This is a genomic window from Pseudomonas sp. 05N431 (genome assembly GCF_056397005.1).
On sequence record NZ_JBFTMN010000004.1, the window covers coordinates 458808 to 513807 of the forward strand.

General features: G+C 59.2%; 59 protein-coding genes (2 of these 59 only partly in view). 25 read left to right on the top strand and 34 right to left on the bottom strand.

Translation table 11 applies throughout. The features are described from left to right. The 4 genes from AC1DIG_RS09710 to AC1DIG_RS09725 all read right to left on the bottom strand — a co-directional run. Positions 1-1135: the 5' portion of a nucleoside recognition domain-containing protein gene (locus AC1DIG_RS09710; RefSeq protein ID WP_477767131.1), read on the bottom strand. The gene continues 95 nt to the left of window position 1, outside the view; only the first 1135 of its 1230 coding nucleotides appear in the window; its start codon is at positions 1133-1135; its stop codon lies beyond the left edge, outside the window. A 248-nt stretch (positions 1136-1383) separates the two neighbouring features. Then, on the bottom strand, positions 1384-2715 hold the full coding sequence (gene gltP / locus AC1DIG_RS09715; protein ID WP_477767132.1) for a glutamate/aspartate:proton symporter GltP: 1332 nt from the start codon (positions 2713-2715) through the stop codon (positions 1384-1386). 762 nt (positions 2716-3477) lie between these two features. Continuing rightward, positions 3478-3642 carry a DUF1328 domain-containing protein gene (locus tag AC1DIG_RS09720; protein ID WP_019694493.1) on the bottom strand — a complete coding sequence of 55 codons (165 nt, stop codon included), beginning with the start codon at positions 3640-3642 and terminating at the stop codon, positions 3478-3480. A gap of 73 nt (positions 3643-3715) precedes the next feature. Beyond that, complete coding sequence (locus AC1DIG_RS09725) at positions 3716-4003, bottom strand: hypothetical protein (protein ID WP_477767133.1); 288 nt, start codon at positions 4001-4003, stop codon at positions 3716-3718. A 442-nt stretch (positions 4004-4445) separates the two neighbouring features. On the opposite strand from AC1DIG_RS09725, the gene algB reads away from it, so the two are divergent. Together algB and AC1DIG_RS09735 are read left to right on the top strand one after the other, a co-directional pair. Then, complete coding sequence (algB, locus tag AC1DIG_RS09730) at positions 4446-5792, top strand: sigma-54-dependent response regulator transcription factor AlgB (protein ID WP_477767134.1); 1347 nt, start codon at positions 4446-4448, stop codon at positions 5790-5792. Between the two features lie 10 nt (positions 5793-5802). After that, complete coding sequence (locus AC1DIG_RS09735) at positions 5803-7593, top strand: ATP-binding protein (protein ID WP_477767135.1); 1791 nt, start codon at positions 5803-5805, stop codon at positions 7591-7593. Positions 7594-7600: 7 nt separating this feature from the next. Here AC1DIG_RS09735 and AC1DIG_RS09740 read toward each other — a convergent pair whose 3' ends face one another. From AC1DIG_RS09740 to AC1DIG_RS09770, 7 genes are all read right to left on the bottom strand, one after another. After that, positions 7601-9217, bottom strand: a complete 1617-nt coding sequence (locus tag AC1DIG_RS09740; protein WP_477767136.1) for an EAL domain-containing protein — start codon at positions 9215-9217, stop codon at positions 7601-7603. Between the two features lie 73 nt (positions 9218-9290). Continuing rightward, complete coding sequence (locus AC1DIG_RS09745) at positions 9291-10070, bottom strand: N-acetylmuramoyl-L-alanine amidase (RefSeq protein WP_477767137.1); 780 nt, start codon at positions 10068-10070, stop codon at positions 9291-9293. A 101-nt stretch (positions 10071-10171) separates the two neighbouring features. Then, a complete protein-coding gene (locus AC1DIG_RS09750; protein ID WP_477767138.1) occupies positions 10172-12325 on the bottom strand; it encodes a diguanylate cyclase in 2154 nt (717 codons plus the stop codon). Then, positions 12322-13200 carry an endonuclease/exonuclease/phosphatase family protein gene (locus AC1DIG_RS09755; protein WP_477767139.1) on the bottom strand — a complete coding sequence of 293 codons (879 nt, stop codon included), beginning with the start codon at positions 13198-13200 and terminating at the stop codon, positions 12322-12324. Before AC1DIG_RS09755 ends, AC1DIG_RS09750 begins: the two co-directional genes overlap by 4 nt. A 12-nt stretch (positions 13201-13212) precedes the next feature. Then, a complete protein-coding gene (locus AC1DIG_RS09760) occupies positions 13213-13842 on the bottom strand; it encodes a thiol:disulfide interchange protein DsbA/DsbL (protein WP_477767140.1) in 630 nt (209 codons plus the stop codon). 200 nt (positions 13843-14042) lie between these two features. Next, a complete protein-coding gene (locus tag AC1DIG_RS09765) occupies positions 14043-14648 on the bottom strand; it encodes a c-type cytochrome (protein WP_019694484.1) in 606 nt (201 codons plus the stop codon). Positions 14649-14694: 46 nt separating this feature from the next. Continuing rightward, positions 14695-14985 carry a c-type cytochrome gene (locus AC1DIG_RS09770; protein ID WP_477767141.1) on the bottom strand — a complete coding sequence of 97 codons (291 nt, stop codon included), beginning with the start codon at positions 14983-14985 and terminating at the stop codon, positions 14695-14697. Between the two features lie 191 nt (positions 14986-15176). On the opposite strand from AC1DIG_RS09770, the gene yihA reads away from it, so the two are divergent. After that, positions 15177-15821 (top strand): ribosome biogenesis GTP-binding protein YihA/YsxC, encoded by a 645-nt coding sequence (yihA, locus tag AC1DIG_RS09775; RefSeq protein ID WP_145017773.1) that lies wholly within the window; start codon positions 15177-15179, stop codon positions 15819-15821. A 453-nt stretch (positions 15822-16274) separates the two neighbouring features. Here the strand turns inward: yihA and polA are convergent, their stop codons facing one another. Continuing rightward, positions 16275-19046: a DNA polymerase I gene (gene polA, locus AC1DIG_RS09780; RefSeq protein WP_477767142.1), complete on the bottom strand. Its 2772-nt coding sequence runs from the start codon at positions 19044-19046 to the stop codon at positions 16275-16277. A gap of 74 nt (positions 19047-19120) precedes the next feature. Here polA and AC1DIG_RS09785 point away from each other — a divergent pair, with 74 nt between their 5' ends. Together AC1DIG_RS09785 and AC1DIG_RS09790 are read left to right on the top strand one after the other, a co-directional pair. Beyond that, positions 19121-19411 (top strand): DUF2782 domain-containing protein, encoded by a 291-nt coding sequence (locus tag AC1DIG_RS09785; protein WP_477767143.1) that lies wholly within the window; start codon positions 19121-19123, stop codon positions 19409-19411. Between the two features lie 60 nt (positions 19412-19471). Beyond that, a complete protein-coding gene (locus AC1DIG_RS09790; protein WP_477767144.1) occupies positions 19472-20422 on the top strand; it encodes a homoserine kinase in 951 nt (316 codons plus the stop codon). 91 nt (positions 20423-20513) lie between these two features. On the opposite strand, the gene AC1DIG_RS09795 is transcribed toward AC1DIG_RS09790, so the two are convergent. After that, positions 20514-21443 carry a zinc ABC transporter substrate-binding protein gene (locus AC1DIG_RS09795; protein WP_477767145.1) on the bottom strand — a complete coding sequence of 310 codons (930 nt, stop codon included), beginning with the start codon at positions 21441-21443 and terminating at the stop codon, positions 20514-20516. 57 nt (positions 21444-21500) lie between these two features. Here AC1DIG_RS09795 and AC1DIG_RS09800 point away from each other — a divergent pair, with 57 nt between their 5' ends. The 7 genes from AC1DIG_RS09800 (at position 21501) to AC1DIG_RS09830 (ending at position 27026) form a co-directional block, all read left to right on the top strand. Continuing rightward, positions 21501-21983: a Fur family transcriptional regulator gene (locus tag AC1DIG_RS09800; protein ID WP_477767146.1), complete on the top strand. Its 483-nt coding sequence runs from the start codon at positions 21501-21503 to the stop codon at positions 21981-21983. Beyond that, entirely contained in the window at positions 21983-22768 is a 786-nt protein-coding gene (gene znuC / locus AC1DIG_RS09805) for a zinc ABC transporter ATP-binding protein ZnuC (RefSeq protein WP_477767147.1), read from the top strand. The genes AC1DIG_RS09800 and znuC overlap by 1 nt, the downstream gene beginning before the upstream one ends. Beyond that, entirely contained in the window at positions 22761-23549 is a 789-nt protein-coding gene (gene znuB, locus AC1DIG_RS09810) for a zinc ABC transporter permease subunit ZnuB (protein ID WP_054594941.1), read from the top strand. Before znuC ends, znuB begins: the two co-directional genes overlap by 8 nt. 37 nt (positions 23550-23586) lie before the next feature. Next, positions 23587-24300, top strand: coding sequence for a PA5502 family lipoprotein (locus tag AC1DIG_RS09815; RefSeq protein WP_477767148.1), 714 nt, complete (start codon positions 23587-23589; stop codon positions 24298-24300). A gap of 209 nt (positions 24301-24509) precedes the next feature. Then, positions 24510-25517, top strand: a complete 1008-nt coding sequence (locus AC1DIG_RS09820; protein ID WP_427542109.1) for a methionine ABC transporter ATP-binding protein — start codon at positions 24510-24512, stop codon at positions 25515-25517. Further along, entirely contained in the window at positions 25517-26191 is a 675-nt protein-coding gene (locus tag AC1DIG_RS09825) for a methionine ABC transporter permease (RefSeq protein ID WP_477767149.1), read from the top strand. The genes AC1DIG_RS09820 and AC1DIG_RS09825 overlap by 1 nt, the downstream gene beginning before the upstream one ends. A gap of 61 nt (positions 26192-26252) precedes the next feature. Further along, on the top strand, positions 26253-27026 hold the full coding sequence (locus AC1DIG_RS09830) for a MetQ/NlpA family ABC transporter substrate-binding protein (RefSeq protein WP_477767150.1): 774 nt from the start codon (positions 26253-26255) through the stop codon (positions 27024-27026). 175 nt (positions 27027-27201) lie between these two features. Here the strand turns inward: AC1DIG_RS09830 and AC1DIG_RS09835 are convergent, their stop codons facing one another. Genes AC1DIG_RS09835 through AC1DIG_RS09855 form a run of 5 tightly spaced genes read right to left on the bottom strand, consistent with a single transcriptional unit; the run spans position 27202 to position 31107 of the window. Next, positions 27202-27837 (bottom strand): SCO family protein, encoded by a 636-nt coding sequence (locus AC1DIG_RS09835; RefSeq protein ID WP_427531128.1) that lies wholly within the window; start codon positions 27835-27837, stop codon positions 27202-27204. Further along, positions 27834-28733 carry a heme o synthase gene (cyoE, locus tag AC1DIG_RS09840; protein ID WP_477767151.1) on the bottom strand — a complete coding sequence of 300 codons (900 nt, stop codon included), beginning with the start codon at positions 28731-28733 and terminating at the stop codon, positions 27834-27836. The genes AC1DIG_RS09835 and cyoE overlap by 4 nt, the downstream gene beginning before the upstream one ends. Beyond that, entirely contained in the window at positions 28721-29800 is a 1080-nt protein-coding gene (locus tag AC1DIG_RS09845) for a COX15/CtaA family protein (RefSeq protein WP_477767152.1), read from the bottom strand. Before AC1DIG_RS09845 ends, cyoE begins: the two co-directional genes overlap by 13 nt. A gap of 10 nt (positions 29801-29810) precedes the next feature. Continuing rightward, a complete protein-coding gene (locus AC1DIG_RS09850; protein WP_477767153.1) occupies positions 29811-30401 on the bottom strand; it encodes a hypothetical protein in 591 nt (196 codons plus the stop codon). Then, positions 30367-31107, bottom strand: coding sequence for an SURF1 family protein (locus AC1DIG_RS09855; RefSeq protein WP_477767154.1), 741 nt, complete (start codon positions 31105-31107; stop codon positions 30367-30369). Before AC1DIG_RS09855 ends, AC1DIG_RS09850 begins: the two co-directional genes overlap by 35 nt. A 69-nt stretch (positions 31108-31176) precedes the next feature. Here AC1DIG_RS09855 and AC1DIG_RS09860 point away from each other — a divergent pair, with 69 nt between their 5' ends. Then, positions 31177-31380, top strand: a complete 204-nt coding sequence (locus AC1DIG_RS09860; protein ID WP_019694466.1) for a twin transmembrane helix small protein — start codon at positions 31177-31179, stop codon at positions 31378-31380. An 8-nt stretch (positions 31381-31388) separates the two neighbouring features. Here the strand turns inward: AC1DIG_RS09860 and AC1DIG_RS09865 are convergent, their stop codons facing one another. From AC1DIG_RS09865 to coxB, 4 genes are all read right to left on the bottom strand, one after another. Beyond that, positions 31389-32276 (bottom strand): cytochrome c oxidase subunit 3, encoded by an 888-nt coding sequence (locus AC1DIG_RS09865; protein ID WP_019694465.1) that lies wholly within the window; start codon positions 32274-32276, stop codon positions 31389-31391. Between the two features lie 34 nt (positions 32277-32310). Continuing rightward, positions 32311-32868 (bottom strand): cytochrome c oxidase assembly protein, encoded by a 558-nt coding sequence (locus tag AC1DIG_RS09870; protein ID WP_477767155.1) that lies wholly within the window; start codon positions 32866-32868, stop codon positions 32311-32313. A 138-nt stretch (positions 32869-33006) separates the two neighbouring features. Next, positions 33007-34602 carry a cytochrome c oxidase subunit I gene (ctaD, locus tag AC1DIG_RS09875; protein ID WP_477767156.1) on the bottom strand — a complete coding sequence of 532 codons (1596 nt, stop codon included), beginning with the start codon at positions 34600-34602 and terminating at the stop codon, positions 33007-33009. Positions 34603-34684: 82 nt separating this feature from the next. Further along, a complete protein-coding gene (gene coxB / locus AC1DIG_RS09880; protein ID WP_477767157.1) occupies positions 34685-35812 on the bottom strand; it encodes a cytochrome c oxidase subunit II in 1128 nt (375 codons plus the stop codon). Between the two features lie 373 nt (positions 35813-36185). Between coxB and AC1DIG_RS09885 the strand changes: the two genes are divergently transcribed. After that, positions 36186-36836 carry a hypothetical protein gene (locus tag AC1DIG_RS09885; RefSeq protein WP_477767158.1) on the top strand — a complete coding sequence of 217 codons (651 nt, stop codon included), beginning with the start codon at positions 36186-36188 and terminating at the stop codon, positions 36834-36836. 58 nt (positions 36837-36894) lie between these two features. Here the strand turns inward: AC1DIG_RS09885 and AC1DIG_RS09890 are convergent, their stop codons facing one another. From AC1DIG_RS09890 to AC1DIG_RS09900, 3 genes are all read right to left on the bottom strand, one after another. Continuing rightward, positions 36895-38433, bottom strand: a complete 1539-nt coding sequence (locus AC1DIG_RS09890; protein WP_477767159.1) for a SulP family inorganic anion transporter — start codon at positions 38431-38433, stop codon at positions 36895-36897. Between the two features lie 89 nt (positions 38434-38522). Next, a complete protein-coding gene (locus AC1DIG_RS09895) occupies positions 38523-39254 on the bottom strand; it encodes a carbonic anhydrase (RefSeq protein WP_347928518.1) in 732 nt (243 codons plus the stop codon). A gap of 244 nt (positions 39255-39498) precedes the next feature. Beyond that, a complete protein-coding gene (locus tag AC1DIG_RS09900) occupies positions 39499-40557 on the bottom strand; it encodes a PA0069 family radical SAM protein (protein WP_477767160.1) in 1059 nt (352 codons plus the stop codon). Positions 40558-40801: 244 nt separating this feature from the next. On the opposite strand from AC1DIG_RS09900, the gene AC1DIG_RS09905 reads away from it, so the two are divergent. Together AC1DIG_RS09905 and AC1DIG_RS09910 are read left to right on the top strand one after the other, a co-directional pair. Continuing rightward, positions 40802-41104, top strand: coding sequence for a hypothetical protein (locus AC1DIG_RS09905; protein ID WP_477767161.1), 303 nt, complete (start codon positions 40802-40804; stop codon positions 41102-41104). A gap of 330 nt (positions 41105-41434) precedes the next feature. Beyond that, on the top strand, positions 41435-42091 hold the full coding sequence (locus AC1DIG_RS09910; protein WP_477767162.1) for a dual specificity protein phosphatase family protein: 657 nt from the start codon (positions 41435-41437) through the stop codon (positions 42089-42091). Positions 42092-42225: 134 nt separating this feature from the next. Here AC1DIG_RS09910 and AC1DIG_RS09915 read toward each other — a convergent pair whose 3' ends face one another. Both AC1DIG_RS09915 and prlC read right to left on the bottom strand, forming a co-directional pair. Further along, a complete protein-coding gene (locus AC1DIG_RS09915) occupies positions 42226-42516 on the bottom strand; it encodes a YheV family putative zinc ribbon protein (RefSeq protein ID WP_145017727.1) in 291 nt (96 codons plus the stop codon). Next, positions 42513-44591 (bottom strand): oligopeptidase A, encoded by a 2079-nt coding sequence (gene prlC / locus AC1DIG_RS09920; protein ID WP_477767163.1) that lies wholly within the window; start codon positions 44589-44591, stop codon positions 42513-42515. The genes AC1DIG_RS09915 and prlC overlap by 4 nt, the downstream gene beginning before the upstream one ends. Before the next feature lie 62 nt (positions 44592-44653). On the opposite strand from prlC, the gene AC1DIG_RS09925 reads away from it, so the two are divergent. Both AC1DIG_RS09925 and AC1DIG_RS09930 read left to right on the top strand, forming a co-directional pair. Further along, a complete protein-coding gene (locus tag AC1DIG_RS09925; protein WP_477767164.1) occupies positions 44654-45199 on the top strand; it encodes a gamma carbonic anhydrase family protein in 546 nt (181 codons plus the stop codon). 27 nt (positions 45200-45226) lie between these two features. Then, the gene (locus AC1DIG_RS09930) at positions 45227-45877 is read left to right on the top strand and encodes an HAD family hydrolase (protein WP_477767165.1); all 651 of its coding nucleotides are present in this window, start codon (positions 45227-45229) and stop codon (positions 45875-45877) included. Between the two features lie 117 nt (positions 45878-45994). Here the strand turns inward: AC1DIG_RS09930 and AC1DIG_RS09935 are convergent, their stop codons facing one another. Next, positions 45995-47071 (bottom strand): aminopeptidase, encoded by a 1077-nt coding sequence (locus tag AC1DIG_RS09935; RefSeq protein ID WP_477767166.1) that lies wholly within the window; start codon positions 47069-47071, stop codon positions 45995-45997. A gap of 59 nt (positions 47072-47130) precedes the next feature. Between AC1DIG_RS09935 and AC1DIG_RS09940 the strand changes: the two genes are divergently transcribed. Both AC1DIG_RS09940 and AC1DIG_RS09945 read left to right on the top strand, forming a co-directional pair. Beyond that, positions 47131-47547: a PA0061/PA0062 family lipoprotein gene (locus tag AC1DIG_RS09940; protein ID WP_477767167.1), complete on the top strand. Its 417-nt coding sequence runs from the start codon at positions 47131-47133 to the stop codon at positions 47545-47547. Between the two features lie 40 nt (positions 47548-47587). Further along, on the top strand, positions 47588-48007 hold the full coding sequence (locus AC1DIG_RS09945) for a PA0061/PA0062 family lipoprotein (protein WP_477767168.1): 420 nt from the start codon (positions 47588-47590) through the stop codon (positions 48005-48007). Between the two features lie 6 nt (positions 48008-48013). Here the strand turns inward: AC1DIG_RS09945 and AC1DIG_RS09950 are convergent, their stop codons facing one another. Next, the gene (locus AC1DIG_RS09950; RefSeq protein ID WP_019694449.1) at positions 48014-48247 is read right to left on the bottom strand and encodes a DUF1161 domain-containing protein; all 234 of its coding nucleotides are present in this window, start codon (positions 48245-48247) and stop codon (positions 48014-48016) included. Positions 48248-48431: 184 nt separating this feature from the next. Further along, positions 48432-48863 (bottom strand): OsmC family protein, encoded by a 432-nt coding sequence (locus AC1DIG_RS09955; RefSeq protein ID WP_477767169.1) that lies wholly within the window; start codon positions 48861-48863, stop codon positions 48432-48434. 241 nt (positions 48864-49104) lie between these two features. Here AC1DIG_RS09955 and AC1DIG_RS09960 point away from each other — a divergent pair, with 241 nt between their 5' ends. Next, complete coding sequence (locus tag AC1DIG_RS09960; RefSeq protein WP_477767170.1) at positions 49105-50106, top strand: LLM class flavin-dependent oxidoreductase; 1002 nt, start codon at positions 49105-49107, stop codon at positions 50104-50106. A gap of 70 nt (positions 50107-50176) precedes the next feature. On the opposite strand, the gene AC1DIG_RS09965 is transcribed toward AC1DIG_RS09960, so the two are convergent. Both AC1DIG_RS09965 and AC1DIG_RS09970 read right to left on the bottom strand, forming a co-directional pair. Further along, on the bottom strand, positions 50177-50398 hold the full coding sequence (locus tag AC1DIG_RS09965; RefSeq protein WP_054594911.1) for a DUF1161 domain-containing protein: 222 nt from the start codon (positions 50396-50398) through the stop codon (positions 50177-50179). 132 nt (positions 50399-50530) lie between these two features. Beyond that, on the bottom strand, positions 50531-50746 hold the full coding sequence (locus AC1DIG_RS09970) for a dodecin (RefSeq protein WP_054594910.1): 216 nt from the start codon (positions 50744-50746) through the stop codon (positions 50531-50533). A gap of 142 nt (positions 50747-50888) precedes the next feature. Between AC1DIG_RS09970 and AC1DIG_RS09975 the strand changes: the two genes are divergently transcribed. After that, entirely contained in the window at positions 50889-51215 is a 327-nt protein-coding gene (locus AC1DIG_RS09975; RefSeq protein ID WP_477767171.1) for an ElaB/YgaM/YqjD family protein, read from the top strand. Here the strand turns inward: AC1DIG_RS09975 and AC1DIG_RS09980 are convergent. Beyond that, the gene (locus AC1DIG_RS09980; RefSeq protein WP_477767172.1) at positions 51212-52102 is read right to left on the bottom strand and encodes a LysR family transcriptional regulator; all 891 of its coding nucleotides are present in this window, start codon (positions 52100-52102) and stop codon (positions 51212-51214) included. The two genes, AC1DIG_RS09975 and AC1DIG_RS09980, sit on opposite strands and share 4 nt — an antisense overlap. Before the next feature lie 112 nt (positions 52103-52214). Here AC1DIG_RS09980 and trpB point away from each other — a divergent pair, with 112 nt between their 5' ends. From trpB to AC1DIG_RS09995, 3 genes are all read left to right on the top strand, one after another. After that, positions 52215-53435, top strand: a complete 1221-nt coding sequence (gene trpB / locus AC1DIG_RS09985; protein WP_477767173.1) for a tryptophan synthase subunit beta — start codon at positions 52215-52217, stop codon at positions 53433-53435. After that, positions 53435-54247, top strand: coding sequence for a tryptophan synthase subunit alpha (gene trpA / locus AC1DIG_RS09990; protein ID WP_427531086.1), 813 nt, complete (start codon positions 53435-53437; stop codon positions 54245-54247). Before trpB ends, trpA begins: the two co-directional genes overlap by 1 nt. A 124-nt stretch (positions 54248-54371) precedes the next feature. Beyond that, positions 54372-54803 carry an anti-virulence regulator CigR family protein gene (locus tag AC1DIG_RS09995; RefSeq protein ID WP_477767174.1) on the top strand — a complete coding sequence of 144 codons (432 nt, stop codon included), beginning with the start codon at positions 54372-54374 and terminating at the stop codon, positions 54801-54803. A gap of 128 nt (positions 54804-54931) precedes the next feature. Here the strand turns inward: AC1DIG_RS09995 and AC1DIG_RS10000 are convergent, their stop codons facing one another. Beyond that, positions 54932-55000 carry the final stretch of a DOPA 4,5-dioxygenase family protein gene (locus AC1DIG_RS10000; protein ID WP_477767175.1) on the bottom strand. The gene runs 258 nt beyond the window's last position, so the window shows 69 of its 327 coding nt (coding positions 259-327); its start codon lies off the right edge, out of view; its stop codon occupies positions 54932-54934.

Consider the following 55000-nt stretch of genomic DNA (forward strand, 5'->3'; position numbering starts at 1 on the left):
TGCTCACCGCTCCGAAGTACACCGCCAGCACATAGAACGTGGTTTCGGTACTGCCCTGAATAGTCGCTGCCACCAGCGCCGGGAAGCTGTCGACGCCTTGGGTTTTCATGGTTTCGATGAGCATTGCCCGCGCAGCGCTGCCGGAGAACGGCTTGACCATCGCGGTCGGCAGGGCATCGACGAAACGCGTGTCCCATCCAGCCCATTGCACCAGATGGCGAATCCCGTCCAGCCCGAAGTCCAGCGCCCCGGACGCCCGCAATACGCCCACCGCACAAAGCATCGCCACCAGATACGGCAGCAGGTTCTTGGCGACATCAAAGCCTTCTTTGGCACCTTCGACGAATGCTTCGTAGACCTTGACCTTGCGCAGGGCACCAATCACCAGAAACAGCATGATCAACCCGAACATCGTCAGGTTGCCGAGGATCGACGACAGGCTCGCCAGCGCAGTGGCTGAGAGCGTCGCCAACAGCGCCATGAACCCACCCAGTACCAACGCACCCGGAATCAGGTAAGCCAGCACCACCGGGTCCCACAGCCGAAGGCGCTGCATGAATGCCACCGACAGCAGACCGACGATGGTCGAACAACTGGTCGCCAGCAAAATCGGCAGGAACACCAAGGTCGGGTCAGCTGCACCTTGCTGGGCGCGGTACATGAAGATAGTCACGGGCAGCAGGGTCAGGGACGAGGCGTTAAGCACCAGAAACAGGATTTGGGCATTGCTCGCGACCGTGGTACTGGGGTTGAGCTCCTGCAACGCACGCATCGCCTTGAGACCAATCGGCGTAGCGGCATTGTCGAGCCCCAGGGTATTGGCAGCAAAGTTGAGGGTGATCAGGCCGATGGCCGGATGACCCGCCGGCACCTCGGGCATCAGGCGCAGGAACAGCGGGCCCAGCGCCTTGGCCAGCCAGTCGACGATCCCGGCTTTTTCAGCGATCCGCAAAAAGCCCAGCCACAGGGTCAGGGTGCCGAACAGCAACACCATCACGTCGACCGACAGCTTGGCCATGGCGAAGATGCTTTCCACCATCGTCGCGAAGATCCCGGCATTGCCGCCGATCAGCCACTGCGCGAATGCCGAAACGGCCGCCACGATGAAAAAGCCAAGCCACAGGCCATTGAGCATCAGTCAAATCCCCCAGAAGATGCGCGAATGATAGCGGGGTGGGCAGAAACGACAAACCCCGGATTTCTCCGGGGTTTGTTTGTACTGCAGGGAGGCTTGTTGAACCCGGATCTATGGACTGACCTGAATTCACTGTGGGAGCGAGCTTGCTCGCGATAGCGGCGTATCAGTCGACATCAATGTTGGCTGGTACTCAGTCATCGCGAGCAAGCTCGCTCCCACAAAAGCCCGCTCCCACAGGTTCGCAATCAGTTATTGGAAGCCTCGCCAGCCGGCAGCTTCTCTTTGCTGCGCCAGTGCGGCAGGGAGTTCCAGTAGCGCTGGCCCTTGGCGTCGTCGTACATGCCTTCCCAACGGGAGATGACCAGTACGGCCAGGGCGTTGCCGATCACGTTCAGTGCGGTACGGGCCATGTCCATGATGCGGTCGACACCGGCGATGAACGCCAGGCCTTCCAATGGAATGCCCACGCTGCCCAGAGTCGCCAGCAGAACCACGAAGGACACGCCCGGCACGCCGGCGATACCTTTGGAGGTGACCATCAGGGTCAGTACCAGCAGCAACTGCTGGCTGATCGACAGGTCGATACCGTACAGCTGGGCAATGAAGATTGCCGCGATGCTCTGGTACAGGGTCGAGCCGTCGAGGTTGAACGAGTAACCGGTTGGCACCACGAAGCTGCAAATGGCTTTCGGTGCACCGTAGGCTTCCATCTTCTCGATCACGCGCGGCAGCACGGTTTCGGAGCTCGCGGTGGAGTAGGCCAGCACCAGCTCATCCTTGAAGATGCGCATCAGCTTGATGACCGAGAAACCGAACAGGCGAGCAACCAGCCCCAGCACCACGAAGGCGAAGAAGGCGATGGCGACGTAAACCAGGATCACCAGTTTGGCCAGCGGCAGCAGGGACGCGAAACCGAAGTTGGCAACGGTCACTGCGATCAGTGCGAATACGCCGATCGGGGCGTAGTTCATGATCATGTGAGTGACTTTGAACATGCTTTCCGAGACGCCCTGGAACATCTTCACCAGCGGCTCGCGCAGATCGGATTGCAGGCTCGACAAACCAAGACCGAACAACACCGAGAAGAAGATGATCGGCAGCATCTCGCCACGCGCCATGGCGGCAAAGATGTTCGATGGAATCAGGTTGAGGATGGTTTCGATGAACGCGTGTTCATGCTGAACCTCGGCCGCGGTCGCCTGGTACTTGGAGATATCCACAGTGCCCAGGGTGCTCATGTCGATGCCGGAACCCGGGTGGAACACGTTGGCCAGCACCAGGCCTACCAGAATGGCGATGGTGGTGACGATTTCGAAGTAAATGATGGTCTTGAGACCAATGCGTCCGAGCTTCTTCGCATCGCCCACACCGGCAATGCCGACGACCAGCGAGGAGATCACGATCGGGATCACGATCATCTTGATCAGACGGATAAAGATATCGCCCGCCGGTTGCAGGACGTTACTGATCCACCAGGCCTTTTCCGCACTGAAGTGGTTGAGCAACGCACCAATTGCAATGCCCAGCACCAGACCGATGAGGATCTGCCAGGCGAGGCTCAGCTTTGCCTTCTTCATATCATTACCCTTTTCTTATAAATGGATTCGGGAAGATGCACAAACTGGAACACTCAATGGCGCAAGAGTCTGTGCATCTGCCCCCGGATAAGGTCGCCTGGAGCGCGTAATTACGGCTCTCTGGCAGATAAAAAAGGCGCAACTATTCCGATGCACGGGAGCGACGTCTAATGCCGTAAACGCCTACCCCATGCCGAATCGGCATGAGATTTTTCAAAGCAAACTGCCGTCCCAACCGGTTCGAATACGACATTTCGGCAGGCATAAGTGCCGTGAACCGGCCATCGTAGAGGAGATTGGAGGTTTTTCGAGCAACGGAACAGGGATGAAAACTAGAGAAAAATCCTACGAGCCGCAGTGAAAAGTGAGCAGGAATCAGCGCCAAATTTCTCGATATACGGTCGCCCGAAACACTACCAAATGTTTTGTGAAGAACGCTGATGGGTTTTTGTCAGCTGGCGCAGCGATAAAAAATCGCTGGGTAGCTCTAGGACAACGCTTTGCACATATAAGCGCGCCGCAGATTTGTCACGTCATGAATGACGGTCAAATACGCGGCGCTGCTTGTCCTGACCCGGCCCTTGCGCAGGCACTCCCTGTACCCGTAGGTCACTCCGATCCTGAAGCAATCAGAACGTCCCGACCCCTTGGCCATGCGCGCACCCTCCTCGGGTGGGCGCAGAGGAAAGAGGTATTACTGACCTCCTTCTGTTTATCAAACCCGGTACCCGTTCGGGTCTGTCTTCAAGCAAATGCCCACGATCAGCCTCGACCACGACGGCCAAAGATGAACGAAGCAACAAACATCACCAGGAACACGACAAAGAGAATCTTGGCGATACCCGTGGCGGTGCCCGCGATACCACCGAAGCCCAGTACGGCAGCGACAATGGCAATAATCAAAAATGTAATTGCCCAGCTCAACATGGTGATTCTCCTTACGCTTCTATTTAGAGGTGCTGCTATTCCCGGCACATGAACATCGCGCCAAGCCAGTTACCTAGAACACCCAACGGTCCTGACGCAGCGCCACGGCACCAGGTGATGCCGGGTCCACACTCATCATTCGCATTGAGGCTGCGTCAGCAGGCCGACTGCCCACTGCGCTGAAATGGGTTTGGGTCAAGTGATGAGTCGGCACAATCGCTGCCTCTGGCTGCTGGCTTTGTTCCCAGCGCAAAAACTGCTGGCCGCTGATCAAGGTGATCAACAAGGCAAACACGGCAAACATCCCTTGCTGGATAGACAGTGGCGAGATACGCAATTGGGCGGCACGTTGGCGATTCATCCTGAAACTCCTCCCACACTGGTGGTTATTGGTCAGGGGGCTTCTTCTTAAAATGCCCCCGGCTTAACCAGACCATTGCAGCCTGCATGCCAGCTTCAGAGCAGAAATAAACCCAACAAAATCAGATAGATATTTTGACTGGCAAAGTGCATTCGGACGCATCCTGCACGATGCCCCGCAGAGGATCGTGCGTAATGCACGATCGATTTGCAGGAAATCGAAAATATTTGGAATGTATGAAGGGATACGGATGTCAGAAAAAGAGGCGGAAAAACGTCGGGGCCGTCACCTAAAAAATAAAAGTGATTAAAATCATATAGTTATTAGAATTCAAGACAGACAACTACCCCATTCTGACAAGAAGCGCCCAGAATCAACCATGCAACTTGCCCGATTTTTCCGAGACTAAATTAAGAGCATTCATTTAAGGAGCGTAGGAAAAATGGAATCCGCCACCGAGCATCAAGGCCGCATTTTGCTGGTAGATGATGAGTCCGCCATCCTGCGCACCTTTCGCTACTGCCTGGAAGACGAAGGCTATACCGTCGCCACCGCCAACAGCGCGGCCCAGGCCGACGCCTTGTTGCAACGACAGGTCTTCGACCTGTGCTTCCTTGACCTGCGACTGGGCGAAGACAACGGTCTCGACGTCCTGGCGCAAATGCGTGTGCAGGCGCCCTGGATGCGCGTAGTGATCGTCACCGCACACTCGGCCGTGGACACTGCCGTCGATGCGATTCAGGCAGGCGCCGCCGACTACCTGGTCAAACCTTGCAGCCCCGACCAATTGCGCCTGGCCACCGCCAAACAACTGGAAGTGCGCCAGCTCTCGGCACGCCTTGAAGCCCTCGAAGGTGAAGTCCGCAAGCCCAACGAAGGTCTGGATTCCCACAGCCCGGCGATGAAAGTCGTACTGGAAACCGCCCGCCAGGTCGCCAGCACCGATGCCAACATTCTGATACTCGGCGAATCCGGTACCGGAAAAGGCGAACTGGCCCGTGCCATTCACAGTTGGAGCAAACGCGCGAAGAAATCCTGCGTCACCATCAACTGCCCATCATTGACAACCGAGCTGATGGAAAGCGAGCTCTTCGGCCACAGCCGCGGGGCATTTACCGGTGCTAGCGAAAGTACCCTCGGCCGGGTCAATCAGGCCGACGCAGGTACATTGTTTCTTGACGAGATCGGCGATTTCCCGCTGACCTTGCAGCCCAAACTGCTGCGCTTCATTCAGGACAAGGAATACGAAAGGGTCGGTGACCCGGTGACCCGTCGCGCCGATGTGCGAATCCTCGCCGCCACCAACCTCAACCTTGAAGACATGGCCCGCGACGGTCGTTTCCGCGAAGACCTGCTCTACCGGCTGAACGTCATCACCTTGCACCTGCCGCCACTGCGCGAACGCGCCGAGGACATCCTGGCCCTGGCCGACCGCTTCCTGGCACGTTTCGTCAAGGAATACGCGCGGCCGGCTCGTGTCTTCAGCGACGAAGCACGCGAGGCGCTGCTCGGCTATCGTTGGCCAGGCAACATCCGCGAACTGCGTAACGTGGTCGAACGGGCAAGCATCATTTGCCCACAGGAGCGAGTCGAGATCAGCCATTTGGGCATGGCCGAGCAAACCACCAGCAACGCCCCGAGAATCGGTGCGGCGCTAAGTCTGGATGAATTGGAGAAAGCCCACATCGGCGCGGTACTGGCCAGCGCCGGCACACTCGATCAAGCGGCCAAGACCCTGGGTATCGACGCCTCGACGCTGTACCGCAAACGCAAACAGTACAACCTGTGAGCAGCATCTTATGAAGCTGGCGATGAAGTTGCGCACACGGTTGTTTCTGAGTATCTCGGCACTGATCACCGTGGCGCTGCTCGGCCTGGTACTCGGGCTGGTCAGCGTGATGCAGATAGCCAGTCACCAGGAAGCGCTGATCCGCGACAACTTCATCACCCTGGACCTGGAACTCAAGCTGCGCCAGACCCTGGACGATCAGTTGATCAACATGCTCAGCATAAAGCCCGACCTTGAGGCACTGGAAACCTCTGAACGGCGCTACTTCGAGCTGCTGGATCAAGGCATCGAGCACGAAAGCAGTTTCAATGGCGAACATCACGGCTTCGAGCAGGCCCGCACGGACTACCTGTCCTTTCTCAAGGCCTTCAGCCTCACGCAGGAACCGTCCGGCAAGCTCGCCGGTAATCGGGACCTCACCGAAAAGTTCAACGTGCTGCGCAACGGCCTGATCGCCGAACACAAACAGGCACTGGACAACATCAACGATACCCAGCGCAATGCCCGCGAACATGCGCTGCTGATTGCCGGTTTGCTTGGATTGGTCGGGTTGGCAGTACTGGCCATCGGCTTCATCACCGCTCACGGCATCGCCCGACGCATCGGTGAGCCTATCGAGGCGCTGGCCAAAGCCGCGGATAACATCGGCCAGGGTAACTTCGATGTCACCCTGCCGATTTCCCCGGCGGTGGAGCTGACCCAACTCACCCGGCGCTTCGGGATCATGGCCGAAGCCTTGCGTGAACATCAGGCAACCAATGTCGATGAACTGCTCGCCGGTCAGCAGCGCTTGCAAGCCGTGCTCGACAGCATCGATGACGGTTTGCTGATGATTGATCGTCAGGGCCAGCTGGAGCACCTCAATCCGGTAGCACAACGTCAGCTGGGCTGGGACGAAGGCCGCCTCGGCCAAGGCCTGGGTACCGCGCTCCAACGACCGGAGCTCGATGAACAACTGCAAACGGTACTGCGCGGCGGAACACTGGAGCGTGCACCCGAAGACCTGAGCATCGAAGTCGATGGCGAGTCGCGACTGTTGACCTACAGCCTGACGCCGGTCATTCATCCCCAGGGGCATATCCTCGGCGCCGTCATGGTGCTGCACGATGTCACCGAGCAACGAGCCTTTGAACGGGTACGCAGCGAGTTCGTACTGCGCGCCTCCCATGAGCTGCGTACGCCGGTCACCGGCATGCACATGGCCTTCGGCCTGTTCCGCGAGCGCGCACACTTTACCGAGGACTCTCGCGAAGCCGACCTGTTGAACACGGTGAATGAGGAAATGCAGCGTTTGATGCAGTTGATCAACGACCTGCTGAACTTCTCGCGTTACCAGAATGGTTTACAAAAACTCACCTTGGCGCCGTGCGACATCGATGACCTGCTGGAGCAAGCACAGGAGCGTTTCGCCGAGCGGGCTAATGAGCAAAGCATCGAGTTACTGGTAGAAGTGCACGCACCACTCCCGCGACTGCAGGCCGATCAGGCGCAACTCGACCGGGTGCTGGACAATCTGATCGACAACGCGCTGCGCCATACCAGCCACCATGGGCAGATACGCTTGCAGGCTCGCCGGCACGGCGAAAGGGTGATCGTCAGCGTCGAGGACAACGGCGAAGGCATCGCTTACGGCCAGCAGGGGCGGATTTTCGAACCCTTCGTACAGGTCGGGCGCAAGAAGGGTGGTGCCGGGCTCGGTCTGGCACTGTGCAAGGAGATTGTGCAACTGCACGGCGGCCGCATGGGTGTGTATTCCAGGCCGGGGCAAGGCACCCAGTTCTACATGGCACTGCCACTCTAGCGGGCGATCACGCTTCGTCATCCAGTCGCCGTGATGCCAACCGGCGACCTCGGGTGATCAGTTCAATGAACTGCCTCGCGGTCAAGGCATGGGCGAACAACCAGCCTTGGCCGTAATTCACCCCTTCGCTGCTCAGTAACGTGGCCTGGGCTTCATGTTCGATACCTTCGGCAATCACCTTGAGCTGCAAGGCATGCGCCATGCGAATGATATGCGGTGCCACGCCACTGCTGGCGGCGTCGTGACCCAGCGCATCAATGAAGGCCTTGTCGATTTTCAGGTAGTCCACCGGCAGGGTTTGCAGGTAAGCCAGGCTGCAATAACCGGTGCCAAAGTCGTCGATCAACACTTGATGCCCGGCATCGCGCAAGGCTTGCAGGTTCTCCCGTGCGACCACCACATCGATCAACCCGCGCTCGGTCACCTCAAACGCGATCTGCCGCGCAGCAACCTGGTGAATGGCCAGTAAATGCGCCATGACTTGGCCGATCCGCGGCACCATGACGTCGCAGGCGGCCAGGTTGACCGAAATATACAACTGCGGGTTGGCGCGAAGTAACTTACCGAGTTGTTCAAGCAATCGCTGCAACACGAAGTCAGTGATCTGACGGATCTGCCCGGAATCTTCCGCCATGGGAATAAACAGATCCGGACTGGTCAGCGTGCCGTCCGGCCGACGCCAGCGCAATAAGGCTTCGGCACCGACACAGTGACGGCTCTTGAGATCGAAGATCGGCTGATACAGGACCTGTAACTCACCACGCTTGAGGGCTCCCTGCAACTCACCACCCAATGATTGCCGCTGGCGGGCCAGCTGAAATACCAAACCGCCAATGCTCAAGCCCAGCCCCAGGCTTGCCGGCACCAGCCACCACCACAACGCGGGCAGGTGCGATGCGGTTCGCGGACTGATCAACACCAACTGATACTCGGGATTGTTGGTCGGCATGCGATAGATCAGCCGGGTTTTGGTGACCTGTAACGGTTCACTGCTGAAGTGCAACCAAGGGTCGCTGAGTGGCCAGGCTTGAGGCGCGCCGAGAACCGGGATCGCCCGAGCGCCATGATCAACTACTACCAACAGGCTGCTGTCGGGCGTGAGATCAACCATGTCGGTCAAATGCCCTCGGGAGGTGGCGACGCGGAAATTACCGCGGCCCAACATCAGCGCTGCACGGTTTTCGTCGGGCTCGGTCGAGGTGTTCAGCCAATAACTGTAGGTCGGCCCTTTGATGTCCGGTGGTCGGATTGCTGAAAGCCCATCCTGCCGCGGTCGGCTCGAACAAAATTGCGTGCTATCGATATAGGCCGCTTCATATACGAAGCGGTAGTTGAAACTGACCTGCTGCAAGGTCGCGATCATGTCTGAGTCGCAGCTACGCAAGGGTTGCGCTTCCAGGTCATCCAGGCCTTCACGCAGTTGGCCGAACAGTTGCTCCAGGCGCTCCAGAAAGCGTTCGCCCTGAGCATTCATCTGTTCGCTTTCGCGTTGCTGGACCTGCCGCAACGCCACGCCCAGGCTACCGGCCAACAGCAAAGCCGCACTCAGCGCAGCCGCTAGTATCGCCAAAGACCAAGGGCGATAGAACCAACTGCGCAGGGTCTCACCAGCGGCTGCCATCATCGAATATCCGAAGGATTACCAATGAGTTATAGCTACTGATCAGGAAATAGCCCTGACCGTCGGGCGGGCGTCATTATTTTGTCTGGTTGAGCACTTGCAGGATCGCGGCACTTTGCGCGTCTGGCGTACCGTCAAACCGTGCAGGCCGATAGTGCATCTGGAAAGCTGCCAGCACATGCCGAGTGGCCACATCCAGCTCACCGGTCTGCGGCGTTGTATAGCCCAAACGCGCGAGTTCTTCCTGAAACCAGGTGATGCTCGGCAGTTGTGCATCGAATAACGCTTGCTGACGCGCCACGGCCTGGGCATCGGGCCAGACCACCAGCCCTTCGTCGGCCAGACGCTTCCATGGAAACAACGGCCCCGGGTCAAGCTTGCGTAGCGGTGCGATATCGCTGTGGCCAATGATGTTTCGCGGGTTGATGTTGTTGCGCTTGCTGATGTCCTTGATCAGGAAAATCAAAGACTGGACCTGCGCCTCGCTGTAGGGATACCAGACGCGCCCGGCAGGCGTATCGCGAAAACCCGGGTTGACGATTTCGATGCCAATCGAGCTTGAGTTCAGCCAGGTCCGGCCATCCCACTCGCTTTCTCCGGCATGCCAGGCTCGACGGCTTTCATCCACCAGCTTGAAAATGGTGGCGTTCTTGTCGTCGCCCACCAGGTAATGGCTGCTGACCTCGCCATGGGTCAACAGCGCCAACGAACGCTCCTGCGAAGCGGTGGTGTAATGCACCACGATAAACTGCACACGATTGTCGAAATTCACCGACGGATGGTTGGTATCGATTCGCGGACCGCTGGCGCAACCCGCCAGGACAAGCACCAGCAAAAGCAGAGGAATGGATTTCATGAAAAAGGCGCTACGCTGAAGACTGTAATGCAACAGTGTAACGTACTGCCTTATTCCAGGCCGGCAAAAGCTTGGCATTAAACAAAATGGAATAAATTCCCTCAGCCAAGCTCCACTCGATTTCGGCCGGCATTTTTCGCCCGGTAAAGCGCCTGATCGGCTCTTTTCAGCACAAGATCGCTGTGTTCTCCCGCTTTGAACGCCGTCATGCCCATGGAAACCGTGATCGTCACGCGCTCACCCTTGAAGTGAAACGGGCAGGCCTCGATCGCCACGCGCAGGGTTTCTGCCAACCTGGCGCCGACCGCCAAAGGGGTATTGGGCACCAGCAAGACAAACTCCTCACCACCGAAACGGGCAATGAAGTCCGTACCACGCAGGCGCTTGCGCAGCACACTGGCGATGATCTTCAACACTTTGTCGCCGGCCAGGTGGCCATAGTTATCATTGATGCGCTTGAAATGGTCGAGATCGAGCATCGCCAGCAACAGCGAGTTGCCATGTTGTTGCCACTGGGCAATCTCATGCTCCAGACGCTCGCTCCAGGCCGCCCGGTTCGGTAGACCGGTCAGCGGATCGACCAGGGCCTTCTGGCGTTGCTCCTCCAGGTGCTCGCGATAACCCTGAGCCTCCTGCTCCATGCTCGCGACTCGCTCGGCTAAACCTTGCAGGCGTGCTGCAACTTCCTGCTCACGCTCGTCGCGCTGTTTCTGGTGCTGATCCATGGTGCCGAGCAACCCTTCGAGGTGGTTCTCCAGCACATGCTTGAGGCCCTCCAGGTCGGCAGCGTCCTGCATGCTGCTCTGCAAGCCATCGACTTGCTCACGGATCTGCGTGTCCATCTCCCGCGCAGCAGAGCGGTTGTCGGCATGCCCCTCGCTGGCGGCTTGCAGGTTGCTTTGAAAGGACTCCAATCGCTCATTGAGTTGCTTGAGATAAACCTCGAACTCATGCTGACCACTGTCAGTGATCGCCAGCATCAATACCGCGAGATCGTCGAGGATCGGCAGCAGCTCATACCAATTCAAGCCATTTTGCAGCCGATCGCGCATCGCCTCGGCTTGCGGTCGGTGACGCTCGGGCAGCGACAAATCGTCCAGCAGTCCCAGCAACGTACTCTCGATGTGCCTGGCCACCGAGCTGTAGGAAGGCTCCGGCGAGTCGGGCAATGCGTAAAGAACATCCTGCTCAGGATGTTCCGGGTCCAGAGTAGCCAAGGCCTCTGCCATCGCCGGCAGGGGAGAAAGGCTATCGATTAACGGCGAAGCTTCATCCCCCGTCCAAGGGACGTCGGACGTCAGCTCGTCGGGATTGATCGCCACCGAATCAGCAGCCATCACCGGGTCGGGTGCCGGAGATATCTGCGGTTCTTCCGGCGTATCCACATCCGGTAGGTCCTGTTCCGCTACCGGCGCTTTGGCACGCGCAACGTCGGCGACCAGCACTGGAGGAACAAAAGCCACTACCTCAGGCGATGACCTGGTTTCTTCGAGCGACTGAGTGGCCACCGGTTCCGGTTCCGGCTCTACAATCACAGCGTGCGGCACTTGCACGGTGGGTGCCGGACCCTCCTGCGCCGCGGGCGTAATAACCCGGATCGGCAACGGCGCCGAAGACTCATGCGCCGGCCCGGCTGTCGCCGCTGCAGCAGGTGCCGGCGCTTGCTCGACAGAACTCGGAGCAGGCGCTACATGCTGTAGCACTCCGGCCTCTGAAGCCTGAGCATCCGAATCTCTGCCACCAAACAAACGTTGCAGTAAACCTGGGCGGCTTGGCTCGGCAGGGTTGTCCAGCAGGCTCAGCGCCTGACCTTGCAGACCACTGAGCTCTCCGAGTAGCAGGGGAATTTCACGTGCCTGGCCGACGCGCCCGTCGAGCTTCTTGGCAAAGGTCTTGAGCGGACGGCTGATCTCGCGCGGCAACGGCAAGGCCTGGAGCTGACTGACCAGGGCGGTCAACGCGGCACTGACTTGGTCGACCCGGGTCTCGCGGCGCTGCTCGGAGTCGAGCACGGCTTTTTCCAGGCGCGGCAACAATGCTGCCAATCCTGCATCCATATCGTTGGTGCGGATGACTTCGCGCATTTCCTTCATGCACTGGTCAACCGCACGGTCGGTGCCCTCAGCGGCCAGCGTACTGCGCACCAAACCGCGACGCAGCAAGTCGAGGCGGGCATCCCAGCGACGCTCGAGCTTTTCCTGTTGTTCGATACTTTTGAGGTATTTCTCTTTCCAGCGCTGTGCTTCGTCGCTCATTCAGGGGTTCCGCGAAGGGCAGGACTCAACGCGGGCAATGCATCGACCGTGAGCGAACCCGGCAGACGAATCTCTACCGCGACGGGCAGGTGATCGGAAATCGGTTGCGCCAGCACTTCGACCCGTTCGAGGGTCAGCGTAGGACTGAGCAGAATATGGTCAAGACAGCGTTGCGGGCGCCAGCTGGGAAAGGTCGCTTCGACTTGCGGCGCAAGCAGCCCAAGGTCTCGCAGAGGAGAGGTGTGCAGCAGATCACTGGCGTGGGTGTTCATGTCGCCCATCAGTACCTGATGCTTGTAGTCGCCGATCAGCTCGCGAATGTAGGCCAACTGCATCGTCCTCACGCGCGCGCCCAGCGCGAGGTGCATCATCACGACCACCAGCGCATCCGGCCCTTCACCAAACCGCACGAGAATCGCACCACGGCCCTTGGGCCCGGGAAGCGGATGGTCTTCAATCGCCCATGGGCGCAATCGACTGAGCACGCCATTGCTGTGCTGTGCCAGGCGGCCCAGGTTGCGATTAAGTTGTTGATACCAGTAGGGGAAGGCGCCGAGCTGGGCCAGGTGTTCGACTTGATTGACGTAGCCCGACCGCAGGCTGCCGCCATCGGCCTCCTGCAAAGCGACCAGATCGTAGTCGCCCAGCAGATTGCCGATTTTCTGCAGGTTATCCGCGCGCCCGGTATGCGGCAGCAAATGCTGCCAGCTACGGGTCAGGTAATGCCGATAACGCTCGGTACTGATACCGACCTGGATGTTGAAACTGAGCAAACGCAAACGACTGTCTGCGGGCAAGCCCGAGGACTCCAGATGATGCTCGTTGACCTGCGGATCATGCAGACCAACGAGACGTTCAGTACCCCAGCGGCGCATGGCGGGCGCCGCTTACTTAGCGGCGCGCTCCTTGGCGATCAGTTGATCGGCTACGCTCAAGGTGCCTTCAGGACCACCGGCAGTGCCCAGGTCGAAGCGGTATTTGCCGTTTACGACCATGGTCGGTACGCCAGAGATCTGATAAGCCTGAGCCTTTTTCTTGGCCTCTTCAACTTTGCCTTTGACGGCGAACGAGTTGTAGGTGCTCAGGAACTTCTCCTTATCGACGCCTTCGCCGGCCAGGAAATCAGCCATTTCTTCCGGGGTAGCGAGCTTCTTGCCACCATGGATCGCTTCGAAGACGGCTTTGTGGACCTTGTGTTCCACGCCCATCGCTTCCAGGGTGATGTACAGCTGGCCGTGAACGTTCCAGATACCGCCGAACATGGCCGGAATACGCACGAAGTTCACGTCTGCAGGCAGTTTTTCAACCCAGGGATTGATGGTCGGCTCGAATGCATAGCAGTGCGGGCAGCCATACCAGAACAGTTCCACGACTTCGATCTTGCCAGGCACAGCTACCGGAACGGCGCTGCCCAATTCGACATATTGTTTACCGGCTTCAAGCGGTTCGGCAGCTTGGGCGGTCATACCAAACAGGCTGGCAGTGACGAGTGCGGCGCTGAGAATCAGATTACGCATGCTTTACTCCTGAACAAATTGGGTCGCCTCGCGCAACCTGCTTTCTGGCAGATCATGGCGGGCATTAGTGCTCTAGTGTAACGGCAGCGGCCACAAAAAAGGGCGGCCTAAGCCACCCTTTTTATGTTTGCATCGAAGGATTAATCGAGCGTTAACATTGCGCGAGATCAACACCTTGCGCAGCGCCCGCTCAACAAGCCTTAGTGCAGGCCCTGAATGTAGCTGGACACCGCTTCGATGTCCTTGTTGCTCAATTTTGCAGCAATGCTCTGCATGATTTTCGTGTCGCCGTCGTTGGTACGGTTACCCTCACGGAAATCGGTCAGCTGCTTGGCGATGTATTGAGCGTGCTGGCCACCCAGATGCGGGAAGGCAGCAGCGGCGTTGCCCGCGCCGTTAGGCGAGTGGCAACCGGTGCAAGACGGCATGCCCTGGTCCAGTTTGCCGCCACGGAACAGCTCTTCACCGTGAGCCACGACTTTAGGATCTGCTGCGCCGACGCTGCCTTTCTGGCTGGCGAAGTAGGCAGCGAGGTCGGCGAGGTCCTGATCGCTCAGGTTGGTCAGCAGGCCGGTCATCTCCAGAACGGTGCGCTTGCCCGACTTGATGTCGTGCAGTTGCTTGTTCAGGTAACGCTCACCCTGACCCGCCAGTTTTGGAAAGTTTGGCGCCATGCTATTGCCGTCCGGGCCATGACAGGCGCCACATACTGCGGCTTTCGCCTGACCAGCAGTCGCATCGCCTGCAGCATGGGCTATGCCGGAGATCCCCAGGGTCAACAGCAGACTCACGATCAATTTGTTCATCAGCTAATCCAACTACGGCTAAGGGTTAAAGAGTTATGGACCGGGATCACTCGTTCATCCACTGGATGATTGCTCGGTAATCCTCGGCACTGCAGTCCATGCACAAACCACGCGGCGGCATCGCCTTGAAACCCTGGGTCACGTGTTGCACCAGCGTCTCCATACCTTGCGCCAGTCTAGGCGCCCAAGCTTCCTTATCGCCCTTTTGAGGCGCCGTTGGGAGTTGGCCGGAATGACAGGCTCCACAAACACGGTTGTACACGGCTTCCGGATCCTGTGTAGCCTGAGCGCCGTAAAGCGGCATCAAGACACCGGCAGCTAGCAGCCATTTCGTCATAAAACGACCTTTTCAGGGTTGAGAGCGTGCTGCGTTCTAGTGCGCAATCAAGGTCAATCGCTCTCGTGAACTTCATCCTACGCTGGGACAAAGCGCACACAAAATCTGCGGCATTATATACTGGCGTCACTGAAACGGAAACGACGCTGCTCTTTGCGACCAATCTCGGCACCGCCCACATCGGAAATCCCATGCAACTCAAGAACCCCATCCTCGGCCTGTGCCAACAGTCCACCTTCATGCTCAGCGCCGCGAAAGTCGACCAATGTCCTGACGACGAAGGCTTTGAAGTGGCCTTCGCCGGGCGTTCCAACGCCGGCAAATCCAGCGCCCTGAACACGTTGACTCACGCCAGCCTGGCGCGCACCTCGAAAACGCCAGGTCGCACGCAACTCTTGAACTTCTTCAAGCTAGACGATGAACGCCGTCTGGTCGACCTGCCGGGTTACGGTTACGCGAAAGTACCGATCCCGCTGAAGCAACACTGGCAGCGTCACCTGGAAGCTTATCTGGGCAGCCGCGAGAGTCTGAAGGGCCTGATTCTGATGATGGACATCCGTCATCCAATGACCGACTTCGACCTGCTGATGCTCGACTGGGCCGTGGCCAGCGGCATGCCGATGCACATTCTGCTGACCAAGGCCGACAAACTGACCTATGGCGCAGCGAAGAACACCTTGCTCAAAGTTCAGGCGGAAATCCGTAAAGGCTGGGGCGAGACCGTGACCATCCAGCTGTTCTCGGCACCAAAACGCCTGGGCCTCGAAGATGCCTACACTGTATTGGCGAACTGGATGGAACTGGCCGACAAAGGCGCCGAGACAGAAGCCCAATAAGCTTTTGGGGATATCCGAGATACGGAAAACTGTCTGTGGGACGATCAGGCAAGGCGAAAGCGCGGCTTGAAACGGCCGGGGTCGCGCTCGACTTTAGGGACCTAAATGAGCATTTCGAGCCGTGTTTTTAACGCAGCATGACCGTTCCACAGCCAGTTTTTGGGCAAAAAAAACCCCGAATTACGTATGGGGAGAGAGTAATTCGGGGTCTAAGTTTCCGGACCGCTAGGGCGGGGTCCAGATATCTGCCAACACTTAACACAACATAGGAGCATCGAAGGGCTTCACCACCCATTCAGTTACTGTGAGTGGCGGTTCACGGATTTAGTTCCGGTTAATTTCAAAACCTATTGGGAATAACCCCAAGAATTTTCCGAACTAAGAGCCCTTCGCCAGTGACGTGCCGCGACACTACGTCGCGGCACTGCCCCCGAAAAAGCGCCGCACACCGGCTTAGTGCGCCTCATCCCAGTTGTTTCCAACACCGACTTCCACCAAAAGTGGCACATCCAGGGTCGCTGCACTGCTCATGTGTACGCGAATTTCTTCACGAACCTGGTCGACCAGGTCTTCGCGAACCTCAAGCACCAATTCATCGTGCACCTGCAGAATCACTTTGGCGTCGAGACCGGACGTCGTCAGCCAGTTATCCACCGCCACCATGGCCTTCTTGATGATATCCGCCGCAGTGCCTTGCATCGGCGCGTTGATCGCCGTGCGCTCGGCACCTTTGCGCAGGGCCGGATTTTTCGCGTTGATGTCCGGCAGGTACAGGCGACGACCGAATATGGTTTCGACGAAACCCTGCTCGGCCGCCTGAGCGCGGGTGCGCTCCATGTACTCGAGCACGCCTGGATAGCGGGCGAAATAACGGTCGATATAGGCTTGGGACTGTTTACGGTCGACGCCGATCTGCTTGGCCAGGCCAAACGCGCTCATACCGTAGATCAGGCCGAAGTTGATCGCCTTGGCGCTGCGCCGCTGATCGGTGGTGACGTCCGCCAGCTCAACCCCGAACACCTCGGCGGCGGTGGCTTTGTGCACGTCCAGGTCGTTGCGGAACGCGTGCAACAGCCCTTCGTCCTTGGCCAGGTGGGCCATGATCCGCAGTTCGATCTGCGAATAGTCCGCCGCCAACAGCTTGTAGCCTTTGGGCGCAACGAACGCCTGACGTATCCGTCGACCTTCGGCGGTACGAATCGGAATGTTCTGCAGGTTTGGATCACTGGAAGACAAGCGACCGGTCGCTGCCACCGCTTGATGGTAGGACGTGTGAATCCGCCCGGTACGCGGGTTGATCTGCTCGGGCAGACGGTCGGTGTAGGTGCTTTTCAGCTTGCTCAAGGAACGGTACTGCATCAGCACCTTGGGCAGCGGGTAATCCTGCTCGGCCAGTTCCGCCAGCACGGCTTCGGCGGTCGAAGCCTGGCCCTTGGCGGTTTTGCTGAGAATCGGCAGACCGAGTTTTTCGTAGAGGATCACGCCCAATTGCTTCGGCGAACCGAGGTTGAACTCCTCACCGGCAATGGCGAACGCCTCACGCTCCAGCGCGACCAGCTTGTCGCCCAGTTCAACGCTCTGGATGCCCAGCAGGTTGGCGTCGACCAACGCGCCCTGACGTTCAATTCGCGCCAACACCGGAACCAGCGGCATCTCGATTTCGCTGAGGACTTTGCTCAGGCTCGGAATGGCGTCGAGTTTTTCATGCAAGGTCTGATGAAGGCGTAGCGTCACGTCGGCGTCTTCGGCGGCGTATGGCCCGGCCAGCTCCAGCGAAATCTGATCGAAGGTCAGTTGCTTGACACCCTTGCCCGCGATGTCCTGGAAGCTGGTGGTGGTGTAGCCCAAATACTTGAGCGCCAGGCTGTCCATGTCGTGACGGGTGGCGGTGGAGTCCAGCACGTAGGACTCGAGCATGGTGTCGAAGGCGATGCCTTGCACCATGATGCCGCAGCTCTGATCGCCACCAATGGCGCAGTTGGCCAGGATGTTCATGTCGAACTTGGCGTGCTGGCCGACCTTGAGTTTGCTCGGGTCTTCCAGAATCGGCTTCAGCGCGCGCAGCACCGTGTCGCGATCCAGTTGATCCGGCACGCCCATGTAGGAATGGGTCAGCGGAATGTAGGCCGCTTCGTTGGCCTGCACCGCGAACGACAGCCCGACAAGTTGCGCTTGCTGCGCATCGATGCCCGTGGTTTCGGTGTCGAAGGCGAACAGCGTGGCGTTTTGCAGCTTCTTCAGCCAGACGTCGAAATCTGCCTGGGTGAGGACCGTGGTGTACTGGGGCCCATCGTCGCCGGTCACGGCTTCTTCAACCGCCGCGACCACTTCCTGGCCCGTTCGCTTGGCATCACGCTGAACTTCCTCGAACCAGCTCTTGAACTCGAGCAGGGTATAGAGCTCGGCAAGCTTTTCACGGTCCGGCTCGCGCAGGTGCAAGTCGTCCAGACCAATGTCCAGCGGCACGTCGACCTTGATGGTCGCCAGTTGATAGGAGAGGAACGCCATCTCCTTGTGCTCTTCAAGCTTGGCTGGCAGCGTTTTGGCACCACGAATCGGCAATGTCGGGACGATATCGAGTTGCGCATAGAGCTCGGTCAGGCCGCCGTTCACACCCACCAGCAGGCCAGACGCCGTCTTTGGGCCAATGCCCGGCACGCCTGGAATGTTGTCGGACGAATCGCCCATCAGCGCCAGGTAATCGATGATCTGCTCGGGAGCGACGCCGAATTTCTCCTTCACGCCAGCCACATCCATCGCGCTACCGGTCATGGTATTGACCAAGGTAATGTGCCCGTCGACCAACTGCGCCATGTCCTTGTCGCCCGTCGAGATCACCACCGGACGGTCAGCGGCTGCGCTGCTGCGGGCCAGTGTGCCGATCACGTCGTCGGCCTCAACACCATCGACGCACAGCAACGGAAAGCCCAAGGCAATCACGCTCGCATGCAACGGCTCGATCTGCACACGCATGTCATCGGGCATGCTCGGGCGATTGGCTTTGTACTCGGCGTACAGGTCATCGCGAAATGTCCCGCCCTTGGCGTCGAATACCACGGCAAACGGGCTGTCCGGGTACTGCTTGCGCAGACTCTTGAGCATGTTCAGCACGCCCTTGACCGCGCCGGTCGGCAGGCCTTTGGACGTGGTCAACGGTGGCAGCGCATGAAAGGCGCGGTACAGGTAAGAAGAACCGTCCACCAGGACGAGGGGGGCTTGGCTCATGAGCAGGATCAACCTTTTCGGCGGGTCCGGCGCTAGAATAGCGGGACCGTTGACGACAAAGGGACAAGGTTATCATGCGCTCGTTAAATCGCTTGTTACTGGCTGGCTTCTTTGCAATCACTCCCCTGGCCGTCATGGCAGCCAATGATGCACCGACGCCGGAACCGGAAGTCACCATCCACACTGAAGGCGACAAAGTCATTCAGGAGTACCGTCAGAACGGCTTCGTGTACGCGATCAAGGTCACACCGAAGGGCGGAAAACCGTACTTTCTGATACGTGCGGACGGAACGGATGCAAACTATATCCGCTCGGATCAGCCGGATATGCTGATTCCGTCGTGGGAAATTTTTACGTGGAAGTAGTTTCTTAACTTTAATCGGCGCTGGCTCAACCGCGGCGCCCGAACTGAGCAGTTTTTAACCATGTCTGTGTTCACCCCCCTGGCTCGGCCCGAGCTGGAAACCTTTCTCGCCCCTTATGGGCTCGGCCGCCTGCTTGATTTCCAGGGGATTGCCGCGGGTAGCGAAAACACCAATTTCTTCATCAGCCTGGAGCAGGGGGAGTTTGTCCTGACCCTGGTTGAGCGCGGCCCTGTGCAGGAGATGCCGTTCTTTATTGAGCTGCTCGACGTGCTGCACGACGCCAACTTGCCGGTGCCCTATGCATTGCGGACCACCGACGGCATCGCCCTGCGCGAATTGGCCGGCAAACCTGCACTGCTGCAGCCGCGGCTGGCCGGCAAGCACATCAAGGAAGCCAACGCACAGCATTGCGCGCAAGTCGGCGAATTGCTGGGGCACCTGCACCTGGCAACCAAAGATCACATGATCAAGCGCAAGACCGATCGCGGCCTCGACTGGATGCTTGAAGAAGGCACGCAACTGCTGTCGCACCTGAATGCCGCGCAAAGCAATCTGCTGCAACGTGCCTTGAATGAAATCACCGAGCAAAAAACCAAAATTCTGGCGCTACCCCGGGCCAACATCCACGCCGACCTGTTCCGCGACAACGCGATGTTCGAAGGCACGCACTTGACCGGGCTGATCGACTTCTACAACGCCTGCTCAGGCCCGATGCTCTACGACGTGGCGATTGCCCTGAATGACTGGTGCTCGGACGAAGATGGCGTGCTTGACGGTGCGCGGGCGAGGGCATTGCTCGGCGCTTATGCCGCGCTGCGTCCGTTCACTGCCGCCGAGGCCGAGTTGTGGCCGACCATGCTGCGGGTGGCCTGCGTGCGGTTCTGGCTGTCGCGCTTGATCGCCGCCGAATCCTTTGCCGGGCAGGACGTGCTGATTCACGATCCGATGGAGTTCCAGCAGCGCCTGGCCCAGCGTCAGCACGTCAGCACGCCGTTGCCGTTTGCCCTTTAAGAGCATCGCGAGCAAGCTCGCTCCCACATGGACAGCGAAAATCCTGTGGGAGCGAGCTTGCTCGCGATCGAGGCGACGCATATCACCCGGGTTACAACGACTCCAGACACCCCGCCAAATCGTTCCCCAACTTTTCCAGCACCTGCTCATAGCCGCGAGCCGTCGCTGGCGTGTAGCCGCCCAACGCATCCAGCTCCGCCAGCTTCACCGGCAAACCGGCCACCAGCGTCTCGGCCAGGCGTGGGCGCAACGGCGGTTCGCTGAACACGCAGGTCTTGCCGACTTCCTGCAAGCGCGAGCGCATCGCCGCAACGTGTTGGGCGCCTGGCTGCACTTCTGCGGCCACGCTGAACACGCCGGTGTGCTTGAGGCCGTAGGCATCTTCGAAGTAATCGAACGCTTCATGGAACACGAAGTAAGGCTTGCCCGCGATACCGGCCAAACGTGCTTTCAAACGCAGATCCAGCGCGTCCAGGCGCTCATCGAACGCCTTGAGGTTGCTCTGATAGCGCGGCGCATTGGCCGGATCGGCAGCACTCAAGTCGGTGGCGATTTTTGCCGCGATCACTCGCGCGTTGACCGGTGACAGCCAGAGGTGAGCATCGAGACTGCCAGGGCGGTGATCGTGATCGTGCTCATCGGCTTCTTCCGCATGGGAGTGGCTGTCTTCGGCGAAGCGCCGCAGCTTCAAACCCGGCAGCTCCTGCACGGCAACCGACGGCAGGCTACGACCTTTGAGCACGCGCGGAAGGAAACCTTCCATGTCCGGGCCGATCCAGTAGAGCAGCTCCACTGACTGCACCTTCCGTACGTCGGATGGACGCAAGGCATAGTTATGCGGCGACGCACCCGGCGGCAGCAATACCTCGGGAACCCCGACGCCATCCTGCACCGCAGCAGCAATCAGCTGCAGCGGCTTGATGCTGGTCAGTACGTTCACTTCGGCATGAGCGGCGCTGATCGCAAAAAAACCGGCAGTAAATGTGACAAAAATGGCAAAAAGTCTGGGCACGATGACCACTCAAGTAGGCGAGAACGGGTAACATAATAACGTCTCTCACAAAACTCGTCGCCGCTCATGCCTAAAACACCGCTAGCCAGCCGTCCCCACGACCACTCTCACTGCGTGCACAGCGCATTGTCCGAGGCCGATGTCATTTGCGCACGTCAGGGCTTGCGCCTGACCGCGCTGCGGCGGCGGGTGCTGGAACTGGTCTGGCAAAGCCACAAGCCGCTTGGCGCCTACGACATTCTGGCAGTACTCAGCGAGCAGGATGGCCGCCGCGCCGCGCCGCCGACGGTGTATCGCGCGCTGGATTTCCTGCTGGATAACGGCCTGGTCCACCGCATTTCCTCGCTCAACGCCTTCGTTGGCTGCAATCATCCAGGGCACGCCCACCAGGGCCAGTTCCTGATTTGCCGCGAATGCCACGCGGCCATCGAACTCGAGCAAAAAGCCATCAGCGACACCATCATCCACAGCGCCGGCGAAGTCGGGTTCGTGGTCGAAGGCCAGACTGTCGAAGTAGTCGGCCTCTGCTCGGGTTGCCAGGGGGCTTGATGAGCACTGCGTTAATCCGCCTCAATCAGGTCGCGGTGACCTTCGCCGGGCAAAGCGTGCTGGACAACATCGAACTGAGCGTCGAGCCGAGGCAGATCGTCACCCTGATCGGCCCCAACGGTGCCGGCAAGACCACGCTGGTCCGCGCCGTACTTGGCCTGCTCAAGCCCGACAGCGGCAGCGTCTGGCGCAAGCCGAAACTGCGGGTCGGCTACATGCCGCAGAAACTGCACGTTGACCCGACCTTGCCGCTCTCGGTACTGCGCTTCTTGCGCCTGGTGCCGGGCGTGGATCGTGCGCGCGCCTTGGCAGCGCTCAAGGAAGTCGGTGCCGAACAGGTGATCGACAGCCCGGTGCAGAGCGTTTCCGGCGGCGAAATGCAGCGCGTACTGCTGGCCCGCGCCCTGTTGCGCGAGCCCGAATTGCTGGTACTCGACGAGCCGGTGCAAGGCGTCGACGTAGCCGGGCAGGCCGAGCTCTATAGCCTGATCACCCGCCTGCGCGACCGCCACGGTTGCGGGGTGTTAATGGTTTCCCACGACCTGCACCTGGTGATGAGCACGACCGACCAGGTGGTCTGCCTCAATCGCCACGTCTGCTGCTCCGGGCATCCCGAGCAGGTCAGCGGCGACCCGGCGTTCGTCGAGCTGTTCGGCAAGAACGCGCAGAGCCTGGCGGTCTATCACCACCATCACGACCACGCCCACGACTTGCATGGCTCGGTCGTCAAAGCGGCACCGGTCGCTCACACCCACGTTCATGGAGATGGCTGCAAGCATGGCTGATTTTCTGTTGTACGCCCTGCTCGCAGGCCTGGCCCTGGCCGCCGTCGCAGGTCCGCTGGGATCGTTCGTGGTCTGGCGGCGCATGGCCTATTTCGGCGACACCCTGTCCCATGCAGCGCTGCTCGGCGTGGCGTTGGGTTTTCTGCTGGATGTCAGCCCGACCATCGCGGTGACCGTCGGCTGCCTGTTGCTGGCCGTGCTGCTGGTGACCTTGCAACAGCGCCAGCCGCTGGCCTCCGACACCTTGTTGGGGATTCTTGCGCCGAGCACGCTCTCTCTCGGCCTGGTGGTACTAAGCTTCATGCATGAAGTGCGGATCGACCTGATGGCCTATCTGTTCGGCGACTTGTTGGCGATCAGCCCGACCGATCTGGCGTGGATCCTCGGCGGCAGTGCGGCGGTGATGCTGCTGTTGGTGGCGCTGTGGCGGCCGTTGCTGGCGATAACCGTGCACGAAGAGTTGGCCACGGTTGAAGGCCTGCCGGTAGCAGCATTGCGCATGACCTTGATGCTGCTGATTGCGGTGGTGATCGCGGTGGCGATGAAAATCGTCGGCGTGCTGCTGATTACTTCCTTGCTGATCATCCCGGCGGCTGCGGCACAACGTCACGCACGCTCTCCAGAGCAGATGGCCTTGGGCGCGAGTTTGCTCGGTATACTCGCGGTCTGCGGTGGCCTGGCGCTGTCGTGGTTCAAGGACACGCCGGCCGGTCCATCGATTGTGGTGGCTGCTGCCGCGCTGTTTCTGCTGAGTTTTGTCCTGCCCCGTCGAGGGGTGTAGACTTGCTCGTTTTTTGCGCAATCAGAGAGTCGCAGGAATGAAGCCGTTCGCCTCCCGTTATCTGCTCCTTGTTGCATTTTCGCTGCTACTTGGCGCCTGCCAAAGCACGCCGCCAGCCCCTGAAGTCCCGGACGCACGGGCTACGGCGATCACGCAGCTGCAGCAAAGCCTGGCCAGCAGTGAACTGGCTACCGCCGAAGATCAATTGGCCGCGTTGCAGGCCGAATCACCCAACGACCCGTCGCTGGAACCATATCAACGGCAACTCGCCGAAGCCTATTTGCAACGCAGCCAGATCGTTCTGCAAAAAGGCGACGTGAATGCCGCCGCCACGGCCCTGAGCCGAGCCCGTGCGTTGATGCCCAAAGCCCCGGCGCTGACCGGTGGCGTCAACAACGCCATCAGCCACGCGCGCAAGGCCGAACTGGACCAGGCAGAGGCCGCCCTCAAGGCCGCCGAAGCCAAGCGTGTCGCCAAGATCATCGACCCAACAGCTGAGAGCACCACCGTTGCGCTGAACATCGCCGATAGCAAGCAATTGCGTCGACAACTCGATGCGATTGCCAGCGATGTGGTGAGTTATGAGTGCGACGTCAGCATTCAGGCGCCGCGCACCGAAGATTACCCGTGGCTGGCCACGCTGCTGACCAAACGGGTGAAGAAGCTGGATGCCGACTTCGACCTGAAGATCGAGCGACAGATTCTGCGCAATGTCCCGGCACAGATGGTTCTGACGCCACGTAAACCTTAAAAGAGAAGATCGCAGCCTGTGGCAACTCCTACGGACCGATGTAGGAGCTGCCGCAGGCTGCGATCTTTTGTGCTTCTTGGCTTATCGCGTTATTTCCAAATGGCTGGATGAATGCGAAATAAATGCTAAGAACCTCTATACGGACACGCTAAAATGCCCGCCCGGCTAACCGCTGATCCTTTTCTAACGCGCCCCACAAGGTTCGCTACGTGATCGAGTTTCAAAACGTCCATAAAACTTACCGCGTTGCCGGTAAGGATATTCCCGCGCTGCACCCCACCAATCTGTCGATTGAGAACGGTCAGGTGTTTGGCCTGATCGGTCACTCCGGCGCGGGAAAAAGTACCCTGTTGCGCCTGATCAACCGCCTGGAAAACTCCAGCGGCGGCAAGATCATCGTCGATGGCGAAGAAGTCACCGCGCTGGACGCCAATGCGCTGCGTCGCTTCCGTCAGCAAGTCGGGATGATCTTCCAGCACTTCAACCTGCTGGCCTCCAAGACGGTTGCCGACAACGTCGCGCTGCCATTGACCCTGGCCGGTGAACTGTCGCGCAGCGAGATCGACCTGCGAGTGGCTGAGTTGCTGGCGCGTGTCGGCCTGGCCGACCACGCAAAGAAGTACCCGGCGCAGTTGTCCGGTGGCCAGAAACAGCGCGTCGGCATTGCCCGCGCCCTGGCGACCAAGCCAAAAATCCTGCTGTGTGACGAAGCCACCAGCGCCCTCGACCCGCAAACCACCGCGTCGGTCCTGCAACTGTTGGCCGAGATCAACCGTGAGCTGAACCTGACCATCGTGCTGATCACCCATGAAATGGACGTAATTCGCCGGGTCTGCGACCAGGTCGCGGTGATGGATGCCGGCGTGATCGTCGAGCAAGGTCCGGTGGCCGACGTGTTCCTGCACCCCAAGCACCCGACCACCAAGCGTTTCGTGCAGGAAGACGAGCAAATCGACGAAAGCGAACAGCGCGACGACTTCGCTCATGTGCCGGGCCGCATCGTGCGCCTGACCTTCCAGGGCGACGCCACCTACGCGCCGTTGCTGGGCACCGTCGCCCGCGAAACGGGTGTGGACTACAGCATCCTCGCCGGTCGTATCGACCGCATCAAAGACGTCCCCTACGGGCAACTGACCCTGGCGGTCACCGGTGGCGACATGGAAGCGGCCTTCGCCCGCTTCACCGCAGCCGACGTCCACATGGAGGTGCTGCGCTAATGGAAGTCCTGATGAGTTTCTTCTCCAATATCGACTGGTTCGAAATCTGGCAGGCCACCGGCGACACCTTGCTGATGCTTGGCGGTTCGCTGTTGTTCACCGTACTGCTCGGCCTGCCGCTGGGCGTGTTGCTGTTCCTCTGCAGCCCGCGCCAGTTGCTCGAAGCCAAAGGTGTTTACGCGCTGCTGTCGCTGATCGTGAATATCCTGCGTTCGCTGCCGTTCATCATTCTGCTGATCGTGATGATCCCGTTCACTGTGTTGATCACCGGCACTTCGCTGGGTGTCGGCGGTGCGATTCCACCGCTGGTAGTCGGCGCCACGCCGTTCTTCGCCCGACTGGTGGAAACCGCCCTGCGTGAAGTCGATCGCGGCATCATCGAAGCGACCCAGGCGATGGGCGCGACGACCCGTCAGATCATCGTCAACGCGCTGCTGCCGGAAGCCCGCCCGGGCATTTTCGCAGCGATCACGGTGACCGCGATTACGCTGGTGTCCTACACGGCGATGGCCGGTGTGGTCGGTGCCGGTGGTTTGGGTGACCTGGCGATTCGCTTCGGTTACCAACGCTTCCAGACTGACGTAATGGTGGTGACCGTGGTGTTGCTGCTGGTGCTGGTCCAGGTTCTGCAAACCGTCGGCGATAAGCTGGTGGTGCACTTTTCCCGAAAATAAATGCAATCGCCGGCCACGGCTGGCAGGCGCTCGAAAGGGCGCCTCACAAGGAGTTTGCTGGATGAAAAAACTACTCGTCGCGTTCGCTGCCGTTGCAGCGTTCTCCGCTCAGGCCGCTGAAACCCTGACCGTCGCTGCTACTCCGGTTCCGCACGCGGAAATCCTCGAGTTCGTGAAGCCGGCACTGGCCAAAGAAGGCGTCGACCTCAAGGTCAAGGTATTCACCGACTACGTGCAGCCGAACGTACAGGTTGCCGAGAAACGCCTGGACGCCAACTTCTTCCAGCACCAGCCGTACCTCGATGAGTTCAACAAAGCCAAGGGCACAAACCTGGTGAGCGTTGCGGGTGTGCACCTGGAACCGCTGGGCGCGTACTCCAACAAGTACAAGACCCTTGCCGAACTGCCAGGCGGCGCCAACGTAGTGATCCCGAACGACGCCACCAACGGCGGCCGTGCGCTGTTGCTGCTGGAGAAGGCCGGCCTGATCAAGTTGAAGGATTCGAAAAACATCCTGTCGACTGTCAAGGACATCACCGAGAACACCAAAGACCTGAAATTCCGCGAACTGGAAGCCGCGACCATCCCGCGCGTGCTGACCCAGGTCGACCTGGCGCTGATCAACACCAACTACGCGCTGGAAGCCAAGCTCGATCCGTCCAAGGACGCGCTGTTCATCGAAGGCAAGGACTCGCCTTACGTGAACATCCTGGTCGCCCGCGCGGACGACAAGGACAGCGACGCGATGAAGAAACTGGTTGCTGCACTGCACAGCCCGGAAGTGAAGGCGTTCATTCTGGAGAAGTACAAAGGCGCGGTACTGCCGGCGTTCTGATCTGCTGATGCAAAAAAACGGGGACGCATTCACTGCGTCCCCGTTTTTTTATGCCTGAAACACTGACCTTGTGGGAGCGAGCTTGCTCGCGATGGGGCCATCACTGCCAACATCGATCTTGAATGTCAGTCCGCTATCGCGAGCAAGCTCGCTCCCACATTAGTTTTGGGGGTGTTTACTGACGCTTGAGCATCACCGGCAACTGAGCCACCAGTTTCGTGTTGTTCAACGGTGCACGAATGAACCCGCGCTGTGTGCCGTCCGGCCCGATCACCGCCAGGTTGCCGCTGTGGTCGACGGTGTAGTTGGGTTTGCTGGTGTCCGCCGGAATGAACGGAATGCTCACCGCATTGGCGACTTTTTGCAGGTCATCGACCGAAGCCGGCGTCAGGCCGACAAACTGCGGATCGAAGTAGCCCAGGTATTGCTTGAGCTGCTTGGGGGTGTCGCGGTTCGGGTCGACGCTGACCAGAATGATCTGCAACTTGTCGACCGCGTCCGCTGGCAGCTCGCTCTTGATCTGCCGCAGTTGCGCCAGGGTGGTCGGGCAGATGTCCGGGCAGAAGGTGTAACCAAAGAACAGCAGGCTCCACTTGCCTTTCAAGGCGTTGACCGTCACCGGTTGACCGTCCTGATTGGTCATCTGCACATCCGGCAGGTTGCGGCTTTGCGGCAACAGGATGATCCCGGCGTCGATCAGCGCAGTCGGATCGCCCTGGCCTTTGCCAGACAGTACTTTGTTGACGGTAAGCCCCAGGACCAGCGCGATCAGGGCAACAAGAATGAAGACGGTTTTCTGGGTTCGGGTCATAGGTTCAACAATAAGTAGTGGTCTACGAGCAGGGCGATAAACAGCAGGAACAAGTAGTAAATAGAGTACTTGAAGGTGCTGATCGCCGCGTGCGGCTGAGTGCCACGGTACAGCACCACGGCCCATTGCAGAAACCTTGCGCCCAGTCCCAGGGCGCAAACCAGGTACAGCAAGCCGCTCATGTGAATGACATAAGGCATCAAGCTCACAGCCAGCAGGGCGAAGGTGTAAAGCAGGATGTGGATCTTGGTGTAATGCTCGCCGTGAGTCACCGGCAGCATGGGAATATCGGCCTTGGCGTACTCCTCCTTGCGATGAATCGCCAGCGCCCAGAAGTGTGGCGGGGTCCAGGCAAAGATAATCAGCACCAGCAGCAGCGGTTCGGCGCTGACATGCCCGGTGGCGGCGACCCAACCCAACAGTGGCGGTGCGGCGCCGGCCAGTCCGCCGATAACGATGTTCTGCGGCGTTGCCCGCTTGAGAAAACCGGTGTAGACCACTGCATAGCCCAGTAACGAGGCGAGGGTCAGCCACGCCGTCAGCGGGTTGGTAAAGGCCAGTAACAAGGCTTGCCCGGCCACCGCCAGCAACAGCGCGAAGGTCAGTGCGGCGGTCGGTGAAACCCGGCCTTCGGCCAGTGGCCGCTTGTGCGTGCGCGCCATCACCGCGTCAATCCGCCGGTCCACCACATGGTTGACCGCCGCCGCGCCGCCCGCGCACAGACCAATCCCCAGATTGCCAAACACCAGCACCGTCCACGGAACCCCGGCACGCGTGGCGAGGAACATACCAACCAGCGAAGTGATCAGCATCAACACCACGACTTTCGGCTTGGTCAGCTCCAGATAGTCACGCCAGATCGCTTGGCGTTGACGTTCGCCGATCAGAGTCGCCATGGCATTTCTCCTTTTATTGTTATGGGCCCGGCGGTGTGCTTACGCGGGCTGAAACGCCAACGCCCGGACGTCTGCTGCCTGACTCGAACCAGGCTGGTTCGTGCGTGATAGTTGACCAGCACCATCGTCAGCAACAGCGCCGCGCCGCCTGCGTTATGGGCAACGGCCACCGGCAACGGCAGGTGAAACAGCACATTGCTGATGCCCAGGGTGATCTGCACCGCCAACGCCCCCAGTACCAACCCGGCGAGTCGGGTCATGCCGACGACTTTGAGCTGCCAGGCCAGCCCCAGCAGCACCAGCGTGACCAGCAAAGCGCCAATGCGGTGAGTCAGGTGAATCGCCGTGCGCGCATCGCTGTCGAGCTGCCCGCCGAGGTAATTGGGGCCGATGTGTTGGGTCAGGTGAAAGCCATTGGCGAAATCAGCCGGTGGCAACCATTGGCCGTGACAAGTGGGGAAGTCGATACAGGCCACCGCCGCGTAGTTGGCACTGACCCAGCCGCCGAGAGCGATCTGTCCGATCACCAGCAGCAATCCGGCCGTCGCCCAGTACTGCAGACGTCGCGGCACGATCAGCGCCGGCAATACGCCGGACAAGCGCAAAGTCAGCAGAAACAGCAGGCTCAAGGTCGCAAAGCCACCCAGCAAATGTCCCGTCACCACCTGCGGCCAGAGCTTGAGGGTGACCGTCCACATGCCAAAGGCCGCTTGGGCAAACACCACCGCGAGCAAGAACAACGGCAGCTTCAGAGGTTGGTCCAGATGATGACGATGGGTCCAGGCACGTGCCGCCAGCAACACAATCAGCAATCCGAGGGTGCCGGCGAAATAGCGGTGAATCATCTCGTTCCAGCCCTTGTGGGCAACCACCGGTGTGTCCGGAAAATGCAACTCGGCATGGGCCAGTTGGGCTTCACTCTTGGGCACGCTGATAAACCCATAGCAACCCGGCCAGTCCGGGCAACCAAGGCCGGCGTGGGTCAGCCGGGTATAGGCGCCCAGCAAGACGACAATCAGTGCCAGCAAGGTGGCAAACAGCGCGAGGCGAAATCCAGGTTTGGCCATGACGATGCCCTTATCCGATGTTCGACAGTTTCAGCAGGTGGCGCAGGTCGTTGAGCAGGTCCTTGCCTTTGACGGAGGGGTCGAAGCGCAGCACCAGATTGCCGTGCGGATCGATGATCCAGAGCTGCGCCGAGCCTTTGCCCTGAACATTTTTAGTGTAGGTCGAAAGGTCCAGTGGATAACGCTGCAACTGCGGGTATTCGAGTTTGAGCTTGGCCTCATAGTCCGCGCTCAAGGGCTGGGAGACGGCCAATGCATGGCTGGCACGCGAGGCATCACGACCCAGAGCGACCTGAATCTGCCGGGCCAGGTACACCAACTGCTGACAATCGACCGAGCAGTCCTGCGGTGCGGTCACGAGCATCTGCCAGCGGTCTTCGTCCGCCTGCACCCCCAACTCGGCACGGCTCTGACCGTTGCCGATCAGTTCACCGTGATAGCTGCGACCTTCCGGCACCCAGAACTGCAACTTGTACATGCCGGTGGCGAGGATCATCGGACCAATCACCATCAGCAGGATCAGCACCAACTGCCAGCGCCCACGACGACGCTGTGGCGCCTGCGCTTCAGACATGTTGGGTGGATTCATGGCCGCTCCCATGCTGTTTCTCCTTTGCGTTGTGCCATCCGAAATAGAGATAAAGACCGAACAGCGCGAGCGCCATGGCGAACCACTGCACGGCATAACCGAGGTGTTTTTCCGGCCCCATGGCCACGACCGGCCAATCAACCACATAAGATGCCGGCCCGGCTTCTTCACGTAATTCGTAAGCAAACCCGGTTCGGCCCAGCTCGCTCCAGAGCTTGGCCGGATCGATCGCCGTCACCAGCCGTGGCCAGTTGGCGTTCGCCGGATCGGCATGCAGTTGAAAGGTCGCACCCGGAGCGACATACACCCAGGCGTCGAGACTCAACGATTGCTCGGGGGTGGTGAACACGGGCGGTGTGCGCCGGTTCGGCCACGGCAGCCAGCCGCGATTGAGCAGTAACCAGAGACCGCTCGCCTGGTCGTGAAAGGGTTGCAGCAACTCGACCCCTGGCCGGCCATTGCGGGTGCGGTTGTCCAGCAGGTAACTGTGGGCCGCATCGAACTGACCATGCAGGCGAACGCGTCGGAAGGCCGGGTCTTGTGTGCTCGACAGGTGTTCGCTGGCCATCGGTTCAGCCACGCGGCGTTCGGCGTAGCTCTCCAGTAACACGCGTTTCTGCTCGCCCCGACTTAATTGCCAAAAACCCAGAAAGACCAGCAACGGCAGCAGCGCGAGCACCACCAGGGTCGGCGCGATACCTGGCCGAAAGCGCTTCATGGCGTCGCCAAAAAGTTGATAAACAGGGTAGCTATACTCAAGTACATCGCATTCCCCCGGAGTCTCACCATGCTCAAAGCAGCCATCGTCCTGATGCTGATTGCCACGGTTGTCAGTCTGTTCAGCGGCCTGTTTTTTCTGGTCAAGGACGACAGCAGCTCAAAACGCCTGGTCACCGCCCTGAGTGTTCGTGTCGGCCTGGCTGCCATCACCGTCGGCTTGATTGCCTGGGGATTCTTCAGCGGCCAGTTGGTGTCCAGCGCCCCCTGGTAAGTGCCGCCTCAAAGCACGTAAACGAAGACAAACAAGCCAATCCACACCACATCGACGAAGTGCCAATACCAACTGGCCGCCTCGAAGCCGAACTGGTGATCGCCATCGAAATGCCCACGCATGATCCGCATCAGCATCACGAACAGGATGATCGTGCCGATGGTCACGTGAGCGCCGTGGAAACCGGTCAGCATGAAGAACGTCGCGCCATACACGCCTGAGCCCAGGGTCAGCCCCAGTTCGTGATAGGCGTGGATGTATTCCTTGGCCTGGAAGCTGAGGAACGCACAGCCCAGCAGTACCGTCAGCGCCAGCCAGAGCTTCAGTGCGCCGCGATGGCCCTTTTTCAAGGCATGGTGGGCGATGGTCACCGTGACGCTGGAGCTCACCAGCAACACCGTGTTCAGCAGCGGCAAGCCCCAGGGACTGATGACTTCCTTGGGCGGCGGGAAGAGTGTCGGGTCAGGGGTGTGCAGCAGCGGCCAGGCGAACTGGAAGTTCGGCCAGAGCATGTGCGCGATGCCCTTGCCGCCCTCACCACCGAGCCACGGCCCGGACAGGTTGCGCACGTAGAACAGCGCACCGAAGAAGGCGATGAAGAACATCACCTCGGAGAAAATGAACCAGCTCATGCCCCAGCGGAACGAGCGATCGAGCTGCGAGCTATACAGCCCCGCCCGGCTTTCCTTGATCACCGTGCCGAACCAGCCGAACAGCATGTAGGCCAGCAACAGACCGCCAACGAAGAAGATCAGCGGGCCGTGGGATTCCGGGCGCGCTGCCTTGAGGTCGTTGAACCAGGTGGCCAGGCCAAACACCGTGACGAACATGCCGATCGTGGCAATGATCGGCCATTTGCTCTGGGCGGGAACGTAATAGTGTTCATGAGTTGCCATTTATTGTTCTCCTTATCGGGCACGCTTGTACGTCTCAAGGACCGGCATTGGTGTTGGCCGCGACCGGTGGATGACGTGCGGTGATATCGAACAGCGTGTAAGCCAGCGTCAGGTGCTTCACATCCTTGGAAATCTCACGGTCAACGATGAAACGGACGGGCATTTCGATTCGTTCACCGGGTTGCAGCACCTGCTGGGTGAAGCAGAAGCACTCGGTCTTGTGGAAATACACCGCTGAGTCGCCTGGAGAAATGCTCGGTATCGCCTGCGCGCTCATTGGGTGATCGGTCGGGTTACGGGCGACGAAGATCATCTCGTTCACCGCCCCCGGATTGATCACCATGTCGTCGGCCTTGGGATAAAACTCCCAGACCATGTCCACGGCGTTGGTCGACAGAAACTGCACGCGAATTTGCCGCGACGTGTCGACCACCTGCTCGCCTTCGTACTGCCCGGCGGTTTTGCCATTGATGCCGAACGCCTTGCACATCACGTCGTAAATCGGCACCAGTGCAAACCCGAAGACAAACATGCTGGCCACCACCAACAGCAGCCGGGTAACCAGCTTCTTCAAGGAAATAGAGTCAGCCACGGCGGCGGGCCTCTGTATGGAAATGGAACCCTGTGGGAGCGAGCTTGCTCGCGATAGCGGCGCGCCTGACACACCGAGCCGCCTTCATCGCGAGCAAGTCGGATCGCCGCACCGTCGCTCCCACACAAGAAAAGCTGTTCATTTCACTTCCGGTGGCGTGACGAAGGTGTGATACGGCGCCGGCGATGGCACGCTCCACTCCAGGCCTTCCGCGCCGTCCCAAGGTTTCGCCGGGGCCGCCGGGCCGCCGCGGATGGTCTTGATCACGATGAACAGGAAGAAAATCTGCGTTGCCCCGAAGGTGAACGCGCCAATCGACGACACCATGTTGAAGTCGGCAAATTGCAGGTTGTAGTCCGGAATCCGCCGCGGCATACCCGCCAGGCCCACGAAGTGCATCGGGAAGAAGGCCATGTTCATGCCAATGAACGACAGCCAGAAGTGCAGCTTACCGAGGGTTTCGTCGTACATGTGGCCGGTCCATTTCGGCATCCAGTAGTAGGCCGAAGCGAAGATCCCGAAGATCGCCCCTGGCACCAGCACGTAGTGGAAATGCGCGACCACAAAGTAGGTGTCCTGGTACTGGAAGTCCGCCGGGGCGATGGCCAGCATCAACCCGGAGAACCCGCCAATCGAGAACAGGATCACGAATGCCACGGCAAACAGCATCGGCGTCTCGAAAGTCAGCGAGCCTTGCCACATGGTGCTGACCCAGTTGAACACCTTGACCCCGGTGGGCACCGCGATCAGCAGCGTCGCGTACATGAAGAACAGCTCGCCCACCAGCGGGATGCCGACCACGAACATGTGGTGCGCCCAGACGATGAACGACAGGAAGGCAATACTCGCCGTGGCGTAGACCATCGAGGTGTAGCCGAACAGTGGCTTGCGAGAGAAGGTCGGAATGATCGAGCTGACGGCACCGAACGCCGGCAGGATCATGATGTACACCTCGGGGTGGCCGAAGAACCAGAACACGTGCTGGAACAGCACCGGATCACCACCACCGGCAGCGCTGAAAAAGCTGGTGCCGAAGTGGATGTCCATCAGCATCATGGTCACGCAACCCGCCAGCACCGGCATTACCGCGATCAGCAGGAACGCGGTGATCAGCCAGGTCCAGACGAACAGCGGCATTTTCATCAGGGTCATGCCCGGCGCACGCAGGTTGAGAATGGTGGCGATCACGTTGATCGCGCCCATGATCGAGCTGATACCCATCAGGTGGATGGCAAAGATGAAGAAGGTCACGCTTTCCGGGGCGTAGGTCGTCGATAGCGGGGCGTAGAAGGTCCAGCCGAAGTTCGGTCCGCCACCCGGCATGAACAGCGTCGACACCAGCAGCAGGAACGCTGCCGGCAACAGCCAGAAGCTGAAGTTGTTCATCCGCGGCAGGGCCATGTCCGGCGCGCCGATCATCAGCGGGATCATCCAGTTGGCGAGGCCGACAAACGCCGGCATCACCGCACCGAAGACCATCACCAGACCGTGCATGGTGGTCATCTGATTGAAGAACGCCGGTTCGACGATCTGAAGCCCGGGCTGGAACAACTCGGCGCGAATCACCATGGCGAACGAGCCGCCCAGCAGGAACATCATGAAGCTGAACCACAGGTACAGCGTGCCGATGTCTTTGTGGTTGGTGGTCAGCACCCAGCGCATCAGGCCCTTGGCCGGACCGTGGACGTGGTTGTCGACGATTGCATGACCGTGGTCATCGTTCACAGCATTCATGGCCTGTCTCCTGCAAACGGGTGGGCTGGGCGGCTCGGGGTGCTTAGCCCCAAGCGTTCAAGGGAACACGCAATAGACCGGGTCATTTGCTTGCCGCCTGTTTGAGGGCCAGTACGTCTTTAGGGGTGACCATGTCGCCTTTGTTGTTGCCCCAGGCATTTCGTTCGTAGGTCACGACGGCGGCGATATCGACTTCCGACAACTGCTTGCCGAACGCCGCCATGGCGGTGCCGGGTTTGCCGAAGAACACACGGTGCAGGTGATCCTCTATAGGCCCGGTCGCGATGGGCGAACCTTTGAGTGCCGGGAACAGCGGTGGCATACCCTGGCCTTCAGGCTGGTGACAGGCAGCGCAGGTGGTGTGATAAATCTTGTCACCGCGCTCCTTCAGCTCGTCCAGGGTCCACTCTTTGCTGGTCAGTTCCTTGAGCTTGGCGGCGTCGGCTTTGCGCTCGGTCAGCCAGGTGTCGTAGTCGGCCTGGGTTTTGACGTCGACCACAATCGGCATGAAGCCATGGTCTTTGCCGCACAGTTCGGCGCACTGGCCACGGTAGATACCCGGCTTGTCGACGCGGGTCCAGGCTTCGTTGACGAACCCGGGAATCGCATCGCGCTTGACCGCAAACGCCGGCACCCACCACGAGTGGATGACGTCGGCGGAGGTCACCAGAAAGCGCACTTTGGCACCGGTCGGCAGCACCAGCGGCTGATCGACTTCCAACAGGTAATTTTCGCCTTTGGCGCTCTTGTTGTGGATTTGCTCTTGCGGGGTGGCCAGGTTGCTGAAGAACTCGACGTCCTGACCCAGGTATTTGTAATGCCACTTCCACTGATAACCGGTGATCTGGATATCGATATCCGGCTCACTGGTGTCGTACATCTTGATCAGGGTGGCGGTCGCCGGAACGGCCATGGCCACCAGAATGATGAAAGGCACTACGGTCCAGAGGATCTCGACCGTCGTACTCTCATGGAATTTGGCGGCCACCTGCCCGGTGGAGCGCCGATGCACCATCATCGACCAGAACATCGCGCCGAAAACGATGATGCCGATCACCACACAGATCCAGAAAATGGTCATGTGCAGGTCAAATACTGCGTGACTGACTTCAGTCGCTCCAGGCGCCATATTCACAGTCCAGGCCGCTTGCGCCTGACCGAAAATCGACCACAACAGGAGGCCCATCCAGACATGTGGATGTCGCATCATTGCGGGTTCCCCTTATCGTTCTTGTTATCCCGCCGGCTAACACCGACGGCAAGGGAGCGGCTTTTTCAGACTACGAACTTGAATCGCCGGGCCTTGCTGCCTACGCAGTCGGGCGTCATCAGCTAACTCCATTCAGATCCGAGTATAGACAGCGAGTGCGACCCCGCAACGCGATGGCGTAAATGAGCTGAAACACCTGGCACTTGCGTCACAGGCCACGGATGGAGAAGGATGTGGGATCGGTGATGGCAAATCGATATAACGCAGTGGCATGAAAGGTGAAATAATTATGACAAATACGTCTTAGCCACTTGTATAAGCAGGCTAACTTATGTCTTCCCCTATTTCCTTGCATTCGTTTCCTGGAGTTTTCATGAACACCGCCGCATTGCGCGAGCAGATTCAACGTGCACAACAACATGAAGCCGAAACCGGTCAGCTGACCCGTCAGCTGGAAGTCCAATTGCCGCACCTGCATTCCGCTATCCAACTGCCTGACGTTGACGCGAAAGGCGTGATGACCCGTTTTGTCACCGCTTATATAGAACAAGTGCCGGACCTGCTCGACGCTGCCAACGACGTAGCTCGCGAAGCGGGCATCGAATCGCAGATCAAGCCGGTGCTGAATATCGCCGAGCAATTCTTCCTCCAGCCACCGGCGATCATGGCCGGTCACGAAGGCCTGGATGGCCTGCTGGACGAAGCCTACCTGGCACATCGCCTGGTAGAAGAGGTTAACGACCTTTACATCAAACATTTCGGCCAGCCACTGATCCCATTGGACATGACTGTCGCCAACCTGATTGCCCACCAACTGATCGGCGAGGACTTCGCCAATCAACTGGATGAGGCTGTACATCACGCCGTTGATGAGATGCTGAACGAAGAAAGCTTCGCGCTGGAGTCCGTCGAAGCCTACCGGGAAAAACTCAACAGCCCGGACACCGGCGCCGCCTGGAAGCGCTGGCCATGCCTGTCGCGCCAGCTGGGAGTAGAGCTGGAACTGGATCAGCCGGCGGCTTGATCCAACTGTAAAAACCGAACACCTGTGGGAGCGAGCTTGCTCGCTCCCACACTGGTATCTATCCGGCGGAACCCACCCCCACGGTCGTCCGCAATCGCCCCTCCAGCCGGCGTTTCAGTCCGCGCGCCTCGATCAGCAGTCTCGAGCCTTTGCTGGCATTGGCCCGCCCCCATTCCTCAAGCAACTCCAGACATGAGTGGTCGATGTAACTCAGGTTATTGAGCGGCACATGCACTGTCGCACCCGCCGGAATGGTCCCCAGCACCCGGGTCAACGCCGGCACCTTGAGAAAAGTCGCAGCCCCCATCAGTCGCAACTCCATTTCGCCCTCTGCCGGAAGGTCGATCAGGCTGATTTTAAGGCGCGAGGCCTTCCAGGCCAGCTTCGCCAGGGTCAAGCCAAAACCGATCAGCACACCGGTCAGCAAGTCGCTGAAGATGATCGCCAGCGCAGTCACCGCATAGGTAAACATTGGCATCCGGCCATAGCGGCCCAGTCTGCGAAACGCCTTCAAGTCCACCAGTTTCACCCCGGTATACACCAGCACGCCCGCCAGACTGGCGACCGGGATGCTTTGCAACACGCTGGACAGCAGCAATACAAACGCCAGCAGCCAGACACCGTGGAAAATCGCCGACAACCGCGTCTTGGCGCCGGCCTGTACGTTGGCTGAACTGCGCACGATCACGCCTGTCATTGGCAACGCGCCGACCAGACCGCAGAGCATGTTGCCGATACCTTGGGCGGACAATTCGCGGTCGAAATCCGAACGCTCGCCGCTGTGCATGCGATCCACCGCGGCGGCCGAGAGCAGGGTTTCGGCGCTGGCGATAAAAGCTACGGCGAAGGCGGCGATCAGCAGGTTGGGGTCGGCGAAATTCAACAGGTCGGCCGGCTTCAGCCAGTCAATTGCCTCGGCGAGATTAGCCGGGACTTCGACCCGTTTGACGTTCAATGCCAGCGCCAGACTGGCAAGGGTCGCCAAACCAACGCCGAGCAACGCGCCAGGAATGAAACGCAGCGCTTGCGGGCGAAATTTCTCCCACAGTCCCATGACCAGAATCGTCGACAGCCCAAGCAGACCGGCTTGCCAACCCAGCCCGCCACCCAGCGTCGGCAAGGCTTGGGCAATGGCCGCCGGAAACCCGCTGAGGTTGTCCAGGCCTGAAGGCTTGGGAACACCGTCGAGCATCACATGTATCTGCGACAGCACGATCAGCACCCCGATGCCTGCCAGCATGCCGTAGACCACCGCTGGCGCCGTCACGCGGAACCAGCAGCCCAGCCGCAAACGCCCGGCCACCAGTTGCAGAAACCCGGCCAGCAACAGAATTGGTCCGAGCATCGCCACCCCATGCTGGCGCACCAGTTCAAAGACCAATACCGCCAGCCCCGCAGCCGGACCGCTGACTTGCAGCGGCGAACCTGCCAGCCAACCGACCACCAGACCACCGATAATCCCGGTGATCAGGCCCTTGGCCGGCGGCATGCCGGAAGCGATTGCAATGCCCATGCACAAGGGCAGGGCGACCAGAAACACCACCACCGAAGCCAGCAGCTCCCGTGGCAAAACAGCTTTCAATTGCGCAGCACGCATGAGCGTTCTCCTGAGATTCTTCAGGCGTGGCGAAGCCCGACCGCTTTTTCAGCAGCCTTGGCCAGACCAGACAAGGTGTTTAGGAGGATTTAGAAACGCGCTTTGGGCGTCGCCACGGGAATCGGATGACTGCCATCCAGAGGCAGGAAGCAGCCCTTATCCGCATCGTAGGCTTTGATTTCGCTGGTTTCGATGCTGTAGACCCAGCCATGGATAAACAGCTGACCGTTGGCCATGCGCGAGGCCACTGAAGGGTGAGTGCGCAAATGCTGCAACTGGGCGATGACGTTTTCTTCGGTAAGCACCTGCATGCTTTCGTTTTCGTCAGCGCAATGGCAGTTTTCCTGGACCATGGTTTTTGCCACTTCGGCGTGACGCAGCCAGGCTTTGACCGTGGGCATTTTTTCCAGGCTTTGCGGATTGAGTACAGCTCGCATGGCGCCGCAATCGGAGTGTCCGCAAATGATGATGTGCTGCACGCCAAGGGCCAGCACCGCATATTCGATGGCCGTGGAAACGCCGCCGTTCATCTGGCCATAGGGTGGCACAACGTTACCAACGTTGCGGGTGACAAACAGATCGCCTGGGGCGCTTTGGGTAATCAACTCGGGAACGATGCGAGAATCCGCGCACGCAATGAACATCGCTCGGGGCCGTTGAGCCGTGGCGAGTTTCTTGAAGAGTTCTTCCTGTTGCGGGAAGACCTCGTGGTGGAAGTGTAAGAAACCATCAACGATGTGCTGCAGCGCTGCATCGGCGCTTTCAGCCACAGGGAGGGCGGAAGCCGACGCAGCCAACGGCTGTTTATCCTTGTCACTCATGATTCATCCTCTTTGACGGAGTAGGAAAATTTTCCCGATTTACCTGGGATAAAGCCAGCGACTGGTTAGAAAACATCCAGGCCACTGGTCAGTGACCATCCAGTCACTCAATGAACAAGGTAACCACCGAAACTTAACTCAAACTGAATAAACCGCTCTAGAACCTGTGTTACAGGTCACAAAAAACGTGACCAGCGTATCAACCCCCCAGCGTTTCCACTACTCAACCTTAGGCCAATTGTTGCTAAAGCAACGACATTTGAGCACCGGGCGGACAAAAGGCTGTGCAGTCCAGGTTGAAGCCTTCACGTTGATTGAGCCCAAGACGTTTTATCGTTTTGGCGAAGCGTTGCGCCAACAGATCGGCGAACGGCCCTTCGCCGCGCATGCGAGCGCCAAAGCGACTGTCATACAATTCACCGCCGCGGCTTTGACGGATCAAGCTCAATACATGGGCTGCACGCTGCGGATAGTGGGCCGCCAGCCATTCCTCGAACAACGGTGCCACTTCCAGCGGCAGGCGCAGCATCATGTAAGCCGCACTCTGCGCGCCGGCCGCGTGAGCTTCGGTCAGCAGGCTTTCCAGTTCACTGTCGTTGATCATCGGGATCATCGGCGAACACAAAACGCCCACCGGGATCCCGGCCTCACGCATGACCCGCATCGCCCGTAACCGCGCCTTCGGGGCGGCCGTTCGCGGCTCAAGGATGCGCTTGAGTTCGTCGTCGAGGCTGGTCAGGCTGATCATCACCGCCACCAGACGCTGTTCGGCGAGTTCACCGAGCAGATCCAGATCGCGAAGAATCAATGAGCCCTTGGTGATAATCGTCACCGGATGCCGGTAGCGCAGCAGCACCTGCAGAATTCGCCGGGTGATTTTGTGTTCGCGCTCGATCGGCTGATAGGGATCGGTGTTGGAGCCCAGGTTGATCGGCGCACACTGATAACCGCGCTTGGAAAGCTGCTGCTCCAACACGTCGGCAGCATTGCTTTTGGCGATGAGCTTCGTTTCGAAATCCAGCCCGGGTGACAGGTCCCAATAGGCATGACTGGGTCGTGCATAGCAGTAAATGCAGCCGTGCTCGCAACCTCGATAGGGATTGATCGAGCGATCGAAGGGCAGGTCGGGCGAGTTGTTGCGGGTGATGATGGTTTTCGCCGTCTCGATGCGCACCTCGGTGCCTTGGGTCAGCGGTACTTCCTGGTACCAGCCATCGTCTTCTGCCACCGAACGGTTCGGCGCAAAGCGATTGTGCGGGTTGCTGGCGGTCCCGCGTCCGCGAGGTGGCAAGGGCGTGAACATTGGGAAAACCCTCTTGACTGTATGCATATACAGTATCGGAAGATCCGGTGTCAGGCCAGTGCCGTTCGGCACCTTCAGCGAAGGCGTCAGGCTGACACCCTATTCGTTATATATAACTACTTGTTAAACCACTTACATGCGTAAGAATGAGAAACATATAACTATTGGTTATCCGACAGAGGCAACCGGTATTATCCCTGGCACAAGCAACACTAAACGGGATAACCCTTAAAAGGATTTAACAATGTCTTTCTTTAATCAACGCGGTATTTTTCTACAACTAATGCAACCAGGCCCTTCGGAGCCGAACACTCTGGTTTCACTGCAACTTGCACGTAAAGAACTGGGTTGGGATGCGGAAAATAAAGTGCCAACCGAGACACTGGTGGACTCGATTTTCATGACGGCGATTTCCAGCGACGGCGGGCACTCCTTCACCCTAGGGACCGTACGCGAGGATGTGGACGGTGATGGTGATATTGATGCCGAGGACAAAGCCAAGCTGCTGGCGCTGGCCAAAGCCTATGCCAACATTGTAAATCCCTGAAGGGACCTGGTTCGGTACTTTTTAATACGGGCTAAGACCCAGACACTAACGCCTGCGAAAATAGTTTCGCAGGCGTTAGTTATTTCAATTTAAACCATTAAGAACATTTAACGAATTACTCAAATCGCTTAACCATTTCTTTCACCTTTAAAACTCACCCCCTTCACCCCATCTGATCCGACAAACACGCGACAACTGCCATCCTCGTAACAGTCAAAGGCACCCTCAGGCTTAACGATTCTTTGACAAGCCCCTCACATCGCTTTGACTGCTCAGGGTTCAGGCTGGGCTCTAAGTCGCCCATTCCTTCATCCACGGCCCCCCTGACTCATGTCGAAAAACCACCTCTTGCTCGCTCTGTGCCTGTCGTTCATGGCGATCTTTGCGTTCGATCAGGTTCAGGCCGAGCAAACCCCATCCATCCGTCCTGCAGAATGGGCCCAACCCGTCGAAGCGCAGTACGGCCTTTACCAGATGTCACCGACCCTCTACCGCAGCACACTTCCCGATCACGGAGCGCTGCCACTGCTGGAAAAACTCCAGATCACGACGGTGATCAATTTTCTGCCCGAGTCCGACACAAGCTGGCTATCGACCCCCGGAATCAATCTGGTGCAGTTGCCATACAAGACCAGCCATGTCGATGACAGCGAGGTGCTGAGTGCGCTGCGGGCCATTCAAACCGGTCAAAGCAAAGGCCCGGTGTTGATCCATTGCAAACGCGGATCGGATCGCACTGGCCTGATGGCTGCGATGTACCGCGTGGTGGTGCAAGGCTGGAGCAAGGAAGATGCCCTGAACGAAATGACCCAGGGTGGTTTCGACGACAATACCCACTTCAAGAACGGCATTCGCTACATGATGAAGGCAGATATCGACAAGCTGCGTACCGCACTGGCCAACGGCGATTGCAGTACCAGTGTGTTTGCGACCTGCTCGATGAAAAGCTGGTTAAAAACGGTCAATAGCGAAGAACCGAAGTTCTGAGGGACATGCCACAACAAGCCCTGACCCAAACAGGCAAGGCGGGTCGTGAACCTGCAATCGAGGAGTGTGGCGTCAGTCGGTAATACCGCCCTTGAGCGATCAGGCTCAAAGGCGGATTTCAAAGCGCCGGGAGATCAGGAGTGATCGTCGGGCTTTTTCTTCAGCTTCGGATTGGGAAAGAACTGCACCGCCTGGACCTTGGCGTCCGGGACCTTCACCGCGGTGGTATTGACCCGCGTCCCCAATTCCTTGGGCACCGACAGACCTTGCTCGTTCAGCGTGTCGGAATAACCGCAAGCCACGCATTCGCGGTGCGGCACCTCGTCTTCGCTCCACATCATCAACTTGTCCGGCTCGCTGCACGCCGGGCAGACTGCCCCGGCGATGAAGCGTTTCTTGGTTTTGCTCACTGGCGCGTCACTCATGCTGCCGCGTCCTCATCGAGGCCGCTGTGGCGCAAGAGTGCGTCAATCGACGGCGCACGTCCGCGGAAATCGACGAACAGCACCATCGGTTCCTGAGAACCGCCACGGGCCAGGATCGCCTCGCGGAACGCACGACCGGTGGCGGCATTGAGCACGCCTTCTTCCTCGAACTTCGAGAAGGCATCGGCCGACAGCACTTCAGCCCATTTGTAGCTGTAGTAACCCGCCGCGTAACCGCCAGCGAAGATGTGCGCGAAGCTATTAGGGAAACGGTTGTAGGCCGGCGGACGCATCACCGAAACCTCATCGCGCACGCCTTCGAGCACTTGCAGCACGCTACGGCCGTCGCCATGGGTGGCATGCAGTTCGAAGTCGAACAGCGAGAATTCCAGCTGGCGAACCATCATCAGCCCGGACTGGAAGTTCTTCGCGGCGAGCATTTTTTGCAGCAGGTCCTGCGGCAGCGGCTCGCCGGTTTCGTAATGACCGGAGATCAACGCCAGGCCTTCGGGCTCCCAGCACCAGTTTTCCATGAACTGACTTGGCAGCTCGACCGCGTCCCACGCCACGCCGTTGATCCCGGACACACCGGAATATTCAACGCGGGTCAGCAGATGATGCAGGCCGTGACCGAATTCGTGGAACAGCGTGGTGACTTCATCGTGGGTCAACAGGGCAGGCTTGCCGCTGTCAGCCGGGGTGAAGTTGCACACCAGATTAGCCACCGGGCTCTGCAATACACCTTCAGCGGTACGGCGACGGTCGCGGGCACCGTCCATCCAGGCACCGCCGCGCTTGTTGGCTCGGGCATACAGGTCGAAGAAGAAGCGCCCGACGTGTTCGCCATTTTCCTTGATTTCGAACAGGCGAACGTCCGGGTGCCAGGTGTCGAAACCTTTCAGCTCGGCGATTTCGATGCCATACAGACGCTGGACGATGGCGAACAGGCCGCTCAGCACTTTATCGATCGGGAAGTACGCGCGAAGCGCTTCCTGAGCAACGCTGTAACGCTGTTCACGGAGCTTTTCGCCGTAGAAACCGCTGTCCCAGCTTTGCAGATCAGGGCAGCCCTGTTCGGCGGCATAGGCTTTGAGTTGCTCGAGATCCTGCGCGGCGAAAGGTTTGCTGCGCTTGGCCAGATCGCGCAGAAAGCTCAGCACCTGATCGCTGGACTCGGCCATTTTGGTCGCCAGGCTCAGCTCCGAGAAACTGGCGAACCCCAGCAGCTTGGCCAGCTCCTGACGCAGGTCGAGGATTTCTTCCATCACCGGGCTGTTATCGTTCTGACCGGCGTTCGGGCCTTGGTCCGACGCACGGGTGCAGTAAGCGGCGTAGACTTCTTCGCGCAGCGCGCGGTCTTGGGCGTAGGTCATCACCGCGTAGTAGCTAGGGAATTCCAGGTTGATCAGCCAGCCTTGCAGATCTTTGGCTTGGGCCGCAGCAGCCATTTGCGCCTTGGCCGAATCGGTCAGGCCGGCGAGGGCGGCCTCATCGGTGATGTGTTTGGTCCAGGCTTGGGTGGCATCGAGCAATTGGTTCGAGAAATGGCTTCCCAGCTCCGACAGCTTGCTCTGCACCTCGGCGTAACGCTTTTGCTCAGCTGCAGGCAAATCGATACCCGACAGACGGAAATCACGCAGCGCGTGTTCCAGAATGGTTTTTTGCGCGACATCGAAACCGGCCGCTTCCGGGCTATTGACCAGCGCTTCATAGGCCTGGAACAGCTCGCGGTTCTGACCCATTTCGGTGGCGTAGGCACTCAGCGCCGGCAGGCAGGACTCGTAAGCCTCACGCAGTTCGGCACTGTTGCACACCGCGTTCAGGTGACTGACCGGGCTCCAGGCTGCGCCCAGGCGATCGTTCAGTTCGTCCATCGCCAGCACCAGACCCGCCCAGGTAGGCTGTTTGCCCTGGGTTTTAAGGATCTCGGCGATGGCAGCGCGGTTGTCCGCGAGGATCTGTTCGATGGCCGGTAGTACGTGCTCGGCGCGGATCGCCGAGAACGGCGGCAGGTCGTAGGGCTGCAAAAGAGGATTGTTCACGCTCACGGTTGGCACCTTGGCTGGAAGAAACATGCGGCCATCTTAATTACAATCGACGCCAACCGCAGCTATCAACAACAGAGAGAGAGCCTATCGTGTCCCTTCGCAAGTACCAGAACCACACCCCCGTGCTCGGTAAAGGCGCCTTTGTCGACAGCTCGGCGGTGGTGATCGGCGACGTCGAAATAGGCGAAGACAGCTCTGTCTGGCCGCTGACCGTGATCCGCGGCGACATGCACCGCATCCGCATTGGCCAGCGCACCAGCGTGCAGGATGGCTGCGTGCTGCACATCACCCACGCCGGCCCCTTCAACCCCGACGGCTTCCCGCTGTTGATCGGTGACGACGTGACCATCGCCCACAAAGTCATGCTGCACGGCTGCTCAGTCGGCAACCGGATCCTGATCGGCATGGGCAGCATCGTCATGGACGGCGCGGTGGTCGAAGACCATGTGATCATCGGCGCTGGCAGCCTGGTGCCGCCGGGCAAACGCCTGGAAAGCGGTTTCCTCTATGTCGGCAGCCCGGTGAAACAGATTCGTCCACTGACTGACAAGGAACGGGCGTTTTTCACCTACAGCGCAGCGAATTACGTGAAGCTCAAAGACCTGCATCTGGCCGAAGGCTACGACCAGCTCTGACACCGGCAGGCTCACTCAGGAATATTCATGCATTACCAAACCGTTTTATTCGACCTCGATGGCACCCTGACCGACCCGCGTGAGGGCATCACTCGCTCGATCCAGTTCGCCTTGAGCAAACTGGGGATCGACGAGCCTGACCTGACCAAGCTCGAACACTTTATCGGCCCGCCATTACTGCAAGCCTTCATGCAGTTCTACGACTTCGACGAGCCCAAGGCCTGGGAGGCGGTGAATTTCTATCGCGAGCGCTTCAAGGTTACCGGTCTGTACGAAAACCGCGTGTTCGACGGTGTCATGCCATTGCTGGAAACCCTTGATGGGCAAGGGCGGCAGCTGTATATCGCAACGTCGAAGCCGTGGATTTTCGCCCGGGAAATCGCCCGGCACTTCGGTTTCGATCGGCACTTCAAAGTGATCTACGGCAGCGAACTGGATGGCACCCGCACCGACAAGGTCGAGCTGATCGCCCATTTGATGGCCGAAGAAGGCCTGAACCCGGCCACCACACTGATGATCGGCGACCGCAAACACGACCTGATCGGCGCCAAGCGCAACGGATTGGACGCGGCAGCAGTGGGTTATGGCTTCGGCAGCCACGAAGAATTGAGCGCCGAACAGCCGGCGTATCACTTCGAGACATTGGCCGAGTTGCATCAGGCGTTTTTGCAGCGCTAGTTGTACCGCCATCGCGAGCAAGCTCGCTCCCACAGGGGATCGCGTACTTACCTAACGACTCGGTCTAATGTGGGAGCGAGCCTGCTCGCGATGGCGTCAGTTCACCCAACGCAAATCTTAAAGGGCTGCCAACGCCTTCAACGCAGCCTTGCGTTGTTCTACGGGTAACGCTCCCAATTTCTCCACGGCCGCATAAAACTTCAGCCAATCCCCACCCGACTGTTTGAACACCTCGGAAAACGCCGGCACCCATTGGTCATAGAGCCCGAATGGCAGCAACCTGGCGTTGTTCATCGGGGCATTGATCCAGGCATCAAAGCGCTTGTCGCCGGCCCATTGGCTGTCGCGCAGGGTTCGATAATCGCTGCGCAAACGGTCGAACTCGGCGGCTTTACGCTGGCGCATCTGTTCGGGCGCCAGGGGCAATGCATAGAGTTTTTCGAGTCGCGTACGGGTGTCCAGAATCAGCCGGGTAAGTTGATCACGTTGCTGCTCTTGAGCCTTGCCGGCCGGCGGTAAACCACGCGCCGCACGCCATTGGCGAGTGCCTTCCTGTTCGACGAAGGTGGCGAAAGACTCGTTGAACTCCGTGTCGTCCTTCACATAAAACCGCTGATGCGCCAACTCGTGAAAAATCAGCGTCGCCAGACGCTCGTCACCCCAGTTCATCATTGAACTGATGATCGGGTCATTGAACCAGCCCAGGGTCGAATAGGCTTCAACGCCACTGATCGACACGTCCATACCTTGTTGACGCTGCAACGCCGCTTCGCCTCGCGCGGCGCTCTGGCTGTAATACCCGCGATAGGCCACGCACCCGGCAATCGGAAAGCAATGATTCTGCGGCTTGAGGGAAAACTCCGGCGTGGCGAACACATTCCACACCACGTACGGTCGGCCGATGTCGGCATAGAGGCGATAACTTTTGTTGTCTGGCAAGTGCAACCGCTGGCTGGCGAACTCTCGGGCCTTTTGCGACTGAGCCAGGTGCGCGCGCAGTTTCGCGTCACGCGCAGGGTCGGCAACCACCTCGCTCACCGGCTCACGCGCGCGCAGCAATTGCCACTGACCGCTGGCCAACTGGCTGTAGTAATTGACGCTCGAGCAACCGTTCAGCAACAAAAGCAACGCGGTCGGAAACAAAACGCGCAAAACGCGATCAAGTAACCGATGGCTTGAAAGCAGCCTGATCACATCAAATCATCCTTGGGGAGTCTGCCCGCAAGACTATCTCGCCTGACTGGAGCTTCGCTATGCGCGCGTTAATGCTGACTGCAAACCTGCTGATGCTGGCTGGCTGTGTTGGACTGCCTCAACCCGACCCCACGCAAGCCTGGATCGACCTCGGGCCCCATCAACATGACACCGTGTTGCAAGCGCTGGAAGTGGACGCCAAGGCCACCGCCGATAAACGCTACTTCCAGGTTCCACCGGGCAGCCATGAGTTGAAGGTGCGTTATCAGTTCGCGGTAGCACCGACGAATATCGGCCCCGACGCCGAACCGCTGTGGCGCGATTGCCGGTTAAGTGTGAAGTTCAACGACTTCAGTGCCGGCCAGCGATATCAACTGCAAGCGGGGAATATCGGCTTCCGGCCGTGGGCCAAACTCTACGATCAGCAGCGAAAAGTCGTTGGCCAAGCGCATCTGGCGGGCTGTCAGCGCACCTGATCGGCGCTATGATTAATACCTGACCGCCCGGAAATTGATCATGCGCAGAATTCTGCTTTTTCTCGCCATCAGCTCGCTGGCCGGCTGTATGACCCCGTTGCCCGCCGCGAACCCGAACATGGCCTGGGTCGACTTCGCCATGCCGACGCCCGGGGGCAAGGTCCTCATGGCCGAGAGCCTGGACAATAAGCGCCTGAAAGACGGGCGATTCTTCCAGGTCACACCCGGCAGCCATGAATTGAAGGTTCGCTTCGACTTCGAGCTGTTTTACGGAGGTTTTGGCATGGAATTCGACTCGCCAAACCGACTGTGCTATTTGACCGTGCGCTACGATCATTTCGAAGCCGGCCAACATTACCTGCTCGAAGCTCGCTCGCTGACCTCCACGCCCAGCGCCCGGCTGTATAACGCCAAGCGCGAGCTCGTCGCCGAAGAGAACCAGACGTTCTGCCTGCCGTAAGGCGAATTATCTGTCGTTCTTCTGATAGATGATTTTCTTCGTTCCGCCTTCACACGTGCCGACCACCATGTTCTGGTCGTGCACTTCGTCATTGGTGACGATCTCCAGGGTGTAGGACGATACGTTATTGGCCTGGATCTTGGCTTCAATCTCGGCCTTGAGTTCTTCGCAGGATTTGGTTGCCGCCAGGGCCGATGTGGCCAGCACACTGCAGATAACCGCCAAGGCAAAACGTTTCATGGTTGAAGCTCCCTTGAGGCAGCGCGCACAGTCATGCGCTGAAGCTGCTGTCACTTATTCGACCACAGTTTCACTCCGCGAGTTTGATCCGGAACAAAAAAGATCGCAGCCTTCAGCAGCACCTACGGACCCATATCGATCATCGTAGGAGCTGCCGAAGGCTGCGATCTTTACTGCACAGAACTCAATTCACCAGCGTTGCATCCAGGCTGATTTTAGCGTTCAACACCTTGGAAACCGGGCAGCCTTCTTTGGCTTTTTTGCTCAGTTCTTCGAACTGCTGCTGGCTCGCGCCAGGGATTTTCGCTTTGAGCGTCAAGTGCACGGCGGTGATCGCAAAACCACCAGCGACCTGATCCAGCGTCACCTCGGCCTGGGTGTCGATCGTGTCGGCCTTGAGGCCAGCCTCACCGAGAATCATCGAAAATGCCATGGAGAAACACCCCGCATGAGCGGCGCCGATCAGCTCTTCCGGGTTGGTGCCCGGGCCGCCTTCAAAACGCGCCTTGAAGCCATAAGGTGCATTTTTCAGGACCCCGGTTTCGGTCGAGATAGAACCAAGGCCGGTTTTCAGATCACCGACCCAATGCGCCGATGCTTTCTTTTTGATACTCATCTCTGCCTCCTCAAAATCCGGCGCGAGGGTCGCGCCTTCATGGTTTTCGGTTGCCTGGGTTCTGAGGATAGAAGGCTGAGCAAAGTTCATCGTGTCGGATCGAACCGCTTATCTGGTCGGCAATTTCACGTCTGCTATTGAAACTCGGGTATATGCCCACATTGCATAGAACACGCTCATGCATTCGGCAGGTTTTCGTTGGTGAGAAAAGCCTGCGTACCCTCATTGGAGAAGCCGGCTTATGAAACAACTGTCCGATATCAAGTTCTCGACGCTGGATCTTGTGCCCGTTCGCGAGAACGGCAGCCCCGCGCAATCGCTGCGCAACTCGCTGGACCTGGCGCAACACGTGGAGAAGTGGGGATACAACCGCTTCTGGGTCGCCGAACACCACAACATGGATGGCATTGCCAGTTCCGCGACTTCGGTGCTGCTTGGCTACCTGGCCGGCGGGACGTCGAGCATTCGTGTCGGATCCGGTGGCGTGATGCTGCCCAATCATGCGCCGCTGGTGATCGCCGAACAATTTGGCACCCTCGAAAGCCTCTATCCTGGGCGAATCGACCTCGGCCTGGGTCGCGCACCGGGCTCCGACCAGATGACTGCCCGCGCCTTGCGCCGTGAACGCTCCGGGAGCGCCGACGATTTCCCGGAAGACGTGGCCGAACTGGTGCGCTACCTGGGCCCACGCACGCCGGACCAGCGCATTATCGCGATGCCCGGCACCGGCACCAATGTGCCGGTCTGGCTACTGGGCTCCAGCCTGTTCAGCGCCCAACTGGCCGGCGAACGCGGTTTGCCTTACGCCTTTGCCTCGCATTTCGCACCGCGATATATGCATGAAGCGATTCGGGTTTACCGCAATCACTTCAAACCTTCAGCCGTGCTGGATAAACCCTACGTGATGCTGGGCGTGCCACTCGTAGCCGCCGACACCGACGAACACGCTGATTATCTGGCAACCTCGGTCTACCAACGAATCCTGGCGCTGATGCGCGGCCAAAGCCTGGTCCAGCGGCCACCGGTGAAAACCATGGACGGCCTGTGGTTGCCCCATGAGAGAGAAGCCGTCGGTGATTTCCTCGGTTTGGCCATGGTCGGCAGCCCGGCGAAAATTCGCGGCAAACTTGAAGTGCTGATCGAGCAGACTCAAGCCGACGAGCTGATCTTCACCTGTGACCTGTACGAACACGCTGATCGCCTGCACTCCTACGAACTGCTGGCGCAAGTGATGAAGGGCTAAGTCCCGGACAATGCCTGCAAAAAAGCCGACGCCATGGCGTCGGCTTTTTTACATAAACAGCTGACTCAACCTACTTCTTGTAGACGATGACCTTCTTGCCCGCCTCGCACTTGCCGACCACCTTGCCACCCGCGGCCGCGCCTTTATCGACGATTTCCAGCGAATAGTTTTTGGAGCCCTTGGCGTCGATTTTCGCCGCAATTTCGCTTTTCAGCTCTTCGCACGGTTTGCCCGCCGCAAAGGTTGTTCCCGCAATGCTCAACAAACCCACCGCCAATATAAATTTCTTCATCGGTCACATTCCCTGGTCGGATCAAAAGGGGTAAGCGTTAACACTCGGGCGCCTGCCGCCCAAGACGAAGTAGCGCTTTGCCATTCCCTATGGCAATCGGCCAGCGCACAAGTTCAGAAGCCTAGCTCAACCTCAGCTGTTGGCAATCCGGAACCCGACTTTGAGTGTGACCTGAAAGTGCGCCGCCTTGCCGTCCTTGATGTGCCCGCGGGTTTCAGTAACCTCAAACCACTCCATGAGCTTGATGCTTTTGCTGGCCTCGGCCAATGCATTGTTGATGGCGTCTTCAATGCTGGTGGGGGACGAGCCAACCAGTTCGACTTTCTTGTAGGTGTGATGGTCAGTCATGGCGTTCTCCTGGAATTGTGATTAGAGCCTAGCAGCGATTGTCGGTATTTCTTCTGTCGTTGAAGGTTCAAAAAGACTGCACTTTCCCGAACCGCTGGAGTCCCAACCAACACAAGCACTCAATCAATGAAGGAGAGTCATCATGGCCATCACGTCGTTGCGTAAAGCCTCATTGCAAAGCATGGAAGCCGAGATCGAGAGTCTGCTCAAGTCGCTGGAAAGCTTGAAGAGCGATGCCTCGGACGAGTCGCTGAAAACCCTCAAGGCCCTCAAAAACAACGCCGAGAGCGCGCTGAAACACTCGCGCCACCTGCTCAGCGATGCGTACGAAGAAGTCAAAGTCAAAACCCGCGAAACCGGAATCGCCACCCGCGATTACGCCCAGGAACATCCATGGACCACAGCCAGCGTCGCGGTCGGTGCCTTGGGTTTGCTGGCCGCGTTTCTGCTATACAAACGCGGTCATTAAGGTTGGCGCAGCTCGTTTTTCAGCCACTGCGCCAACTGCCGAGCGCGCCCGTCAGCGGCGCGCTTGGGTAGCCACAACGCCAGTTGCGCCGGGGTCTCACTGAAACCCCACGGCGCAACCAGGCGACCGGCCTTCAAGTCCTCGGCCACCAGCGGCTCAGGGGCAATCGCCACGCCCAGCCCGGCCACCGCCGCCTCCAGCAAATAATACAAATGCTCGAAACCCTGCCCGAACTTCAGCGCTTTGGCGTCGAGATCGTTGCGCTGCGCCCAACTGGGCCAGGCTTGCGGGCGTGAAGTGGTGTGCAACAAGGATTGGTTGAGCAGCGCAGCCGCCGGCGCCTGGCGCAGGCTGTCGTAACCGGCAAAGCGTGGGCTGAGCACCGGGCCGATACGCTCGCTGGCCAATTCATAAACCTGCATGTCCGCGGGCCACGGCGGCTCGGCAAACACCAGCAAGGCATCGAGCCCCGGCCGCCGTGGGTCAAGATCGCCTTCACCCGCCGACAGGTGCAAACGCAAGTCCGGCAGGTCGGCATTCAGCCGGCCCAGACGTGGAATGAACCAGCGCGCCAGCAAACTGCCGGAGCAGCCGAGCACGAACGGCGCGTCGGCGTGACCTTGCGTCAGCTCACCGCACACGGTGCGCAATCGCTCGAAGGCCTCGCTGCTGGCGTCGCGTAAGCGCACGCCGGCATCTGTGAGTTTAAGGCCGCGTCCATCCTTGACGAACAGGCTCACCCCGAGATGCTCCTCCAGCACTTTCAACTGTCGACTGACCGCACCGTGAGTCACGTGCAGTTGCTCCGCAGCCTGACTGACGCTATTCAGGCGGGCAGTGGCCTCGAAGGCGCGCAGGGCGTTCAGCGGGGGAAGGTCATGGCTCATGGGATCTGTGAGTTTTCCTGACAGGTTACGGCGATCTTATCGGTTTTCAGCCCGGGACGTCAGGGGTAGAGTGAACGCCATTGCCACTTCACGAATTCAACTGGAGCGCCTCATGACCCAGACTAATCTGCGCAACGGCCCTGATGCCAACGGCCTGTTTGGCGCGTTCGGCGGCCGCTACGTTGCCGAGACCCTGATGCCGTTGATCCTCGACCTGGCCCGCGAATACGAAGCGGCCAAGGATGATCCGGCGTTCAAAGAAGAACTGGCCTACTTCCAGCGCGACTACGTCGGCCGCCCAAGCCCGCTGTACTTCGCCGAACGCCTGACCGAATTCTGCGGCGGCGCGAAGATCTACCTCAAGCGCGAAGAGCTGAACCACACCGGCGCGCACAAGATCAACAACTGCATCGGCCAGATCCTGCTGGCGCGGCGCATGGGCAAAAAACGCATCATCGCCGAGACCGGCGCCGGCATGCACGGCGTGGCGACTGCCACCGTGGCCGCGCGCTTTGGCCTCGATTGCGTGATCTACATGGGCACCACCGACATCGAGCGCCAACAGGCCAACGTGTTCCGCATGAAACTGCTGGGCGCCGAAGTGATCCCCGTGGTTGCCGGCACCGGCACTCTGAAAGACGCGATGAACGAAGCCCTGCGTGACTGGGTGACCAACGTCGACAGCACCTTCTACCTGATCGGCACCGTGGCCGGGCCGCACCCTTATCCGGCGATGGTCCGCGACTTCCAGGCGGTGATCGGCAAGGAAACCCGCGAACAACTGCAAGCCAAGGAAGGTCGCCTGCCGGACAGCCTGGTGGCGTGCATCGGCGGTGGTTCCAACGCCATGGGCCTGTTCCACCCGTTCCTCGATGACAAAAGCGTCGAAATCATCGGCGTTGAAGCGGCGGGGCATGGCATCGAAACCGGCAAGCATGCGGCCAGCCTGAACGGCGGCGTACCGGGCGTGCTGCACGGCAACCGGACCTTCCTGCTGCAGGACGACGATGGCCAGATCATCGATGCTCACTCGATCTCCGCCGGCCTCGACTATCCGGGTATCGGCCCGGAACACGCCTGGTTGCATGACATCGGCCGCGTCCAGTACACCTCGGTAACTGACCACGAAGCCCTCGATGCCTTCCACAAATGCTGCCGCCTGGAAGGGATTATTCCTGCACTGGAAAGCGCCCACGCCCTGGCCGAAGTGTTCAAACGCGCACCGACCCTGCCGAAGGATCACCTGATGGTGGTCAACCTGTCCGGCCGTGGCGACAAAGACATGCAAACCGTGATGCACCATATGGAACAGTCCAAGCAGGAGAAACACTGATGAGCCGCCTGCAAACGCGCTTCGCCGAACTCAAAGAACAGAACCGCGCCGCCCTGGTGACCTTCGTCACTGCCGGCGACCCGAGCTATGACACCTCGCTGGCGATCCTCAAAGGTTTGCCAGCCGCCGGCGCCGACGTGATCGAGTTGGGCATGCCGTTCACCGATCCGATGGCCGACGGCCCGGCGATCCAGCTCGCCAACATCCGCGCCCTGGGTGCCAAACAGAACCTGGCGAAAACCCTGCAAATGGTTCGCGAGTTCCGCAAAGACAACAACCACACGCCGCTGGTGCTGATGGGTTACTTCAACCCGATTCATTACTACGGCGTACCGCGTTTCATCAGCGATGCCAAAGAAGCCGGTGTCGATGGCCTGATCGTGGTCGACATGCCACCAGAACATAACGCCGAGCTGTGCGACCCGGCGCAAGCGGCAGGCATCGACTTCATCCGCCTGACCACCCCGACCACCGACGACGCACGCCTGCCGACGGTGCTAAATGGCAGCTCCGGTTTCGTTTACTACGTGTCGGTGGCCGGAGTGACCGGTGCTGGCGCAGCAACACTGGAACACGTCGAAGAAGCCGTAGCCCGTTTGCGGCGCCACACCGACCTGCCGATCAGCATCGGGTTCGGCATCCGCACACCAGAGCAAGCGGCGTCCATCGCCCGTCTGGCAGACGGCGTGGTGGTGGGTTCGGCGCTGATCGACCACATCGCCAACGCGACCACACCTGAGCAGGCCATCGACGGCGTACTCGGCCTGTGCTCGGCATTGTCCGAAGGTGTGCGTAAAGCCCGCGTCAGCTAAGAGTAAAGTTCCTGATACAGAGGAATTAAGTACCCGGCACCGCAGACTAAATAGCAAGACCCAGGGGTTTGGAACCGAGTTCTGAGCCCCTTTTTTTGCTGTGGATGCTCTGAGGAAGACCCAAATGAAAATGCCCAAACGCCTGATTGCCAGCCTGGGTGTATTGATGCTCAGCGCCACGCCCTTGCTCCACGTAAGCGCCGATGAACGCGACGATCATGATCGCGGCGGCCCGCGGTATGAGCATCGCGGCGATGATCACCGCGATCATCGCCCTGAATTCAGACGGCCACCTCAGGACTTCGGTCCGGTGCGCGAAGTGATCCGCGTCAATCACGGGTATTTCGTACGCGGAGCACCACCACCGCCAGGCGTTCGCTGGGTCAGAGGCCAACCCTTGCCGCGCGGCTACTACGGCGAACGCCTGGACAGCCGAGCCCTCGAACACTTGCCGTACTACCCGGGTTATGAATGGCGACGCATGGGCGGCGACATCGTGCTGATCGCCATAGGCACCGGGGTGGTTTATGAAGTTCTGGAGGGGGTTTTGTACTAAGTCTTGATCGGCGTTTTGTGTAGTCCGAACCACCGCCATCGCGAGCAAGCTCGCTCCCACATTGAAATGCGTTACCCTGTGGGAGCGAGCTTGCTCGCGATGAGGCCCTGACAGGCAACCCAGGCTGCTCAAAAAATCGACAAATCCAGTGGCCGAACCGCCCCCATCCAGATCGCATGGTCAGTGTGGTCGGCCAG

Bases quoted from the DNA above. Each gene is read 5' to 3' on its own strand.
- gltP (WP_477767132.1), bottom strand. From the start codon at position 2,715: ATGAAGAAGGCAAAGCTGAGCCTCGCCTGGCAGATCCTCATCGGTCTG.
- AC1DIG_RS09720 (WP_019694493.1), bottom strand. From the start codon at position 3,642: ATGTTGAGCTGGGCAATTACATTTTTGATTATTGCCATTGTCGCTGCC.
- AC1DIG_RS09725 (WP_477767133.1), bottom strand. From the start codon at position 4,003: ATGAATCGCCAACGTGCCGCCCAATTGCGTATCTCGCCACTGTCTATC.
- algB (WP_477767134.1), top strand. From the start codon at position 4,446: ATGGAATCCGCCACCGAGCATCAAGGCCGCATTTTGCTGGTAGATGAT.
- AC1DIG_RS09735 (WP_477767135.1), top strand. From the start codon at position 5,803: ATGAAGCTGGCGATGAAGTTGCGCACACGGTTGTTTCTGAGTATCTCG.
- AC1DIG_RS09740 (WP_477767136.1), bottom strand. From the start codon at position 9,217: ATGATGGCAGCCGCTGGTGAGACCCTGCGCAGTTGGTTCTATCGCCCT.
- AC1DIG_RS09745 (WP_477767137.1), bottom strand. From the start codon at position 10,070: ATGAAATCCATTCCTCTGCTTTTGCTGGTGCTTGTCCTGGCGGGTTGC.
- AC1DIG_RS09750 (WP_477767138.1), bottom strand. From the start codon at position 12,325: ATGAGCGACGAAGCACAGCGCTGGAAAGAGAAATACCTCAAAAGTATC.
- AC1DIG_RS09755 (WP_477767139.1), bottom strand. From the start codon at position 13,200: ATGCGCCGCTGGGGTACTGAACGTCTCGTTGGTCTGCATGATCCGCAG.
- AC1DIG_RS09760 (WP_477767140.1), bottom strand. From the start codon at position 13,842: ATGCGTAATCTGATTCTCAGCGCCGCACTCGTCACTGCCAGCCTGTTT.
- AC1DIG_RS09765 (WP_019694484.1), bottom strand. From the start codon at position 14,648: ATGAACAAATTGATCGTGAGTCTGCTGTTGACCCTGGGGATCTCCGGC.
- AC1DIG_RS09770 (WP_477767141.1), bottom strand. From the start codon at position 14,985: ATGACGAAATGGCTGCTAGCTGCCGGTGTCTTGATGCCGCTTTACGGC.
- yihA (WP_145017773.1), top strand. From the start codon at position 15,177: ATGCAACTCAAGAACCCCATCCTCGGCCTGTGCCAACAGTCCACCTTC.
- polA (WP_477767142.1), bottom strand. From the start codon at position 19,046: ATGAGCCAAGCCCCCCTCGTCCTGGTGGACGGTTCTTCTTACCTGTAC.
- AC1DIG_RS09785 (WP_477767143.1), top strand. From the start codon at position 19,121: ATGCGCTCGTTAAATCGCTTGTTACTGGCTGGCTTCTTTGCAATCACT.
- AC1DIG_RS09790 (WP_477767144.1), top strand. From the start codon at position 19,472: ATGTCTGTGTTCACCCCCCTGGCTCGGCCCGAGCTGGAAACCTTTCTC.
- AC1DIG_RS09800 (WP_477767146.1), top strand. From the start codon at position 21,501: ATGCCTAAAACACCGCTAGCCAGCCGTCCCCACGACCACTCTCACTGC.
- znuC (WP_477767147.1), top strand. From the start codon at position 21,983: ATGAGCACTGCGTTAATCCGCCTCAATCAGGTCGCGGTGACCTTCGCC.
- znuB (WP_054594941.1), top strand. From the start codon at position 22,761: ATGGCTGATTTTCTGTTGTACGCCCTGCTCGCAGGCCTGGCCCTGGCC.
- AC1DIG_RS09815 (WP_477767148.1), top strand. From the start codon at position 23,587: ATGAAGCCGTTCGCCTCCCGTTATCTGCTCCTTGTTGCATTTTCGCTG.
- AC1DIG_RS09825 (WP_477767149.1), top strand. From the start codon at position 25,517: ATGGAAGTCCTGATGAGTTTCTTCTCCAATATCGACTGGTTCGAAATC.
- AC1DIG_RS09830 (WP_477767150.1), top strand. From the start codon at position 26,253: ATGAAAAAACTACTCGTCGCGTTCGCTGCCGTTGCAGCGTTCTCCGCT.
- AC1DIG_RS09835 (WP_427531128.1), bottom strand. From the start codon at position 27,837: ATGACCCGAACCCAGAAAACCGTCTTCATTCTTGTTGCCCTGATCGCG.
- cyoE (WP_477767151.1), bottom strand. From the start codon at position 28,733: ATGGCGACTCTGATCGGCGAACGTCAACGCCAAGCGATCTGGCGTGAC.
- AC1DIG_RS09845 (WP_477767152.1), bottom strand. From the start codon at position 29,800: ATGGCCAAACCTGGATTTCGCCTCGCGCTGTTTGCCACCTTGCTGGCA.
- AC1DIG_RS09850 (WP_477767153.1), bottom strand. From the start codon at position 30,401: ATGGGAGCGGCCATGAATCCACCCAACATGTCTGAAGCGCAGGCGCCA.
- AC1DIG_RS09855 (WP_477767154.1), bottom strand. From the start codon at position 31,107: ATGAAGCGCTTTCGGCCAGGTATCGCGCCGACCCTGGTGGTGCTCGCG.
- AC1DIG_RS09860 (WP_019694466.1), top strand. From the start codon at position 31,177: ATGCTCAAAGCAGCCATCGTCCTGATGCTGATTGCCACGGTTGTCAGT.
- AC1DIG_RS09865 (WP_019694465.1), bottom strand. From the start codon at position 32,276: ATGGCAACTCATGAACACTATTACGTTCCCGCCCAGAGCAAATGGCCG.
- ctaD (WP_477767156.1), bottom strand. From the start codon at position 34,602: ATGAATGCTGTGAACGATGACCACGGTCATGCAATCGTCGACAACCAC.
- coxB (WP_477767157.1), bottom strand. From the start codon at position 35,812: ATGATGCGACATCCACATGTCTGGATGGGCCTCCTGTTGTGGTCGATT.
- AC1DIG_RS09885 (WP_477767158.1), top strand. From the start codon at position 36,186: ATGAACACCGCCGCATTGCGCGAGCAGATTCAACGTGCACAACAACAT.
- AC1DIG_RS09890 (WP_477767159.1), bottom strand. From the start codon at position 38,433: ATGCGTGCTGCGCAATTGAAAGCTGTTTTGCCACGGGAGCTGCTGGCT.
- AC1DIG_RS09895 (WP_347928518.1), bottom strand. From the start codon at position 39,254: ATGAGTGACAAGGATAAACAGCCGTTGGCTGCGTCGGCTTCCGCCCTC.
- AC1DIG_RS09900 (WP_477767160.1), bottom strand. From the start codon at position 40,557: ATGTTCACGCCCTTGCCACCTCGCGGACGCGGGACCGCCAGCAACCCG.
- AC1DIG_RS09905 (WP_477767161.1), top strand. From the start codon at position 40,802: ATGTCTTTCTTTAATCAACGCGGTATTTTTCTACAACTAATGCAACCA.
- AC1DIG_RS09910 (WP_477767162.1), top strand. From the start codon at position 41,435: ATGTCGAAAAACCACCTCTTGCTCGCTCTGTGCCTGTCGTTCATGGCG.
- AC1DIG_RS09915 (WP_145017727.1), bottom strand. From the start codon at position 42,516: ATGAGTGACGCGCCAGTGAGCAAAACCAAGAAACGCTTCATCGCCGGG.
- prlC (WP_477767163.1), bottom strand. From the start codon at position 44,591: ATGTTTCTTCCAGCCAAGGTGCCAACCGTGAGCGTGAACAATCCTCTT.
- AC1DIG_RS09930 (WP_477767165.1), top strand. From the start codon at position 45,227: ATGCATTACCAAACCGTTTTATTCGACCTCGATGGCACCCTGACCGAC.
- AC1DIG_RS09940 (WP_477767167.1), top strand. From the start codon at position 47,131: ATGCGCGCGTTAATGCTGACTGCAAACCTGCTGATGCTGGCTGGCTGT.
- AC1DIG_RS09945 (WP_477767168.1), top strand. From the start codon at position 47,588: ATGCGCAGAATTCTGCTTTTTCTCGCCATCAGCTCGCTGGCCGGCTGT.
- AC1DIG_RS09950 (WP_019694449.1), bottom strand. From the start codon at position 48,247: ATGAAACGTTTTGCCTTGGCGGTTATCTGCAGTGTGCTGGCCACATCG.
- AC1DIG_RS09955 (WP_477767169.1), bottom strand. From the start codon at position 48,863: ATGAGTATCAAAAAGAAAGCATCGGCGCATTGGGTCGGTGATCTGAAA.
- AC1DIG_RS09960 (WP_477767170.1), top strand. From the start codon at position 49,105: ATGAAACAACTGTCCGATATCAAGTTCTCGACGCTGGATCTTGTGCCC.
- AC1DIG_RS09965 (WP_054594911.1), bottom strand. From the start codon at position 50,398: ATGAAGAAATTTATATTGGCGGTGGGTTTGTTGAGCATTGCGGGAACA.
- AC1DIG_RS09970 (WP_054594910.1), bottom strand. From the start codon at position 50,746: ATGACTGACCATCACACCTACAAGAAAGTCGAACTGGTTGGCTCGTCC.
- AC1DIG_RS09975 (WP_477767171.1), top strand. From the start codon at position 50,889: ATGGCCATCACGTCGTTGCGTAAAGCCTCATTGCAAAGCATGGAAGCC.
- AC1DIG_RS09980 (WP_477767172.1), bottom strand. From the start codon at position 52,102: ATGAGCCATGACCTTCCCCCGCTGAACGCCCTGCGCGCCTTCGAGGCC.
- trpB (WP_477767173.1), top strand. From the start codon at position 52,215: ATGACCCAGACTAATCTGCGCAACGGCCCTGATGCCAACGGCCTGTTT.
- trpA (WP_427531086.1), top strand. From the start codon at position 53,435: ATGAGCCGCCTGCAAACGCGCTTCGCCGAACTCAAAGAACAGAACCGC.
- AC1DIG_RS09995 (WP_477767174.1), top strand. From the start codon at position 54,372: ATGAAAATGCCCAAACGCCTGATTGCCAGCCTGGGTGTATTGATGCTC.